The 56,496-nt window shown below is 66.7% G+C and carries 50 protein-coding genes, 1 tRNA gene and 1 pseudogene (2 of these 52 only partly in view); 19 read left to right on the forward strand and 33 right to left on the reverse strand.

Annotated features, from left to right (window positions below; all coding sequences use genetic code 11):
- From ACSYAO_RS16910 to ACSYAO_RS16920, 3 genes are all read left to right on the forward strand, one after another.
- Positions 1-1,074, forward strand: the 3' portion of a protein-coding gene (locus tag ACSYAO_RS16910; RefSeq protein WP_149908698.1) for a copper resistance system multicopper oxidase. Its footprint begins 738 nt before the window's first position; 1,074 of the gene's 1,812 nt are visible here — the last part of the coding sequence; its start codon lies beyond the left edge, outside the window; the stop codon is at positions 1,072-1,074.
- Positions 1,071-2,096 (forward strand): copper resistance protein B, encoded by a 1,026-nt coding sequence (locus ACSYAO_RS16915; protein WP_149908699.1) that lies wholly within the window; start codon positions 1,071-1,073, stop codon positions 2,094-2,096. Before ACSYAO_RS16910 ends, ACSYAO_RS16915 begins: the two co-directional genes overlap by 4 nt.
- An 81-nt stretch (positions 2,097-2,177) precedes the next feature.
- Positions 2,178-2,690 carry a GNAT family N-acetyltransferase gene (locus ACSYAO_RS16920; RefSeq protein ID WP_149908700.1) on the forward strand — a complete coding sequence of 171 codons (513 nt, stop codon included), beginning with the start codon at positions 2,178-2,180 and terminating at the stop codon, positions 2,688-2,690.
- 112 nt (positions 2,691-2,802) lie between these two features.
- Here ACSYAO_RS16920 and ACSYAO_RS16925 read toward each other — a convergent pair whose 3' ends face one another.
- Positions 2,803-3,123 carry a zf-TFIIB domain-containing protein gene (locus ACSYAO_RS16925; protein ID WP_049463260.1) on the reverse strand — a complete coding sequence of 107 codons (321 nt, stop codon included), beginning with the start codon at positions 3,121-3,123 and terminating at the stop codon, positions 2,803-2,805.
- Positions 3,124-3,272: 149 nt separating this feature from the next.
- Here ACSYAO_RS16925 and ACSYAO_RS16930 point away from each other — a divergent pair, with 149 nt between their 5' ends.
- Together ACSYAO_RS16930 and ACSYAO_RS16935 are read left to right on the forward strand one after the other, a co-directional pair.
- Positions 3,273-4,040, forward strand: a complete 768-nt coding sequence (locus ACSYAO_RS16930) for a CPBP family glutamic-type intramembrane protease (RefSeq protein ID WP_149908701.1) — start codon at positions 3,273-3,275, stop codon at positions 4,038-4,040.
- Between the two features lie 94 nt (positions 4,041-4,134).
- Positions 4,135-4,560 carry a response regulator gene (locus tag ACSYAO_RS16935; protein ID WP_049400506.1) on the forward strand — a complete coding sequence of 142 codons (426 nt, stop codon included), beginning with the start codon at positions 4,135-4,137 and terminating at the stop codon, positions 4,558-4,560.
- Between the two features lie 108 nt (positions 4,561-4,668).
- On the opposite strand, the pseudogene ACSYAO_RS16940 reads toward ACSYAO_RS16935, so the two are convergent.
- Positions 4,669-5,608: pseudogene (locus ACSYAO_RS16940) on the reverse strand (alpha/beta hydrolase).
- A gap of 84 nt (positions 5,609-5,692) precedes the next feature.
- Positions 5,693-6,544 carry an alpha/beta hydrolase gene (locus tag ACSYAO_RS16945; protein ID WP_049463257.1) on the reverse strand — a complete coding sequence of 284 codons (852 nt, stop codon included), beginning with the start codon at positions 6,542-6,544 and terminating at the stop codon, positions 5,693-5,695.
- A 585-nt stretch (positions 6,545-7,129) separates the two neighbouring features.
- Here ACSYAO_RS16945 and ACSYAO_RS16950 point away from each other — a divergent pair.
- Positions 7,130-7,447, forward strand: a complete 318-nt coding sequence (locus tag ACSYAO_RS16950) for a hypothetical protein (RefSeq protein WP_049463266.1) — start codon at positions 7,130-7,132, stop codon at positions 7,445-7,447.
- Between the two features lie 75 nt (positions 7,448-7,522).
- Here the strand turns inward: ACSYAO_RS16950 and ACSYAO_RS16955 are convergent.
- Positions 7,523-7,598, reverse strand: a tRNA-Lys gene (locus ACSYAO_RS16955).
- Between the two features lie 179 nt (positions 7,599-7,777).
- On the opposite strand from ACSYAO_RS16955, the gene ACSYAO_RS16960 reads away from it, so the two are divergent.
- On the forward strand, positions 7,778-8,734 hold the full coding sequence (locus ACSYAO_RS16960) for a DUF2268 domain-containing putative Zn-dependent protease (RefSeq protein ID WP_149908702.1): 957 nt from the start codon (positions 7,778-7,780) through the stop codon (positions 8,732-8,734).
- A gap of 122 nt (positions 8,735-8,856) precedes the next feature.
- Here the strand turns inward: ACSYAO_RS16960 and queC are convergent, their stop codons facing one another.
- From queC to aspS, 18 genes are all read right to left on the reverse strand, one after another.
- Complete coding sequence (gene queC / locus ACSYAO_RS16965) at positions 8,857-9,522, reverse strand: 7-cyano-7-deazaguanine synthase QueC (protein ID WP_049422913.1); 666 nt, start codon at positions 9,520-9,522, stop codon at positions 8,857-8,859.
- Positions 9,523-9,600: 78 nt separating this feature from the next.
- Complete coding sequence (gene queE, locus ACSYAO_RS16970; RefSeq protein WP_049463254.1) at positions 9,601-10,302, reverse strand: 7-carboxy-7-deazaguanine synthase QueE; 702 nt, start codon at positions 10,300-10,302, stop codon at positions 9,601-9,603.
- A gap of 237 nt (positions 10,303-10,539) precedes the next feature.
- Positions 10,540-11,358, reverse strand: a complete 819-nt coding sequence (ybgF, locus tag ACSYAO_RS16975) for a tol-pal system protein YbgF (RefSeq protein WP_010481611.1) — start codon at positions 11,356-11,358, stop codon at positions 10,540-10,542.
- A gap of 3 nt (positions 11,359-11,361) precedes the next feature.
- The gene (gene pal, locus ACSYAO_RS16980; RefSeq protein ID WP_032128527.1) at positions 11,362-11,880 is read right to left on the reverse strand and encodes a peptidoglycan-associated lipoprotein Pal; all 519 of its coding nucleotides are present in this window, start codon (positions 11,878-11,880) and stop codon (positions 11,362-11,364) included.
- 64 nt (positions 11,881-11,944) lie between these two features.
- A complete protein-coding gene (gene tolB, locus ACSYAO_RS16985) occupies positions 11,945-13,264 on the reverse strand; it encodes a Tol-Pal system beta propeller repeat protein TolB (protein WP_032128528.1) in 1,320 nt (439 codons plus the stop codon).
- Positions 13,265-13,548: 284 nt separating this feature from the next.
- The gene (gene tolA, locus ACSYAO_RS16990) at positions 13,549-14,604 is read right to left on the reverse strand and encodes a cell envelope integrity protein TolA (RefSeq protein WP_005410750.1); all 1,056 of its coding nucleotides are present in this window, start codon (positions 14,602-14,604) and stop codon (positions 13,549-13,551) included.
- Positions 14,594-15,022 carry a protein TolR gene (tolR, locus tag ACSYAO_RS16995; protein ID WP_049400778.1) on the reverse strand — a complete coding sequence of 143 codons (429 nt, stop codon included), beginning with the start codon at positions 15,020-15,022 and terminating at the stop codon, positions 14,594-14,596. Before tolR ends, tolA begins: the two co-directional genes overlap by 11 nt.
- Positions 15,023-15,046: 24 nt before the next feature.
- Positions 15,047-15,826, reverse strand: coding sequence for a protein TolQ (gene tolQ, locus ACSYAO_RS17000; RefSeq protein WP_006438802.1), 780 nt, complete (start codon positions 15,824-15,826; stop codon positions 15,047-15,049).
- Between the two features lie 10 nt (positions 15,827-15,836).
- Positions 15,837-16,268: a tol-pal system-associated acyl-CoA thioesterase gene (gene ybgC, locus ACSYAO_RS17005; protein ID WP_010481597.1), complete on the reverse strand. Its 432-nt coding sequence runs from the start codon at positions 16,266-16,268 to the stop codon at positions 15,837-15,839.
- Positions 16,258-17,298 carry a Holliday junction branch migration DNA helicase RuvB gene (gene ruvB, locus ACSYAO_RS17010; RefSeq protein WP_049463253.1) on the reverse strand — a complete coding sequence of 347 codons (1,041 nt, stop codon included), beginning with the start codon at positions 17,296-17,298 and terminating at the stop codon, positions 16,258-16,260. The genes ybgC and ruvB overlap by 11 nt, the downstream gene beginning before the upstream one ends.
- 631 nt (positions 17,299-17,929) lie before the next feature.
- The gene (locus tag ACSYAO_RS17015) at positions 17,930-19,849 is read right to left on the reverse strand and encodes a potassium transporter Kup (RefSeq protein WP_032128529.1); all 1,920 of its coding nucleotides are present in this window, start codon (positions 19,847-19,849) and stop codon (positions 17,930-17,932) included.
- Positions 19,850-19,898: 49 nt separating this feature from the next.
- Positions 19,899-20,492: a Holliday junction branch migration protein RuvA gene (gene ruvA / locus ACSYAO_RS17020; protein WP_005410756.1), complete on the reverse strand. Its 594-nt coding sequence runs from the start codon at positions 20,490-20,492 to the stop codon at positions 19,899-19,901.
- Between the two features lie 13 nt (positions 20,493-20,505).
- Positions 20,506-21,027, reverse strand: coding sequence for a crossover junction endodeoxyribonuclease RuvC (gene ruvC, locus ACSYAO_RS17025; protein WP_032128530.1), 522 nt, complete (start codon positions 21,025-21,027; stop codon positions 20,506-20,508).
- Between the two features lie 105 nt (positions 21,028-21,132).
- Positions 21,133-21,864 (reverse strand): YebC/PmpR family DNA-binding transcriptional regulator, encoded by a 732-nt coding sequence (locus ACSYAO_RS17030; protein ID WP_032128531.1) that lies wholly within the window; start codon positions 21,862-21,864, stop codon positions 21,133-21,135.
- A 178-nt stretch (positions 21,865-22,042) separates the two neighbouring features.
- Positions 22,043-22,675, reverse strand: a complete 633-nt coding sequence (locus tag ACSYAO_RS17035) for an esterase/lipase family protein (RefSeq protein ID WP_032128532.1) — start codon at positions 22,673-22,675, stop codon at positions 22,043-22,045.
- 75 nt (positions 22,676-22,750) lie between these two features.
- Positions 22,751-23,272: a GNAT family N-acetyltransferase gene (locus ACSYAO_RS17040; protein WP_134951171.1), complete on the reverse strand. Its 522-nt coding sequence runs from the start codon at positions 23,270-23,272 to the stop codon at positions 22,751-22,753.
- Between the two features lie 31 nt (positions 23,273-23,303).
- A complete protein-coding gene (locus ACSYAO_RS17045; protein ID WP_149908703.1) occupies positions 23,304-23,639 on the reverse strand; it encodes a DNA primase in 336 nt (111 codons plus the stop codon).
- 16 nt (positions 23,640-23,655) lie between these two features.
- Entirely contained in the window at positions 23,656-25,407 is a 1,752-nt protein-coding gene (gene aspS / locus ACSYAO_RS17050; RefSeq protein WP_149908704.1) for an aspartate--tRNA ligase, read from the reverse strand.
- A 158-nt stretch (positions 25,408-25,565) separates the two neighbouring features.
- Between aspS and ACSYAO_RS17055 the strand changes: the two genes are divergently transcribed.
- Positions 25,566-26,309, forward strand: a complete 744-nt coding sequence (locus tag ACSYAO_RS17055; protein WP_049461393.1) for a DUF3011 domain-containing protein — start codon at positions 25,566-25,568, stop codon at positions 26,307-26,309.
- A gap of 133 nt (positions 26,310-26,442) precedes the next feature.
- Here the strand turns inward: ACSYAO_RS17055 and ACSYAO_RS17060 are convergent, their stop codons facing one another.
- From ACSYAO_RS17060 to blaL2, 3 genes are all read right to left on the reverse strand, one after another.
- The gene (locus ACSYAO_RS17060) at positions 26,443-27,084 is read right to left on the reverse strand and encodes a hypothetical protein (RefSeq protein WP_049422905.1); all 642 of its coding nucleotides are present in this window, start codon (positions 27,082-27,084) and stop codon (positions 26,443-26,445) included.
- 55 nt (positions 27,085-27,139) lie between these two features.
- Entirely contained in the window at positions 27,140-28,354 is a 1,215-nt protein-coding gene (locus ACSYAO_RS17065; RefSeq protein ID WP_032128538.1) for a cation:proton antiporter, read from the reverse strand.
- A gap of 85 nt (positions 28,355-28,439) precedes the next feature.
- Positions 28,440-29,351, reverse strand: a complete 912-nt coding sequence (blaL2, locus tag ACSYAO_RS17070; protein ID WP_049461397.1) for a L2 family extended-spectrum class A beta-lactamase — start codon at positions 29,349-29,351, stop codon at positions 28,440-28,442.
- Positions 29,352-29,527: 176 nt separating this feature from the next.
- Here blaL2 and ampR point away from each other — a divergent pair, with 176 nt between their 5' ends.
- On the forward strand, positions 29,528-30,391 hold the full coding sequence (ampR, locus tag ACSYAO_RS17075; protein WP_012511908.1) for a LysR family transcriptional regulator AmpR: 864 nt from the start codon (positions 29,528-29,530) through the stop codon (positions 30,389-30,391).
- A gap of 73 nt (positions 30,392-30,464) precedes the next feature.
- Here ampR and ACSYAO_RS17080 read toward each other — a convergent pair whose 3' ends face one another.
- Positions 30,465-32,330, reverse strand: a complete 1,866-nt coding sequence (locus tag ACSYAO_RS17080) for an ABC-F family ATP-binding cassette domain-containing protein (protein WP_149908705.1) — start codon at positions 32,328-32,330, stop codon at positions 30,465-30,467.
- 336 nt (positions 32,331-32,666) lie between these two features.
- On the opposite strand from ACSYAO_RS17080, the gene ACSYAO_RS17085 reads away from it, so the two are divergent.
- Together ACSYAO_RS17085 and ybaL are read left to right on the forward strand one after the other, a co-directional pair.
- Complete coding sequence (locus tag ACSYAO_RS17085) at positions 32,667-35,054, forward strand: TonB-dependent receptor plug domain-containing protein (RefSeq protein ID WP_032128541.1); 2,388 nt, start codon at positions 32,667-32,669, stop codon at positions 35,052-35,054.
- Between the two features lie 169 nt (positions 35,055-35,223).
- Positions 35,224-36,921 carry a YbaL family putative K(+) efflux transporter gene (gene ybaL / locus ACSYAO_RS17090; RefSeq protein ID WP_149908706.1) on the forward strand — a complete coding sequence of 566 codons (1,698 nt, stop codon included), beginning with the start codon at positions 35,224-35,226 and terminating at the stop codon, positions 36,919-36,921.
- Between the two features lie 327 nt (positions 36,922-37,248).
- On the opposite strand, the gene ACSYAO_RS17095 is transcribed toward ybaL, so the two are convergent.
- Complete coding sequence (locus ACSYAO_RS17095; protein WP_049461519.1) at positions 37,249-38,535, reverse strand: O-acetylhomoserine aminocarboxypropyltransferase/cysteine synthase family protein; 1,287 nt, start codon at positions 38,533-38,535, stop codon at positions 37,249-37,251.
- Positions 38,536-38,717: 182 nt separating this feature from the next.
- Between ACSYAO_RS17095 and ACSYAO_RS17100 the strand changes: the two genes are divergently transcribed.
- From ACSYAO_RS17100 to ACSYAO_RS17110, 3 genes are all read left to right on the forward strand, one after another.
- Positions 38,718-39,455, forward strand: a complete 738-nt coding sequence (locus ACSYAO_RS17100) for a response regulator transcription factor (RefSeq protein WP_049461520.1) — start codon at positions 38,718-38,720, stop codon at positions 39,453-39,455.
- Positions 39,452-40,747, forward strand: a complete 1,296-nt coding sequence (locus ACSYAO_RS17105) for an ATP-binding protein (RefSeq protein WP_149908707.1) — start codon at positions 39,452-39,454, stop codon at positions 40,745-40,747. The genes ACSYAO_RS17100 and ACSYAO_RS17105 overlap by 4 nt, the downstream gene beginning before the upstream one ends.
- A gap of 140 nt (positions 40,748-40,887) precedes the next feature.
- The gene (locus tag ACSYAO_RS17110) at positions 40,888-41,688 is read left to right on the forward strand and encodes a MipA/OmpV family protein (RefSeq protein ID WP_149908708.1); all 801 of its coding nucleotides are present in this window, start codon (positions 40,888-40,890) and stop codon (positions 41,686-41,688) included.
- Positions 41,689-41,760: 72 nt separating this feature from the next.
- On the opposite strand, the gene clpB is transcribed toward ACSYAO_RS17110, so the two are convergent.
- Positions 41,761-44,346, reverse strand: coding sequence for an ATP-dependent chaperone ClpB (gene clpB, locus ACSYAO_RS17115; protein ID WP_149908709.1), 2,586 nt, complete (start codon positions 44,344-44,346; stop codon positions 41,761-41,763).
- Between the two features lie 181 nt (positions 44,347-44,527).
- Positions 44,528-45,349, reverse strand: a complete 822-nt coding sequence (locus ACSYAO_RS17120) for a DUF3014 domain-containing protein (RefSeq protein WP_149908710.1) — start codon at positions 45,347-45,349, stop codon at positions 44,528-44,530.
- Between the two features lie 154 nt (positions 45,350-45,503).
- Here ACSYAO_RS17120 and ACSYAO_RS17125 point away from each other — a divergent pair, with 154 nt between their 5' ends.
- Both ACSYAO_RS17125 and ACSYAO_RS17130 read left to right on the forward strand, forming a co-directional pair.
- Complete coding sequence (locus ACSYAO_RS17125; RefSeq protein ID WP_049400792.1) at positions 45,504-45,995, forward strand: hypothetical protein; 492 nt, start codon at positions 45,504-45,506, stop codon at positions 45,993-45,995.
- 95 nt (positions 45,996-46,090) lie between these two features.
- On the forward strand, positions 46,091-46,801 hold the full coding sequence (locus tag ACSYAO_RS17130; protein WP_149908711.1) for a glutathione S-transferase: 711 nt from the start codon (positions 46,091-46,093) through the stop codon (positions 46,799-46,801).
- 79 nt (positions 46,802-46,880) lie between these two features.
- Here the strand turns inward: ACSYAO_RS17130 and ACSYAO_RS17135 are convergent, their stop codons facing one another.
- The 4 genes from ACSYAO_RS17135 to ACSYAO_RS17150 form a co-directional block, all read right to left on the reverse strand.
- Complete coding sequence (locus ACSYAO_RS17135; RefSeq protein ID WP_149908712.1) at positions 46,881-48,485, reverse strand: hypothetical protein; 1,605 nt, start codon at positions 48,483-48,485, stop codon at positions 46,881-46,883.
- A gap of 548 nt (positions 48,486-49,033) precedes the next feature.
- Positions 49,034-50,752, reverse strand: a complete 1,719-nt coding sequence (locus ACSYAO_RS17140; protein WP_149908713.1) for a thiamine pyrophosphate-dependent enzyme — start codon at positions 50,750-50,752, stop codon at positions 49,034-49,036.
- A gap of 132 nt (positions 50,753-50,884) precedes the next feature.
- Positions 50,885-51,742 carry an SH3 domain-containing protein gene (locus ACSYAO_RS17145; protein ID WP_149908714.1) on the reverse strand — a complete coding sequence of 286 codons (858 nt, stop codon included), beginning with the start codon at positions 51,740-51,742 and terminating at the stop codon, positions 50,885-50,887.
- A 36-nt stretch (positions 51,743-51,778) separates the two neighbouring features.
- Entirely contained in the window at positions 51,779-52,261 is a 483-nt protein-coding gene (locus ACSYAO_RS17150; RefSeq protein WP_049398197.1) for a DUF3574 domain-containing protein, read from the reverse strand.
- Positions 52,262-52,475: 214 nt separating this feature from the next.
- On the opposite strand from ACSYAO_RS17150, the gene ACSYAO_RS17155 reads away from it, so the two are divergent.
- The 3 genes from ACSYAO_RS17155 to ACSYAO_RS17165 form a co-directional block, all read left to right on the forward strand.
- Positions 52,476-54,911 (forward strand): TonB-dependent receptor plug domain-containing protein, encoded by a 2,436-nt coding sequence (locus ACSYAO_RS17155; RefSeq protein WP_149908715.1) that lies wholly within the window; start codon positions 52,476-52,478, stop codon positions 54,909-54,911.
- Between the two features lie 146 nt (positions 54,912-55,057).
- Positions 55,058-55,816, forward strand: coding sequence for a trehalose-phosphatase (gene otsB / locus ACSYAO_RS17160; protein WP_088026910.1), 759 nt, complete (start codon positions 55,058-55,060; stop codon positions 55,814-55,816).
- Between the two features lie 39 nt (positions 55,817-55,855).
- Positions 55,856-56,496 carry the beginning of a glycoside hydrolase family 15 protein gene (locus tag ACSYAO_RS17165; RefSeq protein ID WP_049398205.1) on the forward strand. 1,141 nt of this gene lie beyond the right edge of the window, so the window shows 641 of its 1,782 coding nt (coding positions 1-641); its start codon is at positions 55,856-55,858; its stop codon lies off the right edge, out of view.

Consider the following 56,496-nt stretch of genomic DNA (forward strand, 5'->3'; position numbering starts at 1 on the left):
GGCCGGATGCGGATGACGCCCACCGATATCTCCGATATCAACGCGCATACCTACACCTACCTGATGAACGGCACCGCCCCGGCCGGCAACTGGACCGGCCTGTTCCGCAGTGGCGAAAAGGTGCTGCTGCGCTTCATCAACGGCGGGTCGATGACCTACTTCGACGTGCGCATCCCCGGTTTGAAGATGACCGTGGTGGCCGCTGACGGCCAGTACATCCACCCGGTCAGCATCGACGAATTCCGCATCGCTCCCGCCGAAACCTACGACGTGCTGGTCGAACCCACCGGCCAGGATGCGTTCACCATTTTCTGCCAGGACATGGGTCGCACCGGCTACGCCGCCGGCACGCTGGCGGTTCGCCATGGCCTGCAGGCACCGATTCCCGCGCGCGACCCACGTCCGTTGCTGACGATGAGCGACATGGGTCACGACATGGGCAGTGGTGGCCACGGCGGTCACGACATGGCCGCGATGAAGAGCATGGAAGGCGGCTGCGGCGCCAGCATGGGCCACGGCGCGCACGGCGGCGGCGATGCCGCCAGCAAGGCACCGAAGCACCCTGCCAGCGAACGCAACAACCCGCTGGTGGACATGCAGAGCTCGGCCTCCGAACCGAAGCTGGACGACCCCGGCATCGGCCTGCGCGATAACGGCCGCCAGGTGCTGACCTACGGCGCGATGCGCAGCCTGTTCGAAGACCCGGATGGCCGCGAGCCGAGCCGCGAGATCGAACTGCACCTGACCGGACACATGGAGAAGTTCTCCTGGTCGTTCGATGGCATCCCGTTTGCCAGCGCCGAACCACTGCGGCTGAACTACGGCGAGCGCATGCGCATCGTGCTGGTCAACGACACCATGATGCAGCACCCGATCCATCTGCACGGCGTGTGGAGCGATCTGGAAAACGCACAGGGCGAGTTCCAGCTGCGCAAGCACACCATCGACATGCCGCCGGGCACCCGCCGCAGCTATCGCGTGCGCGCCGATGCACTCGGCCGCTGGGCCTACCACTGCCATCTGCTGTACCACATGGAAGCGGGCATGATGCGCGAAGTGAGGATCGAAGAATGAGCCGCTCACTGCTTTCCCCCAGCCTGCTGGCCCTGGGCCTGGCCGCTGCATTTCCGGTGTTCGCGCAGTCGCACGCTGGTCACGACATGGCCGCGATGGATCCGCCCGCGAAGACCGTGAAGGCACCGGTCGAACCGGTCGATCATTCGAAGATGGATCATTCGAAGATGGATTCGGGCGCGATGGACCACTCAGCCATGGATCACTCGAAGATGGACCATGGCGCGAGGCAGCCGGCGACGATGGACCATTCCACGATGGATCATTCCACGATGGACCACGCCGCGATGGGCCACGGATCGCCTGCACCGACCGAACCGCGCGAACCCATCCCGGTGCCGACCGACGCCGACCGCGCCGCGGCCTTCCCGCCCATCGCCCACGGTGCGATGGAGCATGCGCCGGAGATCAACAGCCTGCTGCTGATCGACCGTCTGGAACATTGGGATGGCAAGAGCAGCAATGGTCAGGCCTGGGAGGCGACCGGTTGGATCGGCGGCAACATCAACCGCCTGTGGCTGCGCACCGATGGCGAACGCAGCCGTGGCCGCACGGAATCGTCGTCACTGGAAGCACTGTATGGCCGCAGCGTGTCGCCATGGTGGGACGTGCTGGTCGGCGTGCGCCAGGACTTCCGCCCGGCCGACTCGCGCACGTGGGCGGCGGTCGGCATCCAGGGCCTGGCGCCGTACAAGTTCGAGAGCTCGGCCACGCTGTACATGGGCTCCGGCGGCCAGGTGCTGGCCAAGGCCGAAGTCGAGTACGACGTGCTGCTGACCAACCGCCTGATCCTGCAGCCGCTGCTGGAAGCCACCGTCGCGGCCAAGGACGAGAAGGAGTACGGCATCGGTCGTGGCCTGAACAAGGTCGAAGCCGGGCTGCGACTGCGCTATGAGTTCAGCCGCCGCTTCGCGCCCTACATCGGCATCAGCCACGAACGCACGTTTGGTGACACCGCCGACTATGCCGGTGACCACGCGCGCGACACGCGCTGGGTGGCTGGCGTGCGCATGTGGTTCTGAGCAGCAGATCGTGAGCAATGGCCAGCCCCGGCAGCCGCCGGGGCCGGCTACACTGCGCCACGTTCCAATGCAGGCACCGCCATGTCGTTGCAGATCCGCCGCGCCACCCTTGCCGACGTCGACGCGCTGTCGGCCATCGCGATTGCCACCTACAACGAAACCTGGGGCGATTCCTATCCGCCGCAGGAGCTGCACGATTTCCTGCAGGCGCACTACAGCAGCGAGCCGCAGCGCATCGAACTGTCCGATCCACGCAGTGCCATCTGGCTGTTGATGGACGGTGACGCCGTGGTCGGCTATCTGGCCGCCGGTGCCAACACCCTGCCGCACACGGATGCACGCGACGGCGACATCGAACTGAAGCGGTTCTACATCCTGGCCGCACACCAGAACGACGGCCACGGTGCACGCCTGATGGACGCGTTCATGGCCTGGCTGGACCAGCCGCAGCGCCGCACCCTGTGGGTGGGCGTGTGGGAAGAGAATTTCGGTGCACAGCGCTTCTATGCGCGTTACGGCTGCAGCAAGGTTGGCGAGTACGACTTCATCGTCGGCGACACCCACGACCGCGAGTTCATCCTGCGGCGGCCGTGATCACGCGCTCCATATAGAGTCGAGCCATGCTCGACTGCACCTGATCCGTAGAGTCGAGCTTGCTCGACTATTGGTAACAAGAGCCAGTCGAGCAAGCTCGACTCTACAGCGCCTAGAAGTCGAACAGCTCCGACAGGAAGCTGTCCTTCTTCTTTTTCTTGTATCCGTGGCCCCGATTGTCCTCGTAGCGCTGGCCCAAGTGGCGGGTATCACGGTGCATCACCGGCGGCGGAGAGGATGCCGGATGCTGCTGTACAGGCGCGGGCGGCGGCACGGCCGCACCGGCACCGGCACCGGCACCGGCACGCTCGATGATCTTGTCCAGTTCACCACGATCCAACCACACGCCCCGGCAGCCGGGGCAATAGTCGATCTCGATGCCATGGCGTTCGGCCATCTGCAGGGTCTGGGTCTTGCACACGGGGCACAGCATCGGCATTGCTCCTGTCGGTCCTGCATCGACTGTACCTGTGCGGTGATGACTGTGCGGCAACGCATGACCGATGGCACAGGGACTTCCGACGCGTGCCGATGCGGCGGCAGTCGCACACACTGGGCCCCTGTTCCGCAGGGAGTGCGTACATGACCGCGTTGTCCCGCCTGCCCACCGCCGCGCGCCTGCTGCTGGTCCTGCTGGGCGTTGGCCTGGGCCTGAACCTGCGCGATATCGCTGCGGCCGCAGGGACTCCGATTCCCGCCCTGCCCATACCCTACGGCGGCAGCCTGCTGGACAACGCGCTGGCGGTGCTGGTGGCACTACTGCTGGCCACGCTGCTGCGGCCCCGTGGCATGGGCCTGCTGGGCAGCCTCGGGCTGCGCGGGAATGGTTGGGGCGGCCCGATGTGGGTGTTACTGGCCAGCCTGCCGTGCTGGCTGGGCCTGGCGATGCTCGGCACCCCGAACACCGCGCTGACCGCGCTGGACGCCACCATGCTGGCCGTGCTGTTCCCACTGGCCGAGGAAGTGCTGTTCCGCGGCCTGGGCTTCGTGCTGCTGGTGAAGATCGTGCGTGGTCCGTGGCCGCTGCTCGCGCTGCCGCAGGCGCTGCTGTTCGGCATGGTGCACTGGCTGGGCTTCGGTGGGTTCGACGGTGGCGGCATCGCGCTGTTCGTCGGCGCGGTAATCGCCCTCGGCGGCTTCATCTTCGCCTGGCTCGACCACCTCGACGGTGACACCCTGTGGTGCGGCCTGGTCCTGCACGTTTCGATGAACCTGGCCTGGAATGTGTTCAGCCTTGATGACGCCGTCGCGCTCGGCTGGCAGGCCACCAGCCTGCGCATCGGCACGGCCCTGCTGGCGGTGCTGGTGCTGGCCTGGCACGTGCGCCGCCAGCGGCGCGGGCGACTGTAACGCCCACTTAGCTTGCCGTGCACGCCGGGCTCACTACCGGCTTGCGCATACTTGCGCGCCTTTCGCTCCCCCTGTTGTCCGGAGTTGCCGCGTCATGTTGCTGTCCAAGCGCTTTGTGGAACCACGCGTCCTGCTGATCGAGGACGCCGAGGAAACCCAGGAACTCAGTCGCCTCGCCCTGGAAAGCCAGGCCTGCCAGGTCACCGCTGTCAGCAGCGCCGAGGCCGCGCTGGGCCTGCTCAACGCCGGTGAACCGTTCGACCTGCTGTTCACCGACGTCTGCCTGGGCGGCATCAGCGGCATCGAAACCGCCAACCGCGTGCGTGAGCACCTGCCGCAGCTGCCGATCCTGGTCACCTCCGGCATGGACCAGCACCGCGTGCTGCCGCAGCTGCGCGCCGGCATCCACTTCCTGCCCAAGCCGTACAGCATGAGCGAACTGCTCGATGCCATCCGCCTTTGTTTCCGCCATGCAGCAGATGCCACCTTGATACCGCCGCCGCAGGCCAGCGCGGCCTGAGGCAATCATCCACGCCTGGCGTGGATCTACTGATTCCGTTTCTCTTCGGCATGGATCCGCGTCAACACCACCGGTAGATCCACGCCATGCGTGGATGCAGCCCCCCTATCAACCGCCGGTGTACGGCCCTTCACCCGGCATCACCTCCAGCAGTGCGCGAGTGATCACCCGCGGGTAGACCGTGAGATGGTCCTCGCCGTCAATCACCACGTTGTCCACCTTCAACTTGCGCCCCGTGCGCTTCAGCTGGGCAGTGAAGTCCGCGGCCTGCCTCAGCATGTCGTTGCCGGTGGAATAACGTGGCCCTGGCTTGTCCGTCTCGTAGCTACCCACCGACAGCAGCACGCGCGTAGGCTGAGCCGGAACCACAGCGGCATCCTGCATGCGCGGCAGCAGAAGCTGGTCGAACCACAGCGAAGGACTGGACAGGATGTAGGTGCTGAACATGTCCGGTTGTGTGGTCAGCACATAGGCGCCGAACAGCGCGCCATAGGAATGACCCGCGAACATGCGCCGGGCGGGATCGGTGCGATAACGCGCATCGACCATCGGCAGCACCTGTGTCGCCAGGAAATCACGGTAGTGCGCGGCACCGCCGTAGGTGACGTCATCACTGTAATAGCCATCGACCGTGCGCGCCGGATTGCTGGGCGTGTAGTCGCGCGAGCGGCTCTGCTTTGAAGTCAGGCCTTCCTGCGGCGGCAGACCGACCAGGATGAAATCCTCGATGTTGACGCCCTGCTGCCCCACCAGATTGCGCACGCTGCGCACCAGCGGGAAGCTGTACAGCGCATCGGTCACGTACAGCACCGGATAGTGCTTTTCCGGATGCGCCGCATAGTCGGCCGGCAGCGCCACCCAGATCGGATAGTCGCGGCCCACGGGGTCATGTATGCGCAACGCTTCCGTATCCGGCAGCACCACGCCTGGCGCAGCGGCTGCCGCGCCCTCCTTCACTTCACTCTGCGTTGCCCGGTGGTGCCACCGACATCGCACAGCCACTCACGGCCAGGCAGGCCGCCACACTCCATCCACGCACACGCTGCATCCACGCTCTCCCGTTGCGGGCGACGCCCTCAGGTGGCGCCGCTACCGCATCCTCACACGTCGTGCGGTGCAGTGCCACGCCGGATCAGGGCGACGCCGGCGGCGGTGCCGGGAACAGCGTGCGCAGCGCCTGCAAGGCGGCTGGGTGATAGATCGTGGCGTGGGTTTCCTCCGGCAGCGGCAGGTACTTCACCAGCGGCGACGGCGACGCCTGCTGCAGCAGCGTGGCCAACTGCGCGGCGGACGCAGCCAGCTCCGGCTGCCCACTGCTGGCCAGGAACACGCGCGGCTGCGCACGCGTCACCGCCGGCAACTGCTTGGCCGCAGCGGCCAACATCGTGCCCCGGTTCCACCACAGGCTGGGGTCCAGCGCGATGTAGCTGTTGAACAGTGTCGGCTCCTGCAGCAACGTCTCGACCACGAACAAGCCGGCCAGCGATTCACCGATCAGCGCGCGCTCGTCGGTGGTCGGGTAGCGTTGGCGCACCTGCGGCATCAGTTCATCGCGCAGGAAGCTGCGGTAGGCCGCTGAACCGCCGATGCGGGGCGCGATCTTCTGGTCTTGCGGGTCGCTGCTGGGGCCCGTCATGTCGCGGCGGCGCTCGGTGTTCTCGATGCCTACCAGCAGGAACGGACGCATGCTGCCGTTGCCGCTCAGCACCTGCACCAGCCCTGCCACATGCAGGAAGTCCTCGCCGATGCCGCCATCGGCCATGTACAGCACCGGCAATGGTGCCTTCGGGTCCAGGCCCCACGGCTGCGGGCGGTAGACATTGATGCGGCGGGTTTCGCCCAGCGCCTTCGATTCAATGGTGAAGGTCTCGCCGATGACCAGCGGGGTTGCGGCGGCGGCCTGTGCGGACGGCGCCGGCTCGGCGGCCATCAACGGCGCGGCGGAGACAGCGGACAACAACAGCGACAGCACGATCAAGCGCATGGAGCGGCCCATCCTGGGAAAGTGCCGAGCATAACGCCAAGGCCAAGGCGTCGGCCGATTCGGCATGCCTGCACGTATGCTATGGCGCTGCGCGATGCTTGAACTATATCGGGAAATGACTGCAATCGCGTTTGCTAGCATTCGTCGTTTCCTACAAGGAGTTGGGACATGGGGGGCTTCAGCATTTGGCACTGGATCATTCTTCTGGCGGTCGTCCTGATCCCGGTCGGCATCGCAGCCGTCATCGCAGCGATTGTCCTCAGGCGAAAGTAGATCCACGCCATGCGTGGATGCGCATTCTGGGGATGCCTCAAGCGCATCCGCGATGGCACGCGAGAAGCGTGCCGCCGTTGGCATGCTGACCGTGGCGGAAATGCTGCACGCCGCTGAGCGCTGCCGGTCGATGGCCACGCCCGACTGCCATCTGGATGAAGGGGGGGCGATGGGTTGTTCTTTGCCTGCCGCAGGCTGGCGGAATGGGTGTGCCGGGATATCCGGCCGGCGTACCCGCCGTTGTACCCAGAACCGGTCCATACTTGGGACGGGCTGGTCGCCAGTCCCTTCGAAACCTACAAGGAGGTTTGCATGTTGAGTGCCGTGCTCATCGCCGCGCTGGCCGCCAGCCCGGCCGCGCCCGTACCGTATGCCGATTGCCTGCTCGGCAACATCCAGCCCGGGCTGTCTGATCGTGCCGTGCAACTGGTGCAGGAGGCCTGTGCTGCAAAGCATCCGGAGAGCTTCGCCGCAGCAATGGAACTGGAACGCAGAACCAGTCTGCAGCGGCTCACCTATTTCGAGGCGGCAAGAGCGGAGGCGGCACGTTCTGCGAATGCGGCAGCAACGGCCGCACAGGAGGCTGCCGACGCGGCGGCGGCTAAAGCGAAGAATGCGCGGACGAAGTAGTTGACCTGGACGAGCGCCACAAAAAAGGCACCGCATTGCGGTGCCTTTCTGAATGACCTGGGTCATTGGATGCAATGGTGGGCCGTGAAGGATTCGAACCTTCGACCAAAAGATTAAAAGTCTTCTGCTCTACCGACTGAGCTAACGGCCCATTGCACTGCCCCAGCCTTTCGGCGGGGTGGGCATTCTACCCTACTTTGCCGGGCCGGGTGAAACCCTGGTGCGTCGAGGTTGCCGGCCAGCGGCCGGCACTACCCCGATCTGGGCCGCCGGCTTAAACCTTCCGGGCCTCCGTCGCATCCCATCTGTGATCCTTCCCCGGAGCCACGGATGCGCCTGCCCTTCTGCCTCATTGCCGCCCTGCTTGTGCCCTGCGCAGCACTGGCCGCCCCGCCCCAGGTCGTCACTGATGATATCGGCCGCTTCTGGGCTACCTATGACGCCGTGCGCACCGAGCCCGACGTTGAACGCCAGGTCGCATTGGTGCAGGAGCGCTACATCGATCCAGGCAGCCCCGGCCTGCATGCGCTGATGCAGGTGCGCAACTACACCGCCCGCGAATACGCCACGGCCATGCGTACGTGGCCGCGCTTCTGGACGTCGGTACGGCCATTGACCGCCAACGCGCAGCAGGCCAGCGCCACACTGGAACGGGACCTGACTGCCTTCCGTACGCTCTACCCCGCCCTGCGCCCTGCCACCATCACCTATGCGGTCGGTGTTCTGCGTACCGGCGGCACGACGCTGGGTGACAAGGTGCTGATCGGAGCGGAGATGGCGCTGGGCGATGAGCGCGTGGACGTGAGCGAGCTGCCGGAGCCGATGCGCAGCCGCCTGCGGATCTTCTACGACAGCCGTCCGGGGGCGAACAACGCGCAGAACAACCTGCACGAGTACGTGCATACGCAGCAGCGCGAGACCACCGGCAGCCTGGCCCAGTACGCGGTGCGCGAGGGTGTGGCCGAGTATGTGGCGGAGCGACTGAGTGGGCGCCGGCCGGCATTATCCTTCTACGACTACGGCGCAACACACGAAGCGGAAATCCGCACACGCTTCATTGCTGAGATGAACGGGGAAAATCTCGACAACTGGCTCTACAACAGCGCCCGCAATCCGTTCGGGGTGAGTGATGTGGGCTATTACGCCGGGTATCGCATCGCGCAGGGGTACATGCGACAACAGGCTGATGAGAAGGCGGGGATCGCGCGGATGATCGAACTGGACTATGCCGATCCGGAGGCGGTGCGGGCGTTTATTGACGCGTCGGGGTGGTTGCGGCAGCGGTAGCGCCGGGCCATGCCCTGCGGACAGTGCCAACCAAGGTTGGCACCCACGGGAATGCCGGCCAGCGGCCGGCACTACCAGATTCCAGACCCCGGCGGCGCCGGGCCATGCCCGGCACCCGTATTTCAGGCGTACAGCGTCGGGTCGGCTACGCCGGCTTCGGTGAAGCCCTGCGCGCGCAGGCGGCAGGCATCGCAGTGGCCGCAGGCGGCGCCGTTGGCGTCGGCGTTGTAGCAGGACACGGTCAGGCCGAAGTCCACGCCCAGGCGCACGCCTTCGCTGACGATCTGGCCCTTGCTGAGGAACTGCAGCGGTGCGTGCACCTTGATGCCCGCGCCTTCCACGCCCGACTTGGTGGCCAGGTTGGCCAGCGCCTGGAACGCGGCCACGAACTCGGGACGGCAGTCCGGGTAGCCGGAGTAGTCCACGGCGTTGACGCCGCAGAAGATGTCGTTGGCGCCGAGCACTTCGGCCCAGCCCAACGCCAGCGACAGCATGATGGTGTTGCGCGCCGGCACGTAGGTCACTGGAATGCCGGCACCGCCGGCCTCGGGCACGTCGATGTCGTCGGTCAACGCCGAGCCGCCGATGCTGCGCAGGTCCACGTCCACGGTCTTGTGCGCGATAACGCCCTGGGCCTTGGCCACGCGGGCGGCGGCATCCAGTTCGGAGGTGTGGCGCTGGCCGTAGCGCACGCTCAGGGCATGCACGGCGAAGCCCTGTTCCTGGGCCATGGCGATGACGGCGGCTGAATCCATGCCGCCGGAGAGAAGCACGACTGCCTTCTTCATGGGTAAAACATCCGGTTGGGAGGGGAAAGCCAGCACGCTGTCCCGCGCCGGAGCTACATCAGGGAACGCTGCCTAGGCTCATCGGCCCGGCTCGTCGTTCCACAGGATTTTATGCAACTGCATCTGGAAGCGCACCGGCAGCCGGTCCTCGACGATCCAGTCGGCCAGCTGGCGCGCGGTGATCTCACCCTTGCTCGGCGAGAAGAACACGGTGCAACGCTTCACCAGATCGTGCTCGGCCAACAGGGACTTGGCCCAGTCGTAATCCTCGCGGCTGCAGATGACGAACTTGATCTGGTCGCGGGCGGTCAGCAACGGCAGGTTGTCCCAGCGGTTGCGCGCCACTTCGGCCGACCCCGGGGTCTTGATGTCGACCACGCGCGATACCCGGGGGTCCACGGCGCTGACGTCCAGCGCACCGGAGGTTTCCAGCGAGACATCCATGCCGGCGTCGCACAGCTTCTGCAGCAGTACCAGGCAGCGCTTCTGTGCCAGCGGCTCGCCACCGGTCACGCAGACGTGGCGCACGCCCTGGGCCAGCACCTCGGCCACGATGTCGTCGATGTCCCACCAGGTGCCGCCATGGAAGGCATAGGCGGTGTCGCAGTACTGGCAACGCAGCGGGCAGCCGGTCAGGCGCACGAACACGGTCGGCCAGCCGGCGGTATCGGCTTCGCCCTGCAGCGAGGTGAAGATCTCGGTGATCTTCAGGCGTGGCAGGGGCGACTGCACGATCTCACTGGGCGTGGCGGCGGCGCTGGACGAGGTAACGGCGGTCATGGCGAGGACTTCTTGGTGGGACACGTGGCGGGTGGGCTACCGTGGCCGGTAACGAAAGCAGCCGAGCATGGCTCGGCTCTACAACTGCAGCCGGTCGGGTGTGGCCCAGCCGGTAATGCAAGCCGCCGGGCGTGGCCCGGCGCTACCGGATCCGGGCGGGTTTGCCGGTCCGGAAACGAAAGCAGCCGAGCGTGGGCTCGGCTCTACAGGACACGTATTGTACGCCCGGTCAGCGGATCAGCGGATCTGCTTGCCGAGGCGGATCGACTGCAGGCGGTCCTGCGCGGTGCGCGCGGCGTCCGAGCCAGGGTACTGCGCCACGACGGTCTCCAGCGTCTGCTGGGCCTGGTCGACCTTGCCCTCGCCATACTGCGAGAGGCCGACCTTGAGCAGGCCGCCAGCGGCCTTGTCGTGGGTCGGATAGCGCGAGAGCAGTTCACGGAACTGGGTCTCGGCCATCGGGAAATTGCGGGTGGCGTAGTAGCTCTCGCCCAGCCAGTACAGCGCGTTCGGCGCGTAGACGCCGTTCGGGTACAGCTGCAGGAAGCTCAGGAACAGCTGCGCCGAATCATCGTACTTGCCGGCCTTCAGCGAATCGAAGGCGACGTTGTAGGAGGTGCGCTCGTCGCCGGTGGCGGCAAGGCTGCCGGCATCACCATGGACGGAAGGCGGCCGCTCGGAAGTGGCCGCCGCTGCGGGTTTTGCCGGGGCCGGGGCGGCCTTCGGCGCGCTCGCCGGAACGGGCGGCAGGGCCGGGGCGGCATTGCCCCCTTCCAACCTGTTCAGGCGGCTGTCCAGATCCAGGTACTGGTCCTGGGCGGACTGCTTGAGCTGGGCGTTGTCGTGCTGCAACTGCTCGATCGAGGCCTGCAGGCTGGTGACCTGCTGCCGCAGCTGATTGATCTGGTTCAACAGGTCCTGGTTGGCACTGTTGTTGTACATCTGCTGCTCGATCGCGCCAACGCGGTCGGCCAGACTCTGTCGCTGTGCATGCGCCGGTGCGGCAGCCACGAGGGCTGCCGCAACGACCAGCATCAGTTTGATGCCAATACGCATGGATTACTGCGCGGTGTAGACGATTTCGACGCGACGGTTCTGCGACCAGCAGGACTCGTTCGACTCGGTGCAGACCGGACGCTCTTCACCGTAGGACACGACGGTCAGCTGCGAAGCCGAGCCACCGTTGGCCTGCAGGGCCGAGTTGACGCCGTTGCCACGACGCTCGCCCAGGGCCTGGTTGTACGCGCGCGAACCGCGCTCGTCGGTGTGGCCCTGCAGGGTGATGCGCGAGGACGGACGGTCACGCAGGTACTTGGCGTGGCACGCCATGATGGCCTGGAATTCCGGCTTCACGTCTTCCTTGTCCAGGTCGAAGTAGACAACGCGCTGGCGCAGGCAAGCGTCGGTGTCCAGGTCGCCCGGGCCGTACAGGCCGGAGGTCGACGGAGCGGTCGGGGTGGTGGTCGAGGTGCCGGTGTCAACCGGGGCTGCCGGCTCTTCCTTCACCTTCTTCGAGCAACCGGCCAGGACGGCCACAGACAGCAGGGAAACAAGCAGAACGCGGGTGGACTTGTTCATGGCGATACCTTTGTGGCTCCTAGGCCGATGAGGGGTTCAAGACAGCGAAAATATTAACACTCTTTTAGCGCTGGGTACGGTATGGGGACCATGCCGGTTCGCGCACATCTCCGTCAGCCAGAACCAACCGCTGGCGCACGCGCGCATCGGCAGAAACGGCGTACAGCACACCACGGCCACCCTCGCGGGCGGCGTACAACACCATGCTTGCGTTGGGCGCAAAGCTCGGAGATTCATCCAGCGAACCCGGGGACAGCGTGCTCCAGCGGGGCGAACCCAGCGAGCTGTCCATCATCGCGATCTTGTAGCTGTTGCCCGAGCCCTGGGCGACGGCGATCTTCTTGCCATCGTAGGACACCGAGGGCTTGGCATTGTAGTTGCCCTGGAAGGTCACGCGCTCGGCGCTGCCGCCGCCCGCACCGACCTTGTAGACCTGCGGACGGCCGCCGCGGTCGGAGGTGAAGTACACCGCGCTGCCGTCCGGTGCCCAGGTCGGCTCGGTATCGATGGCGAAGTGGTTGGTCAGCTGGGTCAGCTGCTTGCTGCCCAGGTCCATCACGTAGATTTCCGGGTTACCCGAGCGCGACAGGGTCAGGGCCAGCTTGCGGCCGTCCGGCGAGAACGCCGGGGCGCTGTTGATGCCACGGAAGCTGGTGACCAGCTCGCGCGCGCCGGTGCCGATGTTCTGGATGTAGATCGCCGAATTGCCACGCTCGAAGCTGACGTAGGCCAGCTTGCTGCCATCCGGGCTCCACGACGGCGACAGCAGCGGCTCGGCCGAACGCACGATGGTCTGCGGGTTGTAGCCATCGGAGTCGGCCACCATCAGCGCGTAGCGCATGGCGTCGCCCTTGCCGCTGGCGGTCACGTAGGCGATGCGGGTCCAGAAGGCGCCACGGACACCGGTGATCTTCTCGTAGATGGCATCGGCCATCTGGTGGGCGACGTCACGCATGGCGTTGCCACGGGCGGTCATCGCCAGGCCCAGCAGGCGCTCGCCCTTCGGTACGTCGAACAGTTCGTACTCGACACGGTAGGCGCCGGCACCGGCGTCGAGCACGCGGCCGACCACGATGTAGTTCTGCTTCAGCGCGCGCCAGGTGGCGAACTGGATGTCGCCGCCCCGCACGGGCTTTTCGACGATCTGTGCTTCCGGCAGCGTGCGGAACTGGCCCGAACGCTCGAGGTCGGCGCGGACCACGCCGGCGACGTCGGTCTGCGGTGCAGCCGCCGAACCCTGGTAGGGCATCGGCACGATGGTGATCGGCAGCGCGGAGGCATTGCCGCCGATGATGTCGATATCCAGCCCCTTCTGCTGCGCGACGGCAGCAAAGGGCAGCAACAGGGCCGCAAACACGGCAAGCCAGCGAGGCATCTTTTTCATGGAGCGCTCAATAGGGGGAAACCGGAACGAGGGATAACAAAGCGGGAGTGAACCGCTTCGCAATCATGAACCAAGGGTACGTGAATTCCGGGTCAGTTCCAGCCCGTCCTCTCACGCACCGTTAACGTCGTGGCTAACATCGCACCGCCTGCCCCGGCCACACCGCCCCGCAGGGTGGTATTCCACAGCAGCCCCCAGCCTGCCCGGCTGAAACCGGGCCCGCCAGAGGCAAGCGCGACATCCGTGGGCGCAGGTGACCCGAGAGCCACCTTGCCCTGCCCGCCTCAGCGATCCTGGGCAGTAAAGGTGAAGTTGAGCGTGCGTGCGAACACAGACTCGAAGCCGCGGTACGGCAGCGGCTGCGCGTTGAGCACGGCGGCCTCGATCGAACGCTTGCCGGCCTCGTCGTACGGGCAGTTCGGGCTGACCTTGGCCTGCATCACCGTGCCCCCCGGAATCTGGGTGATGGTGATCTGGCAACGCTGGCCGAGCGGCACCGTATCCGGGCGCACCCACTGCGACAGCACCTTGGCCTGGATCGCGGCCGCGTACTTGGCCGAAAGATCATCGCTGTTGCCACCGCCACCGGCGGCCGGCTGGGAGGCACCGCTGGAACCGGCAGCGGCACTGCCGGCAGCATTACGCGCGGCTGCCACCTGGCGCAGCTTCTGCTCGGCCAGCTTGGCTTCCTTCTCGGCCTGCTCGCGGCGGGCGCGGATCTCGGCGATCTTCTTCTGCTTCTCGGCCTCGGCCTTGTCAGCCGCCACGCGCTCCTGCTCGGCCTGCTTCTTCTTTTCGTCCGCTTCCTGCTGCTTGGCCAGGCGCAGCTTCTGCTCCGCTTCTTCCTGGCGCTTGCGTTCGGTCAGGTCGATCTGTTCCTGGCGGCGCTTGGCTTCCTGTTCCTGCTTGGCCTTCTCCTGCGAGATGGCCAGCGCGCTCACCGCTTCCTGGTCCTTGGTGTCTGGCTGCGCGACACGCTCCTGCGCCTGTTGCTGCTGCGGCGTGGGGGCGTCCTGCGGGCGCGGCTCGGGAATCGGCTGCGGCGGCGGGATGGTGTCTTCCGGCACCGGGATCGGCTCGGCCACCGGCGGCGGCAGGTCTTCCAGCTTTTCCGACTGGCGCAGGGCCTGGCGCGCAGCGGAGGCCTCGGACGCGGACAGCGCCAGGCTGGCCTCGACCGAGGGATCGCCGGCGGCGGCATCGGTGTTGCGCTCGGGCGACCAGAACCAGGCCACGATGAACACCAGCGCGACCAGCAGGTGCACCAGCAACGCCAGCGCCAGGGGCAGGCCCCAGCCGGGTTCGCGCTGATGCGGGGGTGGCAGGGCGTCAGCGTGCATCGGTGGCCAGGCCTACCTTGTCTACCTTGGCGCGCTTGATCACATCCATCGCAGCAATGACCTTTTCATAGGCCACGGCGCGGTCGGCGGCGACGATCACGCGCACGCCCTTGTCCTGGGCGGCGATGCCGGCCAGACGGCCTTCCAGTTCCTCGGCCGACACGGCGGTCGGGTCCTTGGCGTCGGGCAGCTTCAGGCTGAGCTGGCCGTCCTGGCGCACCGAGACGATCACCGGATCCTGCTTGCTCTCCAGCGCCTTGGCGTTGGACTGCGGCAGGTCGACGTCGAAGCTCAGGGTGAGCAGCGGTGCGGTGACCATGAAGATGATCAGCAGCACCAGCATGACGTCGATGTAGGGAACGACGTTGATTTCCGATTTCAGCTTGCGGCGCTTGCGGCGACCGATGGCAGCGGACATGGCTTGGACTCCCGGGTCAGGCGCTTACTCGTCGCCAGCGCTCTGGCGCTGCAGGATGGAGCTGAACTCTTCGGCGAAGGTCTCGAACCGCACTGACATGCGCTCCACGCGCGTGGTGAAGCGGTTGTAGGCCCACACCGCCGGGATCGCCACGAACAGGCCGATGGCGGTGGCGAACAGTGCCTCGGAGATGCCCGGCGCGACGGCGGCGATGCCGGCCTGCGCACCGCTGCTGATCATGTCGTGCATGGTCACCATGATGCCGAACACGGTACCGACCAGGCCCACGTAAGGCGCGGTCGAGCCGATGTTGGCCAGCAGTTCCAGGTTGCGCTCAAGCTGGTCCACTTCGCGGGTGTAAGTGGTGCGCATGGCACGCTGTGCGCCTTCCAGCTGGGCACGACCGTCCAGGCGGCGCTTGTCGCGCAGGCGGGTGTACTCGCGGAAGCCGGCTTCGAAGATGGCTTCCAGGCCGCCGACATTGCGGCTGCGGTCGGTGGCCGAGCTGTACAGCTTGCCCAGGTCCGCACCGGACCAGAAGCGGTTCTCGAACTCGTCGGCTTCGCGGGTGGCCTGCTTGAACACGCGGGCCTTGCGGAAAATGATCACCCAGCTGACGAACGAGCCGACCAGCAGCAGCAGCACGATGATCTTCACCGGCAGGCTGGCCTTGGCCATCAGTTCGAGGTAGTTGATGCCGCCGCCAGTGGTGGCCTGGGCAAGGGTCTGTGTCGCGGCATTGCTGACGTCGGCCGGCAGTGCCTCGGTGACCGTGGCCTGCAGGGCCAGGAGCGTTGCGATCATCCGTTGTTCCTCAGTGTTCGGATTCGGGGTGGAGGTGGGGTTGCAGCACGGCAAGGACGGCCTCGTCCATGCCACGCGGGCGGAAACTGGCCGCTTCCAGTGCGGCGATGCGGACCTGCGCCGACAGCAGCAGCTCGCCGTCGCGCAGGATCTGCTGGTCGAAGACCATGCTGGCCTTCTTCAGCTGGACCAGGCGGGCACTCACCTGCAGGGTGTCATCCAGCCGTGCCGGCCTGATGAAATCCATCTGCATCGAGCGCACCGCGAAGACCATCCCGTGCTCGGCGCGCATGCGCTCCTGGCCGTAGCCCAGCGCACGCATCCATTCGGTCCGGGCCCGTTCCATGAAGGCCACGTAGCGGGCGTGGTAGACCACGCCACCTGCGTCGGTATCTTCCCAGTAAATGCGTGTCGGCCAACTGAATCGGGGCTCAACCGACATCGGGAACCTCCGCGAACAGGTCCTGCGGCGGGTTCTTCGGCTTCAGGCCCATGTGCCGGTAGGCCTTGTGGGTGGCCATGCGGCCACGCGCGGTGCGCACCAGGAAGCCCTGCTGGATCAGGTACGGCTCGACCACGTCTTCCAGCGTGCCGCGCTCTTCAGACAGCGCCGCCGCCAGCGATTCGATGCCGACCGGACCGCCGTCGAAGTAGTCGACCATGGTCTTGAGCAGGCGCCGGTCAAGCTCGTCGAAGCCCTCCGGGTCGACCTTGAGCATCTTCATCGCGGCCTGGGCCACGGCCTCGTCGATGTGGCCGCCGGCCTTCACCTGCGCATAGTCGCGCACGCGGCGCAGCAGGCGGTTGGCGATACGCGGGGTACCACGCGCGCGGCGTGCGATCTCGCCGGCGCCATCGGCGGTGCAGTCGATGGCCAGGATGGCCGCCGAGCGGCGCACGATCCGGGTCAGCTCCTCGATACTGTAGAACTCCAGGCGCTGGACGATGCCGAAGCGGTCGCGCAACGGCGCGGTCAGAAGGCCAGCACGGGTGGTGGCACCGATCAGGGTGAACGGCGGCAGGTCGATCTTGATCGAGCGGGCGGCGGGGCCCTCGCCGATCATGATGTCGATCTGGAAATCTTCCATCGCCGGGTACAGCACTTCCTCCACCACCGGCGACAGGCGATGGATCTCGTCGATGAACAGCACATCGTGCGGCTGCAGGTTGGTCAGCAGCGCGGCGAGGTCGCCGGCCTTCTCGATCACCGGGCCGGAGGTGACCCGCAGGGCCACGCCCAGCTCGTTGGCGATGACATGGCTGAGGGTGGTCTTGCCCAGGCCGGGCGGCCCGAAGATCAGCACGTGGTCGAGCGCGTCGCCGCGCCCCTTGGCCGCCTGGATGTAGATCTCCATCTGCTCGCGCACCGGCACCTGGCCGAGGTAGTCGGCAAGGCGCTTGGGGCGGATGCTGGCGTCGGCGGCGTCATCCTCGCGGGTGGCGCCGGCGCCGATGATGCGGTCGTCGGTCATGTGCTGATTATGCGGCAAAAGCGCGGGTTTCGGCCGGGCTGCGCCCGGCACCCGCAGAGGCAACGGCAACGGCAGCATCCAGAGCAACAGCCGAAGCGGGCTTCCTGGGGAATGGCGGGGTGGGTCCGGTTGCGGGGGACGCTGCAAGTACGTCCATGTAAGCTCGGTCGCCGCATCCATGCGGCTCACGCCCCCGCAAGCGGACCCACCCCGCCTTCGACAGTTTCCTGCGATCTGTCGGAACGGCGTTCTGCTTTGGTGGGTGCCGACCTTGGTCGGCACGGGGTCGGATCTGGTAGGTGTCGACCTTGGTCGACACGGTATATCCACGCCATGCGCGGATGGACCTGAGAAGTCGAGTGGTCTCCGCAAGTGGAGCCCCCTTGTTGTTCAAGGGGGCGCGCCGACAGGCGGGGGGATAAGGTGGCATGCGCGGAACGCCGGCGCCCAAGGTGCCTGCGTTTCAAGGGGGCGCGCCGACAGGCGCGGGGATAAGGTGGAATGCGCGGAACGCCGGCGCCCAAGGCGCCTGCGTTTCAAGGGGGCGCGCCGACAGGCGCGGGGATAAGGTGGAATGCGCGCGGGACCCACGGTTTGCGCAGCAAATCGTGGGACGTAGCGCAGGTGGAGATTAAATCTCCACCTGCGCGCCCAGTTCCACCAATCTGTTGCCCGGAATGCGGAAGAAGCCCGTGGCCGGGGCGGCGTTCCTGTGCATCAGCGCGAACAGCTTGTCACGCCAGATCGGCATGCCACGGTTGGCGGTGGCGACGATGGTTTCGCGGCTGGCGAAGAAGGTGGTGTCCATCGGGTCGAAGTAGATGCCGCCGTGGTCGCACGAGCGCATCAGCGCCAGCGGCACGTCCGGGGTCTCCATGAAACCGAAGCGCACGTAGACGCGGTAGAACTCGTCGCCCACCGATTCGATCTTCAGCCGCTGCCCTTCCATCGCATAGGGAATGGGCAGGGTTTCCACGTGCAGGAACACGTTGCGCTCGTGCAGCACCTTGTTGTGCTTGAGGTTGTGCATCAGCGCATGCGGAGCCACGGTCGGGTCGGCGGTGAGGAATACCGCGGTGCCCGGCACGCGTACCGGCGGCGCCAGCATCAGGCCCGGCAGGAAGGTATCCAGGCGGATGCCGTCCTTGCGGATCTCATCGCGCAACAGCTCGCGGCCACGGCGCCAGGTGCGCATCATGGTGAACAGGAAGATGCCCAGCACCACCGGGAACCAGGCGCCCTGCAGCAGCTTGGCGCCGTTGGCGATGACGAAGCCGAGGTCGATGACGAAGAACACCACGCACAGCGGCAGGATCCACTTGCGCGCCTTCGGCCACAGCGAGCGCGCCACCAGGGCCAGCAGCAGGGTGTCGATCAGCATGGTGGCCGACACCGAGATGCCGTAGGCCACGGCCAGGTTGGAGGAGCTGCGGAAGGCCAGCACCAGGCCGATCACCATCACCGCGATGCCCCAGTTGATTCCCGGGATGTAGATCTGGCCGATGGTGTCGTGCGAGGTGTGCTTGATGCGCATGCGCGGGATGTAGCCCAGCTGCATGGCCTGGCGCGAGACCGAGAACGCGCCGGTGATGACCGACTGCGAGGCAATCACCGCGGCCATGGTGGCCAGGATGATCATCGGATACAGCGCCCACGACGGCACCGCTTCGAAGAACGGGTTCTTCACTGCCTCGGGGTGGTTGAGCACCAGCGCACCCTGCCCCAGGTAGTTCAGCACCAGGCACGGCAGCACGAAGAAGTACCAGGCGTGGCGGATCGGCTTGGCACCGAAGTGGCCCATGTCGGCGTACAGCGCCTCACCGCCGGTCACTGCCAGCACCACCGCGCCGAGAATGAAGATGCTGTGCCAGCCATGCTCCATGAAGAAGCGGATCGCCCACCACGGGTTGAACGCCTTCAGCACTTCCGGTGCATCGACGATGTTGTAGATGCCGATCGCCGCCAGCGAAATGAACCAGATCGAGGTGATCGGCCCGAACAGCTTGCCGATCTTCGCGGTGCCGAAGCGCTGTACCGCGAACACCGCCAGCAGTACCACCACGGTGATCGGAACGATGAAGGCGTGCAGTCCTGGCGCGGCAACTTCCAGGCCTTCCACCGCACCCAGCACCGATATCGCGGGGGTGATCACGCCATCACCGAAGAACAGCGAGGCACCGAAGATGCCGAGGATGCCGACCACATAGGCCGAGCGCGACCCGTTGCGCAGCGTGCGCTGGGTCAGCGCCATCAGCGCCATGATGCCGCCCTCGCCGTCGTTGTCGGCGCGCATGATGATGGTCACGTACTTCAGCGTGACCACGATGTTCAGCGCCCAGAACGCCAGCGACAGCACGCCCAGAACGGTGTCGTGGTCACTGTTGAGCCCGTAGTGCGGCGAGAACGCCTCCTTCAGGGTGTACAGCGGGCTGGTACCGATATCGCCGAAGACCACGCCGATCGCACCGATGATCAGCGCCAGGCCTCCGGCTGGAGGGGCGTGACCATGACCGCCTGGGGCGGCCGCGTGCGGGGTTTGACTGCTGGACATGGGACTCCTGGCGAGGCTCAGGCGGTGGGTTGGGGGAAAGGAAGGCGGGTCAGCGCAGTGCCGACTGCAGCGCCTTGCGGATCACGGTGGCCACTTCGTCACCTTCATTGAAGGCATCGCGGGCCATGCGCGCCGCTTCGGCCGGCTTGTAGCCCAGCTGCTGCAGGGCCACGGTGGCATCGGACAGCGGATCGGCCGGGGCCGGGCCGCTGCCGGTCGGCAGCGCGCCGCCGGCACCGAACTGCGCCGCGCGGTCACGCAGCTCCAGCACCATGCGCTCGGCGGTCTTCTTGCCGATGCCCGGAATGCGGGTCAGCGCGGTGATGTCACCGGCCTGGACCATGCGCGCGAATTCCTCGACGGTGACGCCGGACAGCACGGCCAGCGCGATCTTCGCGCCGATGCCACTGACCTTCTGCACGTCGCGGAACAGGCGCCGCTCACCTTCGCGCAGGAAGCCGTACAGCGAGACGCTGTCTTCCTTCTGCGAGTAATGGGTGTACAGGGTGACCTCGCGGCCGAGCTCGGGCAGGTCGTAGAAGGTGCTCATCGGCGCCTCCAGTTCGTAGCCCACTCCGTTCACGTCCACCACCAGCCACGGCGGCGCCTTGTAGGCGACGATGCCGCGCAGTCGACCGATCATTGCGTGCAGCTCCTCATTTGCGGCCCCACGCCTGGCGGGCACTGAGCCCCAGGCGGTTGGCCGTTGCCCTTACGTGGGCATGGGTGATCGCCACTGCCAACGCGTCGGCCGCGTCGGCCTGCAGCTTGGTTTTCAGGTTGAGCATGAGCCCGACCATGTGTTGAACCTGTTGCTTTTCGGCGCCACCGCGCCCGACCACCGCCAGCTTGATCTCGCTGGCGGCGTATTCGTGCACCGGCAGGTCACGCAGCACCACGGCGGAAATGGCCGCGCCACGGGCCTGGCCCAGCTTCAGCGCCGAATCGGGGTTGCGGGCCATGAACACGCGTTCGATGGCCACTTCCTGCGGCTGGTACTCGCGGCACAGGTCAGCCAGGCCCAGCACCAGCAGCTTCATGCGCTGCGGGAAATCGTCGGCGCCGAGCAGCACCAGCGGCTGGTGGTGCACGTGGCTGACGCGGCCGGTGGCGTCGACATCGATGATGCCGACCCCGGTCCGCTGCGAACCGGGGTCGATGCCGAGGATGCGGGTCATGCTGCACTCCTGGCGGGGCGGAACGGGAGGCGCTGGCAGGCGTATGGGCTCATGACTGTCCGCGGTGACCGTTCAACGGCCCGCGCCCAGGCCGTCAAGGACGGCTCAGGCGTAGGCGTCGGCGCCGAGTTCGGCGTTGGAGTACACGTCCTGCACGTCGTCCAGGTCTTCAAGCATGTCCAGCAGCTTCTTGACCTGCAGGGCAACCTCGCCCTCGACCTTGATGTCGTTGTCCGCGCGGAAGGTGATTTCGGCGTGGTCGGCGACATGGCCAGCGGCGGCCATCGCATCCTTGACCGCGTTGAACGCGTCAGGGCTGGTGACCACGTCGATCGAGCCGTCGTCCGGGTAGACCACGATGTCATCGGCGCCGGCCTCGATGGCCGCTTCGGTGATGGCTTCCTCGTCGGCTCCCGGGGCGAAGCTGAGCACGCCCAGGCGCTTGAACATGAAGGCGACCGAGCCTTCGGTGCCCATGTTGCCGCCGCACTTGCTGAACGCATGGCGGACATCGGCCACCGTGCGCACGCGGTTGTCGGTCAGGCAGTCGACGATCACGGCCACGCCACCCGGGGCGTAGCCCTCGTAGCGGATTTCCTCGTAATCGACGCCTTCCAGTTCGCCGGTAGCCTTCTTGATGGCGCGCTCGATCACGTCCTTGGACATGTTCACGGCCAGGCCCTTGTCCACGGCCACACGCAGGCGCGGATTGTTGTTGGGGTCGCCTCCACCGCCGCGCGCGGCAACGCCGATCTCGCGGATGATCTTGGTGAAAATCTTGCCACGCTTCGCGTCGGACGCGTTCTTGCGGGCTTCGATGGAGGGGCCTCTACCCATGGGTGCTACCGTCTGGCTGCTTCAGGATCAAGGCGCGGATTCTACCTGATCGGGGGCGGCAACCGTGTCTAGGGCGGAGGGATATCGGGAAGGCGCCATCCACGCATGGCGTGGATCTACTGCCGCCGGGCATGGCCCGGCGCTACCGAGTGTGCACCGCCCTGCCCGGCGAACCGCCTTACGCAGCGGCGGCGTCGCGGCTGTGATCGAACTGGCCGTGGCGCAGGAAATGCGCGGTCTGCCGCGCGGCATCGGGCGATACCACCAGGCCACTGTGGCTGGTACGTACCACGCAATGGTCGGCCAGGCCCGGCAGGCGTGTCTCGGCCAGGGCCACGGTACCGTCGGAGGCGTCGTCGATGGCGCCCAGCAGGCTGCCCAGGCCGTGCGGCACCGAACCGGCGATCAGGCCAACCTCGGCCCTGCCCTGCCAGTCCGGCAGGCCATCGAGCAGCAGATCGCTGCTGCGCCCCAACGCCAGGCCCCAGCCGTGCTCGGACAGCGAACGCGCAGTGCCACTGCCGCGCAGCGGCGAGCCCAGGCAGACCACGCGCTGCACATCCAGCTGCGGCTGGCGGCGCAAGGCCTCCAGCGCCAGCAATCCCCCCAGGCTGTGGCCGACCAGCGACAACGGGCCGGCATCGGCCAGCCGCTCCAGCAGCTGCGGCACGGCCACGTCGGGGCCACCGAACACCGAGGAGTAACCGAACGCGTGCACCTGGAAACCACGCGCGCGCAGGCGCCAGGCCAGCGGCCCGACCCAGGCACGGGCATTCCAGATGCCATGCAGCAGCAATACGGGGGGAGTCATGCAAACAGCCTGGCGGTCAGCGGGGCGGAAACGTACGGTGATTGAACACGCGCGCGCAGCAAGCGGCGGTGAACGTCAGGTCGCGCGCGGTGCGCGGCGCAGGATGAACTCGAGGTCCTGGGTATCACCGACCGGGAACAGGTACTCGCCGGCCTTCTCGAATCCATAGCGGGCGTAGAAACGCTGTGCGCCGAAGTTCTCCGACCACACGCCCAGCCACAGCGTGCGCGGGCCTTCGTGTTCCAGCCAGGCCAGCGCGGTTTCCAGCAGGCGGCTGCCCCAGCCGCAGCTCTGCTGCGTCTTGATCAGGTACAGGCGCTTGAGTTCGCCGTCACCGGGCTTCACGTCCGGGTGCGGCAGGCCACAGGGGCCGGCGGCGGCATGGCCGACCGCCTCCCCGTCCAGCTCCAGCAGCCACACCGCGTAATCGGGGTGGGCCAGGATCACGCGCTGGCGCTCGACCGAGTAGGCCTCCGCGAGGAAGGCCTGCAGGTCCTGCGGCGGATACAGATGGCCGAAGGTTTCGGTGAACGTGCGGGCAGCCAGCGCCGACAGGGTCGGCGCGTCGTCCACGGTGGCGCGGCGGATCGAATACATGCAGGAAGTTGACGTCAGGGCGAAGCGCGGGTCAAGCCTTTTCAGGCGATTCCGCTTCTTCTTCCTCGTCCTCTTCCTCGTCCTCTTCCTCGTACTCCTCTTCGTCCTCGTCCTCTTCTTCGCCTTCCTCGTCCTCGTCGTACTCTTCCTCTTCCTCTTCGTCGTCCTCGTAATCCTCGACGCCGAAGTCTTCACCGTCCCAACGGCCTTCGCCGTCGGCGACGAAGGTCAGGGCCATCGCCGCCGGGTTGGTTCCGACGCGAACCAGCCAACCACCGAACACGCGCGCACGCTCGGTGACCAGGGTGGCCTCGGAGCCTTCATTGCCCAGCTTTTCCCACTCCAGCGAAAACGCAAACTCGGTCATTGCCTGGATCTCCTGATCAGTTGGTCTTGGGGCGAACCTGGATGTGCACTTCGGCCAGCTGCGCGTCGACGATCGGCGACGGCGCGTCGGTCATCAGATCCTGTGCACCGGTGGTCTTCGGGAACGGGATGACGTCGCGGATCGACTCGGTGCCGGCCATCAGCGCGGCGATGCGGTCGATACCGAAGGCGATGCCACCGTGCGGCGGCGCGCCGTAGTTCAGCGCGTCGAGCAGGAAGCCGAACTTGGCGCGGGCTTCCTCGGCGCCGATGCCGAGCAGTTCGAACACCGCGCTCTGCATGTCCGGACGATGGATACGGATCGAACCACCGCCGATTTCATTGCCGTTGAGCACCATGTCGTAGCCGCGCGAAACGGCGGTACGGGCATTGGCGCGCAGGTCGGCGATGTCGTCCACGGCCGGTGCGGTGAAGGGGTGATGCAGGGCGACGTAGCGCTGTTCTTCCTCGTCCCACTCGAACATCGGGAAGTCGGTGACCCACAGCGGTGCCCAGCCGTCGGCGACCAGGCCGAAGTCCTTGCCGGCCTTCAGGCGCAGCGCGCCCATGAAGTCGGAGACCTTGTTGTAGCCACCGGCGCCGAAGAACACGATGTCACCGTTACCGGCGCCGACATGGGCGACCAGCGCGGCGAAGGATTCCTCGCTGAAGAACTTCTGGATCGGCGAGCTGATCTCGCCGTTGTCGGCAATCTTGATGTAGGCCAGGCCCTTGGCGCCGTACTTGGCGGCATGCGCTGCGTATTCGTCGATCTGCTTGCGGCTGAGCGCTGCACCGCCCGGGATGCGCAGCGCGGCGACGCGGCCTTCGGCGTCATTGGCCGGGCCGGTGAACACGGCGAACTCGCTGTCCTTGACCAGCTCGGCCACGTCGACCAGCTCCAGCGCGATGCGCAGGTCCGGCTTGTCCGAGCCGTAGCGACGCATTGCCTCGGCCCAGGTCATGCGCGGGAAGCTGGCATCCAGCTGGACGTCGACCACTTCCTTGAAGATGGCGCGGATCATGTCCTCGACGAAATCCTGCACGTCGCGCTCGCGGACGAAGGCGAATTCCATGTCCAGCTGGGTGAATTCCAGCTGGCGGTCGGCACGCAGGGCCTCGTCGCGGAAGCAGCGCGCGATCTGGTAGTAGCGGTCGAAGCCGGCCACCATCAGGATCTGCTTGAACAGCTGCGGGCTCTGCGGCAGGGCGTAGAACTCGCCCGGGTGCATGCGCGCCGGCACCAGGAAGTCGCGCGCGCCTTCCGGGGTGGCCTTGGTCAGGATCGGGGTCTCGATGTCCTGGAAGCCCTTTTCGTCCAGATGGCGGCGCAGGGCTTGCACCAGCTTGATGCGGGTGCGCTGCATGCGCTGCATTTCCGGGCGGCGCAGGTCCAGGTAGCGGTACTTCAGGCGGGTTTCCTCGCCCGGATTCTCATGGGCGTGGAACGGCAGCGGCGCGGCCTTGTTCAGCACGGTGATGGCGGTGGCGATCACTTCCATCTTGCCGGTGCGCATCTTGTCGTTCACCGCGTGGCGGGCACGCACCACGCCTTCCACCTGCAGCACATCCTCGTAGCCCAGCGACGCGGCCACGGCGAACACGTCGGCGTTGTCGACTTCCACGGTCACCTGCACGATGCCTTCATGATCTCGAAGATCGATGAAGCAGACGCCGCCCTGGTTACGGGCCACGTCGGTCCAGCCGGCGAGGGTGACAGTCTGGCCAATCAGGGTCTCATCGACCAGGCCGCAGAAGTGGGTACGCATGGGGGGAAGCTCCGCTGGAGAACGCCGGCACCGGATGGGGGCCGGAAAGCCTCGTATTCTGCGGCCGAGGCCCCGGCCGGGGCAAATCCGGCCAGTCACACCGGCTTGATCGCCCCCCTCCCTATAGTCGGGCACCTGCCACCGTATGGGATGCCGCCATGAAACCGCTGTCCCTGGCCAGCCTGGCCGTAACCCTCAGCCTGGGTGCCGCGGGCACCCTTGCCCTGCCCGCCCCTTCCGCGCATGCGCAGAGCGGCGTGGTCCGCTGCGAAAGCCAGAACAAACGCGAACGGGTCTGCAACACCGGCTGGCGCAATGCGCAGCTGGTGCGCCAGCTGTCCGGCTCGGACTGCGATGAAGGACGCACCTGGGGCAGCCGTAACGGCAGCATCTGGGTCACCAACGGTTGCCGCGCGGAATTCGTCGAGGCCCGCGGTGGCTGGGGCGGCGGCAATGGCGGTGGCTGGGGCGGCAACAACGGCCGGCCCGGCGAGACCATCCGCTGCGAGAGCCAGAACAACCGTGAGCGCAGCTGCCCGGTCGGCTGGCGCAATGCCCGCCTGGTCCGCCAGCTGTCCGGCAGCCCCTGCAACGAAGGGCGTACCTGGGGCGTGCGCAACGGCGCGGTCTGGGTCAGTGGCGGCTGCCGTGCCGAATTCGCCGAAGCCCGCGGCTGGGGCGGTGGTGGCGGTGGCTGGGGCGGCGGCAACAGCAATTACTCGGTTACCTGCAGCAGCAACAACAACCGCTCGCAGACCTGCGACTGGGATGAGCGCCAGGGCCGCCCGGTGCTGCAGCAGCAGCTGTCCGGCAGTGCCTGCCAGGAAGGCCGCAGCTGGGGCTACTCACGTGGCCAGGTGTGGGTGAGCAACGGCTGCCGCGCGCGTTTCGGTACGCGGTAAGTACACGGTCGGATCCCTGGCCGACGGCCAGGGCTCTGACCCCGGTCCGGTATCCCGCATCCACACATGGCGTGGATCTACTGAGGGCCTTTCTGGGGTCGAGGCCCTCCGCAGGAGGGATCCGACCCTGTGATCACGGGGCGGACGCTTTATCGTCGCCCCACGGTGCAGGCGGCAGGGCAACCGGCTTGCTCAGGTCGAACTGCACGCGGAAGCGGCGGCCCTCCGGGCGGGTCAGCTCGTAGACAAAGGTCTGGTCGGGATCAATCTCCATCGCCCAGGTGTTGTGCGTCGAGGCCAGCATGTCGGCGCGGCGGAACATCGCCACCGAATCGGCGTCGGCGGGGAACTGCTGGCGCTCGGCGGTGCCCGGCGGCGTGCTGTCGCCACCGTAGAGGGTGATCGCGTCGGGGCTGCCGTCTTCGTGGCGATGGTCGTGCTTCAGGCGCAGGCCGGTTTCCGTACGGGTCAGCACCCAGGTCCGCGAGTGGTCATCGCCGACATGGAACGGGATGCGCAGCTCGTGCGCCGGATCGGCACAGCCGCGCACATGCATGACCAGGCGCTGCCCGGCGAACGGATCCTTGCCGGTCGGTGCCGGCGTGTCCTCCACTACCTTGCCGGCGTAAGCCTGGCCGCAATGCGCGGCGATGGCGGCCATGAAGGCATCGGCCGGTGCGGTCGCCAGATCATGGGCGACCGTATCGGAGCGCTGCGAACACGCAGCAAGGCTGAGCAGGAGGGCGGAAGCGGTGACAACGGCAGGCAGTTTCATGCCCCAACCCTAACGGCCATGGCCGAAGTGCGCAAACCGCACGCGCAGCATCTGCTCAGCGATCGACTGCAGATGCCGCTGGCAGGGTTTCGGTGGCCGCCACCGGCGCGGCTTCGCCTTCACCCGCAGGTTCCTGTTCAACCGGATCGACATCGAACGGCGTGCGGAACACCAGCGACGGCAACAGCGTGGTCAGTGCGGCATACAGCAGCAGCGCGCCGAACAGCACCGCCGGAATCTGGAAGCGCTCGCGCATGATCGCCGCCAGCACCAGGGTGAAGATGAGGGTCGGGGCCAGCGCCAGCGAGACCCTCAGGCTGCTGCGGAAGCTCTCGCCGAACATCACCCGGCGCTGCAGCCAGACCACGCCGATGCGCAGCGGCAGCACCACCAGGGTGATCACGATGCCCAGCCCCAGCGCCTCAAAGCTCAGTGCTTCGCTGGGCACCTTGGTGCCGGCGTTGAAGAAGTAGAACGGCACGAAGAACGAGGCGAACAGGCGCAGCGCATGCAGGTTCTCGTGCGAGGCCAGCAGCGGCATGCGCTGGTGCAGCAGGCGCGCGACCAGGCCGGCGATGAAGGCACCGACCAGGTAATACACACCCAGCAGATAGGTGATGTACGCCGCGACCATGCCGACCATCACCAGCAGCGAGAACTCCGAACCCGGCGCGTGCGGCGCCACCCAGCGGCCCAGCGCGATGAACAGCAGCGGCAGGCCGACCATCATCGCCAGCAGGGCCAGGCTGGACAGCGCCATGTGCCCCGGGTCGCCGGCCTGCAGCACGATGAACAACGCGGCCAGCGCCAGCAGTTCACCGGCAATGGCCTTGCTGGTCACCCAGAACCGCTCGTCCTCGCTCAGGCCAAGCCGCGACAGCGAATCCATGATGAAACCGGTGGAGGGGGTCAGCAGCGCCAGCGCCAGCAGGCCGGCGGCCTGCCACGGCAGCCCCGCGTAGCGCCAGGCCAGCCAGCCCACACCGAACAGCGTGCCGGTACGGATCACCAGATGCGCCAGCAGCGGCCACATGCCACGGCGCAGCGCCTGCAGATCCACTTCCAGGCCGGCGAACAGGAACAGCGAGGAAATGCCCAGCGTGGCCAACAGACCGATCACCGCGTCGTGCGCCTGGTCGCCCAGCCAGAGCATGCCGATGATGCCGAACAGCAGGCAGGTCAGCGGCGCGGGCAGGCTGAAACGCTGCAGCGCGCGTGGGATCACCAGCAGCGCGAAGATCAGCAGCAGGTAGATCAGTTCATGGCTCATGGGGGACTTCCGTGTGGTTCGAACGCGCGCAGGATGCGCGCGCCGAACCGATCCGGCAAGCCACTTCTGAATGACCCCGGTTACCTCAACCGATCAGGCGATCGGCGATGCGGCCTACCTGCGCCAGCACCGTGGCACGCTGTTCGTTGCTGATCGCACCCGCCTGCAGGTAGGCGGTCAGCACCCAGGGCGTGCCGCCGGCCAGCGGCCACAACACGGCGATGTCGTTGCGCGCGTCCTCGCCGTTGCTGCCGGTCTTGTCACCGACGCGCCAGCGCTTGCCCAGGCCCGCGCGCAGGCAGGCGTCGCCGGTTTCGTTGTCGATCAGCCAATCGGCCAGCTGCTGCCGCGACGCCGGCTGCAGCACCTCGCCCAGCACCACGCGCTGCAGGATCGCAGCCATCGCCGCCGGCGTGGTGGTGTCGCGCGGATCGCCCTTGGCAAAGCTGTTCAGCTCCGGCTCCAGGCGATCACTGCGGCTCACCGCATCACCGCTCGCGCGCAGGAACGCAGTCACCGCGGGCGGGCCACCGACCACGCCGAACAGCAGGTTGGCGGCAGTGTTGTCGCTGGTGATGATCGTGGCACGGCACAGATCGCGCACGGTCATGTCCTTGCCGGCGTGGCGGCGGGTGACCGGCGCGTGCGAGAGCAGATCGGCATCGCGCACCGGCACGCGCGTGTCCAGCAACGCGGGCCTGCGCTCGGCCTGGCTGAGCACGGTGGCGGCCAGCACGCTTTTGAACGTGCTGCACATCGGGAAACGCTCGTCCTGGCGATGACCGATGCGTCGGCCGCTGGCGGTATCAAGCAGGGTCACGCCGAGGCGGCCGGCACAGGCCTTTTCCAGTGCGGCGAAGTCGGTGGCGGCGGTGAGGGCGGCATCGGTCGGTGCACTGGCGGCGGTCTTGACCGCCGCACGGGCCAGCAACGGCAGGGCAAGCGAGGAAGCAACGGCAGCACCACTGAACTGCAGGAATCGGCGACGGGCGAGCATGCGGGTTCTCCTGGGGGACCGCCCGATTATTGAAGCCTCGCACGCAGGCGACCAGCGCGAAAAATCAGCGGAAGGCATTAGCTGAATTAATGCCTGTCGCAATCAACCCTTTAATTCTTCTGAACTGGCTACTGGGAAGGTAGGATCAGCCATCACCCTGGCTCACGACTACTCCAATGCTGCACCCCACCCTGCCGCTGAACGCCCTGCGTGCCTTCGAGGCGGCCGCACGCCACCAGAACTTCACCCGTGCCGCGCTGGAGCTGTGCGTCAGCCAGGCCGCGCTGAGCCACCAGATCCGCGGGCTGGAGGACCGGCTCGGCATCCGTCTGTTCCATCGCCTGCCGCGCGGCGTGGCGCTCACCGAGGAGGGCGCGGCGCTGTATCCGGTGCTCAACGAATCGTTTGAGCGCATCTCGGCCAGCATCGCGCGCTACACCGGTGGCCCGGCCCGTGAAGTACTGACGCTGGGCGTGGTCGGCACCTTCGCCACCGGTTGGCTGTTGCCACGGCTGGCTGCGTTCGAGGCCGCGCACCCGGACATCGAGCTGCGACTGCAGACCCACAACAATCGCATTGATCTGGCCGGCGAGGGCCTGGACCTGGCGATCCGCTTCGGTGATGGCGACTGGCAGGGCCAGGCCTGCACAGCGATCCTCGACGCGCCGTTTGCACCGCTGTGCGCACCAGCATTGGCGCGGCGGCTCAAACAGCCACGCGACCTGGGCACCCTGCCCCTGCTGCGCTCCTACCGCAGCGACGAATGGCCGCGCTGGCTGCAGGCGGCAGGAGTGAGTGGCGTGGAAGCCCGCGGGCCGGTGTTCGATTCGTCGTTGACGGTGGCGATGGCCGCGGTCGGCGGTGCCGGCGTGGCGCTGCTGCCGCTGCGCATGTTCGAGCAGGAGCTGGCCGAGGGTCGCCTGCTGCAGCCATTCAGCACCACGCTGGAGCTGGGGCGCTACTGGCTCACGCGACTGCGCTCGCGTGCCGAGCGTGAGCCGGCGAAGCGGTTCCGCGAATGGCTGCAGGCGCAGGGATGAAAAAGGGGACGGAGGGGATTAAGTCGTTTGTGCCACAAACGACTTAATCCCCTCCGTCCCCTTTTTTGCGTGATCAGGACTCCAGCAGTTCCATCCACGCGGCTTCGGCTTTTTCCAGCTGGGCGGCAGCGGTTTCGCGGTCACGGCCGATCACCGCCATGCGGGTGACATCGGCGTAGTTGGCCGGGTCGGCCAGCTGGCGGTCCAGCTCGGCCAGGGCGCTTTCCAGTTCGGCCACCTTGGCTTCGGCGGCGGCCAGCTTGTGCGGGTTCACCGGCTTCTTCTGCACCACCTGAGCCACCGGCGCGGTCTTGACCACCACCGGCTCTTCCACCTGTTCCATGCGCGCCTTGGTGCCCTGCGCCTGCGGACGGGTGCGCAGCCAGGCCGCGTAGGCGTCGAGGTCGCCGTCGAACGGCTCGACCACGCCATCGGCCACGCGCCAGTAGGTATCGCAGACCAGGCCGATCAGATGGCGGTCATGCGAGACCATCACGATCGCGCCTTCGAAGGTGGCCAGTGCCTCAGCCAGCGCTTCGCGCATTTCCAGGTCAAGGTGGTTGGTCGGTTCGTCCAGCAGCAGCACATTCGGCTGCTGCCAGGCGATCAGCGCCAGCGCCAGGCGCGCGCGCTCGCCGCCGGAGAAACCATCCACCGGCTCGAACGCGCGGTCGCCCGGGAAGTTCCACTTGCCGAGGAAATCGCGGAACGACTGGTTCGGTGCGTCCGGGGCGATCTCGCGGAAATGCTCCATCGGCGACTGGCCTTCGTGCAGCGACTCCACCGTGTGCTGGGCGAAGTAGCCGATCTTCAGGTCCGGGTGCGCCATGCGCTCGCCGACGATCGGCGCCAGCTCGCCCACCAGGGTCTTCACCAGGGTGGTCTTACCGGCACCGTTGGGGCCGAGCAGGCCGATGCGCTGGCCCGCTTCCAGGCCGAAGCCGACGTTGTGCAGGATCACCGCGTCCTTGCCGTAGCCGGCCTCGACGTGGTTCAGGCGGATCAGCGAGAACGGCAGCTTGGCCGGCGGCGCGAACTCGATGCGGAACTCGCGCTCGGCACGCACCGCTTCGGTGCCGGCCAGCTTGGCCAGGCGCTTCATGCGGCTCTGCGCCTGCGCGGCCTTGCTGGCCTGCGCCTTGAAGCGGTCGATGAAGCTCTGCAGGTGGGCACGCTCGGCCTGTTCCTTCTCGTGCGCGATCTGCTGCTGGCGCAGCTGTTCGGCGCGCTGGCGCTCGAAGTCGGTGTAGCCGCCCGGGTAGAGCTTGGCGCCGCCACCGTGCAGGTGCAGGGTGTGGGTGGCCACGTTGTCGAGGAACTCGCGGTCATGCGAGATCAGCAGCAGGGTGCCCGGATACTTCAGCAGCCACTGCTCCAGCCAGTACACCGCGTCCAGATCCAGGTGGTTGGTCGGTTCGTCCAGCAGCAGCAGGTCGCTTGGCATCATCAGCGCGCGGGCCAGGTTCAGGCGCACGCGCCAGCCGCCGGAGAACGAGGACACCGCGCGGTGGTGGGTCTCTGCCGGGAAACCGAGGCCGTGCAGCAGCTTGCCGGCGCGCGCTTCGGCGTCGTAGGCATTGAGCTCGGCCATCTTCGTGTGCGCCTCGGCCACCGCTTCCCAGTCTTCGCGGGCGGTCGCCTCGGCCTCGGCGGCCAGCACGGCGGCCACTTCGGTATCACCGCCCAGCACGAAGCTCAGCGCCGGGTCCGGCAGCGACGGGGTTTCCTGGGCGACGCTGGCGATGCGCACCTTGCCGGGCAGATCGACATCGCCCTTGTCCGCCTCCAGCTCGCCCTTCACCGCCGCGAACAGGCTGGACTTGCCAGCACCGTTGCGGCCGACCACACCCACCCGGTAACCGGCGTGCAGGGTCAGGTCGACATTGGACAACAGCAGCCGCTCGCCGCGGCGCAAGGCGAAATTACGAAGGGAAATCATCGGGGGAGGCGTCCATATAACCAGATGGAATGTGCTGGTGAGCACTGTTCCTGCGACGCAATTCTAGCGTTAACGAATACTTGACGCGTCCCGGGATGCGCGGCGGCCGGCGTTCCTCTCTCCCACGTCCTTGCCGCGCGCGTCCCGGGCTCCCTCCCCCGCCAGTGCCGATCCGGGCTAAATGGTTGCTGCTGCAACGTTTTTTCCGATGACCGGCATTTGACACGCACTGAATATCCCGTTAATTCCTGCTTTGCGCACCGCAACAACCGCCGTCCGCCTCACCCCCGTGATGTCGATTCCGGTGCCGCCCCCGCCAACCGGAGCTCCGTCCCGATGACCCGCAAGACCAGCCTGATCGCCGCCGCCGTCGCTGTCGCACTCGGTGGCTCTCCGTTCGTTGCCGCTGCCCAGCAGGCCGGCACCGCCGCCAACACCCTGGACACGGTGATCGTCACCGGCACCCGCGTGGCCGACCGCACGGTGGCCGAATCGCAGTCGCCGATCGACATCATCACCCCCGAAGCCCTGCAGTCCACCGGCACCAGCGAGCTGGCCACCGCCCTGTCGCGCGCCCTGCCCTCGCTGAACTTCCCGCGCCCGGCGCTGACCGATGGCACCAGCGGTGTGCGCCCGGCGCAGCTGCGCGGCCTGTCACCGGACCAGGTGCTGGTGCTGGTCGACGGCAAGCGCCGCCACACCTCGGCGATGATCAACGTCAACGGCAGCATCGGCCGTGGTTCGTCGGCGGTGGACATCAATGCGATCCCGATCGCCGCCATCGAGCGCGTGGAAGTGCTGCGCGACGGTGCGTCGGCGCAGTACGGCTCGGACGCCATCGCCGGCGTCATCAACATCGTGCTCAAGGGCAGCGGCAGTGGCGGCAGCCTGGCGGTGGACTACGGCCAGTACTCTGCCGGTGACGGCAACAAGTACCAGCTCTCCGGCGATACCGGCGTCGAGTTCGGCAACGGCCGTGGCCGCGTGCACGTGGCCGGCCAGATCAGCCAGCAGGATGAAAGCAACCGCGCCGGCCCGTACCGCGGCACCACCCCGAACACCGGCAACTTCCCGAGCATCGGCCAGAAGACTTTCATCGTCGGCGACCCGCGCGTGGATGCGACTGCGGCTTCGGTCAACGCCAGCTTCGATTTCAGCGACCGCGTGACCGGCTACGCCAGCGCGCTGCTCAGCAACCGCGACATCACCTCGTTCGCGTTCTACCGCTCGCGCAACCACAGCGGGCAGAGCGCGCTGCTGGCGCAGACCTACCCGGACGGATTCGTGCCGGAGATCAACCAGTACTCCAAGGACCGCTCGCTGGTGGCCGGGGTCAAGGGCAACACCGACAACGGCTGGACCTGGGACCTGAGCCTGAACCACGGCGAGAACACCCTCGACTTCCACACCCGCAACAGCATCAACTACAGCCTCGGCGCAACCAGCCCGCGCTCGTTCTACGACGGCACGCTGAAGTACCAGCAGGACATCTTCAATGCCGACCTGACCAAGTCGCTGGACTGGGGCCTGGCCTACCCGGTCACGCTGTCCTTCGGCGGTGAGTACCGCAAGGAAAAGTGGGACCAGAAGCCGGGCGAGCTGAACTCGTACACCGGCAGCGGCGCGCAGGGCTTCGGTGGCTTCACCCCGACCAATGAAGTGCATGCCGACCGCCACAACTACGCGGTCTATGCCGGCCTGGAAGCGGACCTGACCGAGAAGTTCTCGGCCGGCATCACCGGCCGCTACGAGGATTACTCGGACTTCGGCGACCGCTTCTCCGGCAAGCTGTCGGCGCGCTACGCGTTCACCGACAAGGTCGCGCTGCGGGCCACCGCGTCCAGCGGCTTCCGTGCGCCGTCGCTGGCGCAGCAGGGCTACCAGGCGGTCACCAGCCAGTTCCTCAACGGTGTGTTCGTCGAGCGCGGCACCTTCCCGACCACCAGCCCGGCTGCGCAGGCGCTGGGCGCCTCGCCGCTGAAGGCCGAGACCTCCACCTCCTACAGCCTGGGCCTGGTGCTGCAGCCGGTCGACCGCCTGTACATCACCGTCGACGCCTACCAGATCGACATCGATGACCGCATCGCATTGTCGTCCAGCATCACCACCAACACCGCCACCAGCGCGCTGCTGGGCACGCTGGGCCTGCCGCAGGTGACCGCGTTCTCGTACTTCACCAACGGCCTGGATACGCGCACCCGCGGTGTCGATTTCGTGTCCAGCTACACGGTGCCCTTCAGCGCCAGCAGCCTGGAACTGACCGCCGCGTACAGCTACAACGACACCGAAGTGCGCCGCGTCGGCGGCACCCCGGCGGTGTTCGGCACGCTGGGCCTGACCCAGTCGCTGATCGGCCGCGATGAGATCGGCCGCATCGAGGACAGCTATCCGCGCGACAAGGCGATCCTGAGCGGCACCTGGCGTTCGGACCACTGGGAACTGGGTCTGGCCGCGACCCGCTACGGCAAATTCACCGTGCGCAACTCGGCCACCGCACTGCGCGACCAGACCTATGGCGACGCCTGGGTGGTGGATGCCTCGGCCAGCTACAAGCCGAGCAGCAACTGGACCCTGACCGTGGGCGCCGACAACCTGCTGGACAAGTACCCGGACCGCACCGAAGACCTGCAGAACTCCACCTTCGGCATGCTGCCGTACAGCAACTACTCGCCGTTCGGCTTCAACGGCGCGTACGTATACGGCCGGGTCAAGTACACCTGGTAAGCGCTGGCGGGCGCCTCTCTGGTAGTGCCGGCCGCTGGCCGGCAACTCCCTGGTGGGGTCAGATCCTTTTTCCTGCGGGAGAGGGATCTGACCCCATTCGCATTTAAGGTTTGCCGTATCTGGCGTCATCGGTGAAAATCGGGATACCCCCGTTTTTCTGCGAGTGCCGATGCACCATGACACCGACCTGATCAACATCGTTGCCGTTGGCCTCGGGCTCGCCTTCATCTTCGGCGCGCTGGCCAACAAGCTCCGCTTGTCTCCCTTGGTCGGTTACCTGGTTGCTGGCATCTGCGTAGGCCCGTTCACCCCCGGCTTCGTCGCCGACCAGGCGCTGGCCAACCAGCTGGCCGAGCTGGGCGTGATGCTGCTGATGTTCGGCGTCGGCCTGCACTTCTCGCTGAAGGACCTGATGGCGGTCAAGGCCATCGCCATCCCCGGTGCCATCGGCCAGATCGCGGTCGCTACCCTGCTCGGCTGGGGCGTGGCCTCGCTGATGGGCTGGCCAGCCCTGCATGGCGTCATCTTCGGTTTCTCGCTGGCCACCGCCAGTACCGTGGTACTGCTGCGGGCGATGGAGGAGCGCCGCCTGCTGGAGACCATGCGCGGCAAGATCGCGGTCGGCTGGCTGATCGTGGAAGACCTGGCCTGTGTGCTGGCGCTGGTGATGATGCCGGTGATGGCCGGTGTGTTCGGCCCCGATGCGGCCAAGGAATCGCACTCGCTGGGCAGCGTGCTGGCCGACATCGGCTGGACCTTCGTGCAGCTGGGCCTGTTCGTGGCGGTGATGCTGGTGGTCGGACGCCGGGTCATCCCGTGGATCCTCGAACGCATCGCCGGCACCGGATCGCGCGAACTGTTCACCCTGTCGGTGCTGGCGATCGCGCTGGGCGTGGCGTTCGGCTCGGCGATGCTGTTCGGCGTCTCGTTCGCGCTGGGCGCGTTCTTCGCCGGCATGCTGCTCAACGAATCGGAGCTGAGCCACAAGGCCGCACATGATTCGCTGCCGCTGCGCGATGCGTTCGCGGTGCTGTTCTTCGTCTCGGTCGGCATGCTGTTCGACCCCAACATCCTCGTCCAGCACCCTTGGCAGGTGCTGGCCACGGTGCTGATCATCATGTTCGGCAAGTCGGCCGCCGCGTTCTTCATCGTGCGCGCGTTCGGCCACCCGACCAGCACTGCGCTGACCATCTCGGCCAGCCTGGCGCAGATCGGCGAATTCGCCTTCATCATCGCCGGCCTCGGCGTCGCGCTGCAGATCCTGCCGAAGGAAGGCCAGTCGCTGGTGCTGGCCGGTGCGCTGGTGTCGATCATGCTCAACCCGCTGGTGTTCGGGCTGCTTGACCGTTGGCAGGCCAAGCAGGAGCAGTCGCCCCAGGCCGCCGAGCCGGAAGAGGCCACCGGCCCCTCGCGTGACCTGCATGACCATGCCATCGTCATTGGTTACGGCCGGGTCGGCAGCGAGCTGGCGCAGGTGCTGCGCGATCGTGGCGTGCCGGTGCTGGTGATCGATGACAACAAGGAGCACGTCGAACAGGCGCACGCCAAGGGCCTGGCGGCGATCCGTGGTAGTGCTGCTGCCGACCGCGTGCTGGCCGAAGCGCATCCGGAACGCGCGAAGATTGCGGTGCTGGCGATTCCTCAGCCGCTGGAAGCCGGTAAGGCGCTGGCCAAGCTGCGTGCGATCAATCCGGATCTGACCCTGCTGGCGCGAGCACACAGCGATGCAGAGGTGAAGCATCTGTTGGAGCACGGTGCGGATGGCACGGTGATGGCCGAGCGTGAGCTGGCGTACTCGCTGGCCGAGATGGTGATGGCCACGCCGCCGTATCGCGGGCTGGGACAGCACAGTATTCCGGTGGTGTGAGGAGTGTGGGTGCGGCAGGGCTTGCAGCCCTGCACCTGCTGAAGCAACGGCAACGACAAAAGCAAAAGCTGGCATTCCGTGGGATGGCGGGGGGCCGCGCTGCTGTTGGTAGGTGTCGACCTTGGTCGACACGGCGGCGCATGCGGTCAGATCCGTTTTCCGCAGGAGAACAGACCTGACCCCGGAAACAAAAAAATCCCCGGTCGACCCGCATCGACCGGGGATCTGGATCGCCACGTTGCCATGCCTCGGAGAGGCAGTTCCACCGTAGCGCATCGCGGTGCCGGTGGTGATCGCCTGTGGCGATGACGACCAAGCGTGCGGCTATCAGGCGCCTGCCAGGGCCTGCTCCAGGTCGGCACGCAGGTCGCCGATGTGCTCGATGCCGATCGACAGCCGCACGGTGTCCTCGCTGACGCCGGCCTTGGCCAGTTCGGCGGCATCCAGCTGGCGATGGGTGGTCGAGGCCGGATGGGTGGCCAGCGATTTTGCATCGCCCAGGTTGACCAGGCGGGTGAACAGCTTCAGCGCATCGAGGAAACGTGCGCCGGCTTCACGGCCGCCCGGCAGGCCGAAGGTCAGTACGCCCGAGCCGTGCCCACCCAGGTAACGTTGCGCGGCGGCATGCTCGGGGTCGTCGGCCAGCCCGGCGTAGCGCACCCAGGCCACCTTTGCGTGTGACTTCAGAAACTGCGCGACAGCCAGCGCGTTGGCGTTGATGCGCTCCATGCGCAGCGCCAGGGTTTCAATGCCCTGCAGGATCAGGAACGCATTGAACGGCGACAGCGCCGCGCCGGTATTGCGCAGCGGCACCACCCGCGCGCGGCCGATGTAGGCCGCCGACCCCAGCGCTTCGGTATAGACCACGCCGTGATAGCTGGGGTCGGGCTGGTTGAGCCGTGCGAAGCGCTGGGGTTGTGCAGCCCAGTCGAAGCGGCCGGAATCGACGATCGCGCCGCCGAGGCTGTTGCCGTGGCCGCCGAGGTACTTGGTCAGCGAATGCACCACGATGTCGGCGCCGTGCTCGAACGGGCGCAGCAGGAACGGCGTGGCCACGGTGTTGTCGACAATCAGCGGCACGCCAGCGGCATGCGCGACCTCGGCAATCGCCGCGATGTCGGTGACGTTGCCACGCGGGTTGCCGATCGATTCGACGAACACCGCCTTGGTGCGTTCGTCGATCAGCGCGGCGAAGGCGGACGGATCGGCCGGGTCGGCGAAGCGCGCCTGGATGCCGTACTGCGGCAGCGTGTGGGCCAGCAGGTTGAGGCTGCCGCCATACAGCGCACTGGAGGCAACGATGTTGTCACCGGCCTCGGCAATGGTCTGGATGGCATAGGTGATCGCCGCCTGCCCCGAGGCCAGTGCCAGCGCGCCGATGCCCCCCTCCAGCGCGGCCAGGCGCTGTTCCAGCACGTCGGTGGTGGGGTTCATGATGCGGGTGTAGATGTTGCCGGGCACCTTCAGGTCGAACAGATCGGCGCCGTGCTGGGTGTCATCGAAGGCATACGCCACCGTCTGGTAGATCGGCACCGCCACCGCGCGGGTGGTCGGGTCGGGACGGTAGCCGCCGTGCACGGCCAGGGTTTCCAGTTGCCACTGCGGGTCGCTCATTGCGCCAGGCTCCATCCGGGGAAACCGCCACCATAGGCCAGCCAGAACCACGCGCTGAAAGCTGCTGGCGATGACGCCAGTACCACCGGTTATCAGGTTGGCCGCGATTCAGGCAGCCGTCATGGGCCGTTGCTAGGCTTCGCCGCCGGGCGCTCCTGCCCGGGCACGGAGGCCCAACGCGCATGCAGCCATCCCCTTGGACACCCACCGCCAGCGGCACTCCGACCCCGGTGCTGCTGGTGGAGGACGACCGCCGCCTGGCCGAGCTGGTCAGTGACTACCTTCACGAACACGGCTTCGCCGTGCAGCATGTGGCCCGTGGCGACCTCGCCGGTGCGGCCTGCCGCCAGCACGCGCCGGAACTGGTGGTGCTGGACCTGATGCTGCCCGGCCTCGGCGGCATAGACGTGTGCCGGCAGATCCGCAGCTTCTCCGATGTGCCGATCCTGATGCTGACCGCCTGCGAGGACGACATCGAACAGGTGCTCGGCCTGGAATCGGGCGCCGACGACTATGTGCACAAGCCGATCGAGCCGCGCCTGCTGCTGGCCCGCCTGCGCGCCCTGCTGCGCCGCCGCCATGGCAGCAGCAACACCGGCACCCCCTGCCGCCTGATGCACGGCGAGCTGCTGATCGACCGCATGCAGCGCGAGGTGCATCTGCACGGCCAGCCGGTGGACATGGGCACCACCGAATTCGAGATCCTGTGGCTGCTGGCCAGCCAGCCGGGGCAGATTCTCTCGCGTGACCAGATCCTGCAGGCGGTGCGCGGCATCGGCTTCGACGGGCTGGACCGCAGTGTCGATGTCAGCATCGGCAAGCTTCGCCGCAAGCTGGGCGATGACGCGCGCGAACCGCGGCGGATCAAGACGGTGTGGGGCCGCGGCTACCAGTTCAATCCCTCGTCCTGGTCGGCATGAAGCGGCTGTTTCTGCGCCTGTGGCTGGTGGTCGGCGCGAGCTTCCTGATCACCCTGCTGCTGATCAACGTGATCTTCGATCGCATCTACCTGCCGTTCCAGCAGCGTGTGTTCGCAGAGCAGGTGCGCGGCCAGTTGTATGCATTGCGGCAGGGGTTGGACGGAAAGGACTCCGCCGCCCAGCAGGATCAGCTGGCGCAATGGCAACCCCACTATGGCATCGCATTGGCTCTGCTGCCGTCAGCACCGGCCCTCGCGGCCGGCGAACAGGAACAGCTGCAGCGCAACGGGCTCATTTCCCGGCAGAAGTTCGAGATCGTACTGGCGCCGCTTGATCCACTGCATCCCGATGGCCCCTGGCTGCGCCTGCATCTACCAGGCGAGCCGTCGATGACCCTCTATCTCACCCTGATCGCCTATTCGGTAATGCTGGCCCTGTTCGGGCTGTGCCTGTACGCCTGGGTGCGCCTGCTCTGGCGCGATCTGGACGCGCTGCGCGTGCACGCCGATCGCATCGGTGCCGGCGATCTGCAGGCGCGCGCGCAGGTTTCGCCACGCTCGCAGATACGCGTCATCGTCGACCATTCCAACCGCATGGCCGCACGCGTGGCCGAACTGGTCCAGCGCCAGCGCGACCTCACCCATGCCATATCGCACGAACTGCGCACGCCCATCGCGCGCGTGGCCTTCGGCCTGGACCTGATGCAGGACAGCGACGATCACGAACGCCGTACACGGCTGGCACAGGGGCTGCACGGCGACCTGGCCGAACTCAACCGGCTGGTCAGCGAACTGCTGGCCTATGAGCGTCTGGAGCATCCCGGCGAAGGCGAGCCGATGCAGCGCATTGAAGCCAACGACTGGCTGCAGGCCTGCCTGGCCGATGCACGCCGTGATGCCGAACGAGCCGGCGTGGTCCTGCGCGTGCAGCCCAGTGCGTTGCCGCGGGTGGATGCCGAACCGCGGCTGCTGCAGCTGGCGCTGAGCAATCTGGTAGGCAATGCGCTGCGCCACGCGCATTCGCAGGTCGAAGTCTCACTGGTCGGTGTGGGTGGCCGCGCGTGCCTGCGCGTGGATGATGACGGCCCGGGCATCGCCGAGGCCGACCATGAAAAAGTGATGCGCCCGTTCACCCGCCTGGATGACAGCCGCAGCCGCGATACCGGTGGCTTCGGCCTGGGCCTGGCCATCGTCAACCGCATTGCAGCCCGCCACGGCGGCGAGCTGCGCATCAGCCGCGCCACGCTGGGTGGCGCGCGCCTGGAAATGCACTGGCCGCTGGCTGCCAGCTGAACGCCCACGGGCGCCATTACAGTTGATTACAACTCCCGCACAACTGCGGAGGGATCGGTCGCCGGCATATCGCCACGCTGGCGCCCCTGCAGCACTCGCCGGATGCGCGCGCTGCTTTCCTCCCATTGTCGAGAGATTCCATGTCCCAGCTTCGCCGTTCCCCCACCCTGCTCTGCCTGGCCCTGCTGCCGCTGTTCGCCGCGCCGATCGCCCACGCCAAGGATGACCACTGGACCTTCGAGCTCGCCGCTGGTGGTGGCGTGACGCCGCGCTACAGCGGCAGCGAGGAATACCGCGCGACGCCGTCGCTGTCGTTCGATGTCACCTCGCCGGGGGGCTGGTTTCTGGGCACCAGTGGCATCGGTTGGGGCACGTCCATTGGCGAGCACACCCGTGTGCGTGCCTACGTCGGCGCCAGCGGCATCCGCCGCGACAAGGACTCCCTGCTCGGCGGTTCGGACTTCCTGCGCGGCATGGGTGATATCGATACCCGTCCCCTGGTCGGTGTCTCGGCTGGTTATACGCTGGGCGAAGCCGTGCTGAGCGGCGCCTGGCAGTTCACCCGCAAGGACGAGGACAAGGCCGAGAACGGCCTGGCTACCCAGCAGATCCATCTGAATCTGAGCATGCCGCTGTTCGACCTGGCCGGTGGCGTGGTCAGCGGCAGTGTTTCCACCGACTACGGCAATCGCGGTTACATGCAGACCTGGTACGGCGTCAGCCCGGAACAGGCGGCGCGCACCGGCTTTGCCCAGCACACGCCGAAGGCTGGGCTGGTCAGCGCCGGTCTTGGCCTGAAATGGAGCCACCGCGTGGGCCGCAATGGCAACTGGTACATCTCGGCCGAAGGCACGCGCCTGCTCGGCGATGCGGCCGACAGCCCGATCGTGCAGAAGGCGAACCAGTTCGGCCTGATGAGCGGCTACACGCACCGCTTCTGAGTGAGCGCCGGGCATGGCCCGGCGTACTCCACAGGAAACGGGGCGCCGCGATCAGGCAGCGCCCCGTGTGAATCACGCCTTGGCGAACACCAGGTGGCCGCCGTCGTTGCCGACTTCAATGGTGTCGCCGTTGACGAAGGCACCGGACAGGATCTTCTGCGCCAGCGGGTTCTCCAGCTGCGCCTGGATCGCCCGCTTCAACGGACGTGCGCCGTACACCGGATCGAAACCAACGTTGCCAAGCAGGTCGAACGCCGCATCGGACACCAGCAGCTTCAAACCACGTTCGGCCAGGCGCTTTTCCAGCCCACGCATCTGGATGCGCGCGATCTGCTTGATCTGCTGCTTGTCCAGCGGGTGGAACACCACGATGTCGTCCAGGCGGTTGATGAACTCCGGGCGGAAGTGCGCCTGCACCACGCCCATCACCGCCGCCTTCATCTGCGTGTAGGCCTCAGGGCTGTCATCAGCGCTCATGTCCTGGATCTGGTGCGAGCCCAGGTTCGAGGTCATCACGATGACGGTGTTGCGGAAGTCCACGGTGCGGCCCTGGCCATCGGTCAGGCGGCCATCGTCCAGCACCTGCAGCAGGATGTTGAACACATCCGGATGCGCCTTCTCCACTTCGTCCAGCAGGATCAACGAATACGGACGGCGACGCACGGCCTCGGTCAGGTAGCCACCCTCTTCGTAACCGACGTAGCCCGGGGGCGCACCGATCAGGCGGGCGACGCTGTGCTTCTCCATGAACTCGCTCATGTCGATGCGGATCATCGCGTCGGCACTGTCGAACAGGAACTCGGCCAGCGACTTGCACAGTTCGGTCTTGCCGACGCCGGTCGGGCCGAGGAACAGGAACGAACCGGCCGGGCGATTCGGATCGGACAGGCCCGCACGCGAACGGCGCACGGCATCGGAGACGACCTTGATCGCTTCCTCCTGGCCGACCACGCGGTTGTGCAGCACCTCTTCCATCCGCAGCAGCTTGTCGCGCTCACCTTCGAGCATCTTGTTGACCGGAATGCCGGTCCAGCGCGACACGACCTCGGCGATCTCCTCGTCGGTGACCCGGTCCTGCACCAGCTTGAAGTCCCTGTGTTCGGCTTCCTGCGCAGCGGCCAGCTGCTTTTCCAGCTGCGGCAGCAGGCCGTACTGGATCTCGCTCATCTTGGCGAAATCCTGGCGGCGCTGCGCGGCTTCCAGCTCCAGCTTGGCCTGCTCGACCTGCTCCTTGATCTTGGTCGCACCCTGCAGCGCGGCCTTCTCCGACTTCCAGATTTCATTGAGGTCGGAGAACTCGCGCTCCAGCGCCTCGATGTCGTTCTCCAGATCGGCCAGGCGCTGCCGCGAGGCCTCGTCCTTTTCCTTCTTCAGCATCTCGCGCTGGATCTTCAGCTGGATCACCCGGCGTTCCAGGCGGTCCAGTTCCTCCGGCTTGGAGTCGATCTCCATGCGCAGGCGCGAGGCGGCTTCGTCCATCAGGTCGATGGCCTTGTCCGGCAGCTGGCGGTCGGTGATGTAGCGGTTGGACAGCGTCGCAGCGGCAACGATGGCCGGGTCGGTGATCTCCACGCCGTGGTGCAGCGCGTACTTCTCCTTCAGACCGCGCAGGATCGCAATGGTGTCCTCCACCGACGGCTCGCCCACGAACACCTTCTGGAAGCGGCGCTCCAGCGCAGCATCCTTCTCGATGTACTTGCGGTACTCGTCCAGCGTGGTGGCACCGATGCAGTGCAGCTCGCCACGTGCCAGTGCCGGCTTCAGCATGTTGCCGGCATCCATCGCGCCGTCGGCCTTGCCGGCGCCGACCATGGTGTGCAATTCGTCGATGAACAGGATGATCTGGCCTTCGTTCTTGGCCAGGTCGTTCAGCACGCCCTTCAGGCGCTCTTCGAATTCACCGCGGAACTTGGCACCGGCGATCAGCGCGCCCATGTCCAGCGACAGCACGCGCTTGCCGCGCAGGCCTTCGGGCACTTCGTCGTTGATGATGCGCTGGGCCAGCCCCTCGACAATGGCAGTCTTGCCCACGCCGGGTTCGCCGATCAGCACCGGGTTGTTCTTGGTCCGGCGCTGCAGCACCTGGATGGTGCGACGGATCTCCTCGTCACGTCCGATCACCGGATCGAGCTTGCCGCTCTCGGCGCGCGCGGTCAGGTCGATGGTGTACTTCTCCAGCGCCTGCCGCTGTTCCTCGGCATTCTCCGACTGCACGTTCTCGCCGCCACGCAGCTTGTCGATCGCGGCCTGCAGGCGGGTCTTGTCAGCACCGGCGGCACGCAGTGCCATGCCCAGCGTGCCGCCGTCGTCCAGCGCTGCCAGCACGAACCACTCGCTGGCAATGAAGGCATCACCGTGCTGCTGGGCCAGCTTGTCGGTCTGGTTCAGCAGGCGCCCCAGGTCGTTGCCCATCGAGACATTGCCGGCCTGGCCGGACACCTTCGGCAGCGCGTCCAGTGCTTCGGTCAGGCGCTCGCGCAGGACCGGCACGTTCACGCCGGCCTGGGCCAGCAGCGGGCGCGTGCTGCCACCCTGCTGGTCCAGCAGCGCACTGAACAAATGAACCGGTTCGATGATGCTGTTGTCGCGGCCCACGGCCAGCGACTGTGCGTCTGCCAGCGCCTGCTGGAAACGCGAGGTGAGCTTGTCCATCCGCATTGCGAATCCTCATCGGTCATCAGGGCCGGCCCGCGCCGGCGATGCTGGAAAGATGCGGTTGCCCCACCCCGTTTCAAGGGTGGCTGCGACTGCACCCCGAGGCCAGTCAGCCTGCGGCCAGCATGCCGGAACGGGTGTGGTCGGCGCGTTGATCCCGATCAGTTCTGCGCGATGGACCGGCTCAGCGGGTGATCGCGCTGCGGATCGCCCGCAGCTGCTGCTTGATGGCCCTTGCCTGCGCCACATCCATGCGCAGCAGGGCCTTCTGCCCGATCGAGCATGACTGCAGGGTGGGATCGACGAAGCGATAGCGGCCCCGTTCGTCGCGCTGCACCAGCGGCGCCTGGGCCAGTTCCGGGGTCTCCAGCAGGTGATCGATCACCGCCACCAGGCGGTCGTTGAAATAGCCCTCCGGCCGGCCCAGGTCGACGTAGGCCTGCTGGATCAGCGGATAGAAGCGCTTGTAGGCCGTGGCCGTTGCCGCCGGATCCAGCGCGGTAAATGCCTGCACGTAGGGCGCATAGCGCGCCGCGTTGCTGGCGGCGATCCGCTCGCCGCCCTCACCGGGCTCGACCTGCAGATTGCCCGGCAACGGCCGCGCGGCCAGTGCGGTCGGCGGCACGCTGGGCTTGTCCAGGTTGTCGACCTGGGTGACCAGGCGCTGGATCAGATGGTCGCGCAACAGCAGGGTCAGCGGCCCTTCGCCCTGGAACAGCTGGCTCAATGCCCCCCAGGCCGCCGCATCGCTGTCAGCCAGCTTGGGCAACGCAGGGTCGGCCGCAGCCTCGGCATCCAGCGGATGCTTGATCGGGGGTGGTGTTGGGGCGGGTTCTGCGGCCGCCTTCGGTTGTGGCGGTGCGCCGGTACTGGCCGGAGTTGATTGCACCGGCACCGAGACTCCGTCCGCCAGGCTCTTCAGCTGGTCGCGGAACAGCCAACCGCCCGCGCCACCGATCACCACCACGCCCAACACCCAGGGCCATACCGCCTTTCCACTCTGCATGATGCAGCACCTCGTTTTCACACGCATGGAGAAGGTGTGACCCAGCTGATTTCCGTGGGTTCCCCACCCGTTCCGGTAAGGTTCGGGAAACGCGTTGACAGCGCAGTGCGACGGGCGGCCCAATAAGTAGTCCAGCCCCTTCGACGAACGACCCATGGAGCTTCGCCCGGAACCGGTGCCTTTCCGCATCAGCACGCTCGACCTGACACTGGTGTATCGAGAGCAGAACGCGAGCGCACAGGTGAACGTGGAGGCACAGACGCTGGAGGACTATGCAGCGCAGCCGGGCATGCGTTACCGCTCACTGCAGGTGGATTTCGAACTTGTCCATGAAGCGCGTTGCCGGGGCGGAAATTTTCACGAGATGCGCCACGGCGAGATCGTCGAGGAAACCGGACCAGCCGATGAAACCGCGCACTGGCGGCAAACCGGTCTCTGCCCTTTCCCCGGCTTCTACCGGGTCATCCACGATCCTGGCCTGGCGGCACTGCTCGCGCACTACGATCCCCGCAATGTCCACGACCTGCAGCTTTTCATCCTTGCCGCACATGACAGCTACGTTGAAGTCCTGGCCAAGGGATATCGCTACACGCTGGCTGGCAGCGTCAATGAACACGACATCATCACCGTCGCGCCATCGGCCTGAACACTCCGACATCCAACGCCAGGTAGGCATTGCACTCACGCCCGCTTTGCGCGAGCAGCGCGACGCTATGCATCCTGTCCCGTGGAGACACAGCCATGCAGTACGCGCTGTATTACTTGACCGGCATCCAGGGCCGTGGCGAGTTCGTGCGCCTGGCGCTGGAGGATGCCGGTGCCGACTACATCGACATGGCGCGGGTGCACGGCGATGCAGTGATGCAGCCGTTTCTCGATGGCAGCAGTGAAGGTGCGCAGCCCTTCGCGCCGCCGTTCCTGAAGGCCGGTCGCCAGCTTATCGCGCAGGTCGCGGCCATCCTGGATTTCCTGGGCCCGACGCTGGACCTGGTGCCACAGGCAGCCTCGCGGCGGATGCAGGCGCTGCAGTTGCAGCTGACCATCGCCGACCTGGTGGCCGAGGTGCACGACACCCACCATCCGATCGCCGCATCGAAGTACTACGAAGAACAGAAGACCGAAGCCAAAGCGCGTGCCGCGTCCCTGCGCAGCGAACGACTGCCGAAGTTCCTGGGCTACTTCGAACACGTGCTGGCCGCCAACGGTGGCCGCCATGCGCTGCGCGAGCATTCCTATGTGGATCTGTCGCTGTTCCAGCTGCTGAGCGGACTGGACTACATGTTCCCGCGCCGCATGCAGGCGCTCGGCCCCACCCTGCCCCGGCTGCGCGCGCTGCAGGAGCGGGTGGCGAAACGACCCAACATTGCCGTCTATCTGGCCTCGGCGCGGCGATTGCCGTTCAACACCAACGGCATCTTCCGCCACTACCCGGAGCTGGATGGGGAGCGGTAGTGCCGGCCGCTGGCCGGCAACTGCACACTGCGTCCGAGCTCCATGAGCATGCCGGCCAGCGGCCGGCACTACCGTTGGGTCAGCTGTTCTCACCCAGCGGTTTCACCGCCTGCTTCTGCAGCGACAACAGGCCCAGCAGCAGCGCCAGTGCCACGTAAGCGCCGGCGAACTGCCAGCTGATGATGCGTGCCAACCCGTCCAGGTCCCACGGCAGGTAGATGCCACCGCGCGGATCCACCGAATGGATCAGGCCGAACAGGGTCAGACCCGCGGCCACCAGCAGGAAGCCGCAGGCACGGCGCAGGCGGCCATCGACCATCGCGGCTACCGCCGAGATCCACAGCATCGACGTGATGATGAAGCCGTTGCCGAGGGTGAAGATCACCGCCAGCTCAGGCAATCCGTGGCCATCCAGTTTGGTCAGCAGTTGCGGCAGCTGGTCCGGCGCGATCCAGCCCGGCGCCTTGATCGCCAGCAGGTAGGCCACCGACGGCAGGAAACCGAACACCATCGCACCGGTGTGGTGGCGCGGCGTGGCCTGGAAGGCCTGGGTGGTGATGTCGATGGCCACGTACACGATGATCGGTGCCAGCACCGCCAGCGGCAGCCACTGCACCAGCCCGGAGATGATGCCGAGCATGCCGCCGATGCCAACGAACAGGCCGGTCAGCAGCGTGTAGCCGCTGCGCGCGCCCATGTGCTTGTAGGCCGGCTGGCCGATGTACGGCGTGGTCTGCGCCACCCCGCCGCAGACACCGGCCACCAGCGTGGCCACCGCCTCCACCAGCAGGATGTCGCGGGTGCGGTAGTCATCGCCGGCCGCGCGCGCGCTTTCGGACACGTTGATGCCACCGACCACCATCAGCAGGCCGAATGGCAGCAGCAGCGGCAGGTAGGTCATCGCGGTGGGCAGGCCGTCGAGGAAGCCCAGCGTCGGCAGCGGCAGCACCACCTGCGGCGGTACCCACGCCGGCACATGGAAGCCCGGCGCGCCCAAGCCGGCCAGGCCGAGGCCGTAATACAGCACGGTGCCGAACACGAAGGCCAGCAGCACGCCGGGGCCACGCACCGGCAGCTTGCCCTTGGCGATCAGCACGTACAGCAGCAGGCCCAGCGTGGTGAAGCCGACCAGCGGCGAGCGAAGCGTTTCCAGCAGCGGCAGCAAGCCCATCAGCACCAGCGCGATGCCGGCGATGGAACCCAGCAGTGCGGCACGCGGCAGCGCGCGGGTAACCGCTTCGCCGAAGAACGACAGCACGAACTTGAGCACGCCCATGATGACCAGCGCGGCCATACCCAGCTGCCAGGTGGCGATGCCCGCAGCATGCGGGTCCATGCCCTGCTGCTTGAAGGCGATGAAGGCCGGGCCGAGCACCAGCAGCGCCATGCCGATGCTGGTCGGTGCATCCAGGCCCAGCGGCATGGCGGTGACATCGTCGCGGCCGGTACGCGCGGCCAACCGGCGCGCCATCAGGGTGTACAGCAGGTTGCCGACCAGCACGCCGAAGGCGGTGCCAGGGAACATGCGGCCGAACACCACGTCGGCGGGGAACTGGAAGATCCCGACCAGGGCCATGGCGATGAAGCCGAGGATGGAGAGGTTGTCGACGACCAGGCCGAAGAAGCCGTTGAAGTCGCCGGAGACGAACCAGCGACGCGGTGCGGCGGAAGCGGGAGCAGACATGGAAGGGGTGGTGGGGGTGGGGACCGCCGATGGTAGGCCCAGCGGGGCCGGTGCGCCAATTCCGTCGTGGAATGATGGGTTCCAGCCAACGGCGGGGCCCCTCGTGGCTGGGTTGGTCGCGGACAGCGATTTCTGGGTTGGGCCGTTCGGGATGGGCTGCGCAGGACACGCCGTAAACCCGTCCCTGGGGGCTCGATGGCGCCATCCATGGCGCCAACGGTCCTGCGCAGCCCATGCCGAACGGCCCCTGACAGTTTCCTGCGCGTGCCAGCCACGGAAGAGAATCAAAAGATCAAAAGCAAAGGCAGGCGCTCGTTGTAGAGCCGAGCCCATGCTCGGCTGCTGTACGCGAGGCATCTGAGCCGAGCATGGCTCGGCTCTACACGAACAATTCGATCATTTCCACGTTATCCACGCATGGCGTGGATCTACCGTGTCGACCAAGGTCGACACCTACCCACGGATAGCCGCCTTTGCTTTTGAAGTTGCCGGCCAGCGGCCGGCACTACCGCGGGTGCAGGGCGCAGCCCTGCATCAAACCCACCCCGTTACTTCTTCAGGAAGTTGTCCACCAGCAGATGCTTCACGTCGTCGAAGCGGCCGTTCAACACGGCCTTGGCGGCGTAAAGCGCCGTACCGGCCACCTGCTTCGCCTCGATCTGCGGCGGCATCACCAGCTCGGCGCGACTCGTGTGCACGTCCAGCAACGCCGGACCGCGCTGGGACAGGAAATCCTGCACCGCCTCCTCCAGATCCTCGCTGCGGGTGACCGTGCGGCCGTGGAAGCCGATCACCTCGGCCAGGCGGCCGAAGTCCGGGTTCTTCAGGTCGGTGTAGTTGTCCAGAAGGCCTTCCACCTTCTGCTCCAGCTCGACGAAATTCAGCGAGCCGTTGTTGAACACCACCACCTTGATCGGCAGGTTTTCCTGCACGGCGGTCAACAGATCACCCAGCAGCATCGCCAGGCCACCATCGCCGGACAGCGAGATCACCTGCCGGCCCGGGAACGCCTTCTGCAGGCCCAGTGCCTGTGGCATCGCATTGGCCATCGTGCCGTGAAGCAGGCTGGTCAGCGTGCGGCGGCGTCCGTTGACGCGGATATGGCGCAGCACCCACACCATCGGCGAGCCACCGTCGGCAGTGAACAGCGCATCATCGGTGGCATATTTCGACAGCAGCGCGGTCAGGTGCTGCGGATGGATCAACTCGCCCTCACCGGACTGCTCTTCCTTCTCGCGCTTCTTCAGTGCCTTGTCACGGCGCTCGATGCACTCGTCCAGGAAACTGCTGTCCTCGCGCGGCGGCAGCATCGGCAGCAAGGCGTCCAGCGTCGGTGCGATATCGCCGACCACGCCGAGGTTCACCGGATGGCGGCGGCCGAGGTGGCTACCATCGCGGTCGACCTGGATGATCGTGGACTTGTCCGGATAGAACTGGCCCCAGGCGAAGTCGGCGCCGAGCAGCAGCAGCGTGTCGCACTCCATCAGCGTGTGGAAGCCGGATTCGATGCCGAAGATGCCGGTCATGCCCATGTTGTACGGGTTGTCCGGCTCGACGAAGTCCTTGGCGCGCGAGGTGTGCGCCACCGGCGCCTGCAACCTGCGCGCCAGTTCCAACAACTGCGCGTGCGCGCCCTGGCAACCGGCACCAGCGTAGACACCAATGCGCTTGCCCTGCCCCAACAACTCGGCGATACGCTGCAGTTCCGCGTCGGAGGGACGCAGCACCGGCTGGGTGTAGTGCACCGAGAACGGCACGTCGTGCTTCACTTCGGCCTGGCTGATATCGGCGGGCAGGATCACCACCGCTACGCCGCGGCGACTGATCGCGGCCTGGCAGGCCAGCGTGACCACGCGGCGCGCCTGTTCGGCGCTGTGCACCTGCTCGCAGAACACTGTGCAGCTGCCATACACCGCCTTGAAGTCCACTTCCTGCGGGAACTCCATGCCCAGCTCGCTGGTGACGATCTGGCTGGCGATCAACACCATCGGCGCGCGGTTGCGATTGCTCTCGAAGATGCCATTGATGAAATGCAGGCCTCCCGGGCCGCAGGAGCCAGCACACGCAGTCAACTGGCCGCTGACCAGCGAATCCGCGCCTGCGGCGAATGCGGCCACTTCCTCATGTCGTACGTGCACCCAGGCGATCTCGCTGCCATGCATCGCATCGGTCACATGGTTGAGCGTATCGCCCACGATGCCGTAGCAACGGCGGACACCAGCCTGCTGCAGGGCGTCCACCACGATTTCGGCCACGCGCTTGCTCATCGGATACATCCTCGAACGGGGGAACATCCGAGGCTAGACCTGATGAAGTGATGCTTCCGCAAAAAAAGGGGACGGAGGGAATTAAGTCGTTAACGGCACAAACGACTTAATTCCCTCCGTCACCTTTTTTCTTCAATCGTTGACGTTGATCCAACCTTCCACCGCGCCCAGCTTCGGATTGCGGTAGCGCAGCTTCATCCAGCCATCCTGTTCATCCAGCATTTCCACACGGTCGCCCTGCACCAGATAACGCTTGGTGCTGGATGCACCGGGCCGGTCGAACAGGAACAACCGCGCTGGCACCACGGTGGCCTGCTGGCCACGCAGCGGCCCATTCGGCGGTGCGCCCAGGCCATCAGCGATGGCGGTCTCCAGCACACGACCGGCGGGATCATAGGTACGCCAGATCGCCAGCGGACCCTGCTCGTCGGTCTGTTCCCATTGCAACGCGGCGTTCACCGTGTCGCCCAGCATCAGCACGCTCTCGCTGCGGTAGAGATAGAGCTTCGCACCTGCAAACCGGTACTGGTCGGCGTACCACATCGGGCCGCTACGGCAGCTGCTGGTCAGGGTTCGAGTGGCAGCATCCACGCTCAACCCCATCAGGTCACCGCAACTGTCCTTGCCGTGGGTGTCGGCCTGCAGCGCGCGGAACCCGGCACTGGCCGGATCGAAGCGATACACCGCCACCGCCTCGTTGACCATGCCCACCGATGCACGCGCGACCAGTTCCGGGTAGCCATCGAAATCGACATCTTCCAGCGACCATCGCGAATTGCCGTCGGCATCCGCCGCACCCGCCAGCGTCTGGCGCTTGCCTGACGGTGACAACTGCACTGCGATGCTGCCGTCCTGCCGGGGATCGGCATGCGCCTGCACATGCGCGGCCACCTGGAAGCGTAGCGTTTCGCTATCGTCCCCACGCGCCTGCGCCGTCGGTGCCAGCACACCTGCCAATACCAGGCCCAGCAGGCATTCCCTGTAGTTCATCATCGCTCCCTGCGGCACCGCGGCGGCACCTTCAACTCAGAACGATACCTCGACCGCCTGCCGCGACCACAGCACCGATTGATGCTTGGTCTGCTGCTTCCACGCCAGGCGGATCGCTTCGATATCAGCACGGCGCTGCGGGGTGTCCTCGTGCAGCACCACCAGCACCTTGGTGCGCAGGCGGTTGGGCGAGGCATCGCCGCGGAACAGCCACTGACCATACGCATCGAACACGGTCAGGCCATCCGGGAAGCGCGGGGTCACTTCCTTGTCCAGGAAAGTGCGCCACTGCGCATCGCTGATGGTGTCGGCCTGCGGACGGTTGCCGGCGCCCTGCTCCTCGCCCACGCCGAAGTACAGCTCACTGCGCACCCAGCCGTGGCCGGCGGACGGGCGTGCGGCATCGCCCTTCAGTTCGGCGGTGGTAGCCGTGGCGTAGGCGCTGGGCGCCTGCGAAGAGAGGCTGGCGCAGCCACTGGTGGCCAGCAGCACGGCGAAGACGAGGCCAAGGTGTTTCATCGGTACAGCTCCGGGGAAGGGGGACAAGGCGAGCCGGCAGCGTACAGCGCCACCGGCCCGGCGTGCTGATGCCAGCAGGGCATCAGCTCATGCCGGACCGGCAGGGGCTTGCATCCGCACCGGTCGTCACGCGAAGATAATATATCGCTCCATCCGGATGGATGTAAGTGAAACCATCTCCCCCTTCCCCGTCGTCGTTGTTGCTGGAGCCCCCATGTCCATCCGCCTGCCCGCGTCGCCGCTCGGCCTCGCCATCGCCCTCGCGCTTTCCTCCACCGCCGTCCCGGCTCTGGCCCAGGACGCTACCAACCTCGACACCGTGATCGTCACCGGCACCCGTGCCGCCGACCGCACCGTGCTCGAATCCACCTCGCCGGTGGACGTGCTCACCGCCGAGGACATCCGCAAGGCCGGCGTGGTCAATGGCGAACTGGGCAGCGCGCTGCAGGCGCTGTTGCCGTCGTTCAACTTCCCGCGCCAGTCCAACTCCGGCGGCGCCGACCACGTGCGCGCCGCACAGCTGCGTGGCCTGTCGCCGGACCAGGTGCTGGTGCTGGTCAATGGCAAGCGCCGCCACCACACCGCGCTGGTGAACACCGACAGCAAGATCGGCAAGGGCACCACGCCGGTCGACTTCAATTCGATCCCGGTCAGCGCGATCAAGCGCATCGAAGTGCTGCGCGACGGCGCCGGTGCGCTGTACGGCTCGGACGCCGTGGCCGGCGTGATCAACGTGATCCTCGACAACGGCGGCGACGGTGGCGAGATAGAGGCCAGCTACGGCGCCAACCACACCGACCTCAAGCCGATCGGCCGCACCCTCACCGACGGCCAGACCGGCAACATCAGCGCCAAGGTCGGCACCTCGCTGGGCGAGGACGGCGGCTTCCTGCGTATCGGCCTGGAGTACAAGCACCGCAACGGCACCAACCGCGCCGGCTTCGACCAGATTCCGCCGTGGGACCAGACGCCGGACAACCTGGCGCTGCTGGGCAAGCGCAACTACGTGCTGGGCGATGGCAAGAGCAAGGACATCAACCTGTGGCTGAACACCGAGATTCCGGTAGGCCAGACGTCGACGTTCTACGCGTTCGGCACCTTCAACCAGCGTGATACCGAAGGTGCGAACTACTTCCGCTACCCCGATGGCGATGCCAACTGGAAGCAGGTCTATCCGAACGGTTACCGGCCGATCTCCGAAGGCGAGAACCGCGACGTGCAGGCCGTGGCCGGCGTGCGCGGCCAGTGGGGTGAATGGAGCTACGACGGCAGCCTGGATTACGGCCAGAACGACTTCACCTACCGCCTGCGTGATTCGCTCAACGCGTCGCTGGGCCCGACCAGCCCGACCCGCTTCAAGACCGCCGACTACGAATACGCACAGACCGTGGGCAACCTCGACCTGAGTCGTGTGTTCACCCAGAGCGACAGCATCAGCCACACCCTGGGCCTGGGCGTGGAAGCGCGCCATGAGCGCTACCAGACCCGCCCGGGTGACCCGGCCAGCTACGCCGCCGGCCCCTACACCGATCGCCCGACCGGCTCGCAGGCCGGTGGTGGCCTGACCCCGCAGGATGCGGCGCGGCTGTCGCGCGACGTGGCCAGCGCCTACGCCAGCCTGTCCAGCCAGTTCGGCGAGAAGTTCTCCACCGATCTGGCCGCACGCTACGAGCACAACGACGATTTCGGCGGTGAACTGACCGGCAAGCTCGGCCTGCGCTATGAATTCACCCCGGCGTTCGCGTTGCGCGGCGCCATCTCCAACAACTTCCGCGCACCGTCGCTGGCGCAGATCGGCTACGAATCCACCTCGACCGGCTACAACGCCGGCGGCCAGCTGGTGCAGGGCCGCCTGTTGTCGGTCAACAATCCGATCGCCCGTGGCCTCGGTGCGCAGAACCTGAAGCCGGAAAAATCGATCAACACCTCGCTGGGCTTCACCAGCCGCATCGGTGAGCACTTCGACCTGTCGCTGGACTTCTTCCAGATCGACATCGACGACCGCATCGCGCTGTCGGAGAGCATCACCGGCGATGCATTGACCGACTACGTGGCGGCCAACTACGGCGTCAGCGGCCTGCAGAGCGCCAGTTTCTTCGTCAACGCCGCCGACACCCGCACCCGCGGCGCCGAACTGGTGAGCAACTGGCGCCAGTCGCTGGGCGATGGCCAGCTGCTGTTGACCGGCACCTATGCGTACACGAAGACCACGCTGAAGAACGTGCTGGCCACGCCGGCGCAGCTGCGCGCGCTGAACCCGGACTATGTGCTGTTCGGCATCGAAGAGACCAACACCCTCACCGATGCCACCCCGCGTACGCGCGGCAGTCTCTCGGCCGCATGGAGCAACGACCACTGGTCGCTGAGCACCCGCGTGAACCGCTATGGCAGCGCCACCCGCGTGTTCAACTTCGGTGATGGCTACATCCCGCGCCAGACCTACCAGGCCGAATGGCAGCTGGATGCGGAAGTGGAGTACCGCATCACCCCGCAATGGAGCGTGGCCATCGGCGGCCAGAACCTGACCGACAACTACCCGGATCGATCCAACAGCGATATCCACTACTTCGGCAACCTGCCGTACGACGTGCTGTCGCCGATCGGCAGCAATGGCGCGTATTACTACGGCCGCGTCCGCTATACGTTCTGATTCATCAGTCCGGTAGTGCCGGCCGCTGGCCGGCAACCTCAGGGTGCATCCAGGGACCATGACGGTGCCGGCCAGCGGCCGGCACTACCCAATCCGTAGCCTGCCCTCGACCCCACGTACACGCCCACGCTGGCAAGCTGGGCGTCATGGCTGAACCGCTCCCCCTGCGTCCGCCACCGCCATTGCTGGACGACGCCTGCGCGTTGTTCCTCGATGTCGACGGCACCCTGATCGAATTCGCTGCACGCCCGGATGCCGTGCAGTTGCTGCCGGATGTGCGTGAAGCCATCGGCCGCATCAGCGACCGCCTGGAAGGTGCCGTGGCACTGGTCAGTGGTCGCCCACTTGAACAGCTGGATCAACTGTTCGCGCCGTTGAAGCTGCCCGCCGCCGGCCTGCATGGCCACGAACTGCGTGGCGAGGATGGTCGTGTGCTGCGCGACGAACACGACGACGACACCGCCGAGTGGCTGCACGCGCTGCACCAGCAGGCGATGCGCTTTGCCCATGGGCATCCCGGCGTGCTGGTGGAAGACAAGGGCGTCGGCCTGGCCCTGCACTGGCGCGGCGCGCCGCATGCCGGCAGCGACGTCCGCGCCTTCGCCGACCGCCACGTGCGTGGCCGTGCCAGCTACCGCCTGCAGCCTGGCGACCATGTGGTCGAGTTCGTGCCTGTCGGCACCGACAAGGGCCGTGCCGTGCGCCGGATGATGCAGTACCTGCCCTTCCGCGGCCGCCTGCCGGTGTTCCTCGGTGATGACCTCACCGACGAATTCGGCTTCGATGCCGCCAACGGCCAGCATGGCTGGAGCGTACTGGTAGGCGAACGGGAACCCAGCAAAGCCGTGTTCGCGCTGCCCGACATACGCAGCGTGCACGCCTGGCTGCGTGAGAATGCCTATTGACCCGGCCACCCCACGGCCGCAACCGAGATGTACCGCGTGATGACCCAACCCGATCTTGATCTGGGCGTGGTCGGCAACGGCAGCTTCGGCGCCCTGGTCGACAAACGTGCCCGCGTTGTCTGGAGCTGCCTGCCCACCTTCGACGGCGACCCCACCTTCTGTGCCCTGCTCGGCCCCAACCAGCAGACGGGTGGCGACTTCGCCATCGAGCTGGAGGACTTCGCGAGCAGCGAGCAGGAATACCTGACCAACACCGCGATCCTGCGTACCGTGCTGCGCGACGCGCACGGTGGTGAACTGGAAATCCTTGATTTCGCCCCGCGCTGGCGCCAGAACGACCGTTTCTACCGGCCGGTCAGCCTGATCCGGCAGGTACGACCACTGGCCGGCAGCCCACGCATCACCGTGCACGCACGGCCACTGGCCGACTGGGGCGCACGCGTGCCCGAGTCCACCTGGGGCAGCAATCACGTGCGCTGGATCCTGCCCGAACACGTGCTGCGGCTGACCACCGACGTGCCGGTGCGCTTCATCCGCGATGGCCTGCCGTTCGTGCTCAACCATCCCATCCACCTGATCCTGGGCGTGGATGAATCGCTCAACCGCTCGATCAGTGGCTATGTGCAGGAAGCCTTCCAGCGCACCCGCGACTACTGGCGCGAATGGGTGCGCTACCTGTC

This window comes from Stenotrophomonas sp. STK16_22, from assembly GCF_051984505.1.
Taxonomy (GTDB): domain Bacteria; phylum Pseudomonadota; class Gammaproteobacteria; order Xanthomonadales; family Xanthomonadaceae; genus Stenotrophomonas; species Stenotrophomonas maltophilia_A.

Bases quoted from the DNA above. Each gene is read 5' to 3' on its own strand.
- ACSYAO_RS16915 (WP_149908699.1), top strand. From the start codon at position 1,071: ATGAGCCGCTCACTGCTTTCCCCCAGCCTGCTGGCCCTGGGCCTGGCC.
- ACSYAO_RS16920 (WP_149908700.1), top strand. From the start codon at position 2,178: ATGTCGTTGCAGATCCGCCGCGCCACCCTTGCCGACGTCGACGCGCTG.
- ACSYAO_RS16925 (WP_049463260.1), bottom strand. From the start codon at position 3,123: ATGCTGTGCCCCGTGTGCAAGACCCAGACCCTGCAGATGGCCGAACGC.
- ACSYAO_RS16930 (WP_149908701.1), top strand. From the start codon at position 3,273: ATGACCGCGTTGTCCCGCCTGCCCACCGCCGCGCGCCTGCTGCTGGTC.
- ACSYAO_RS16935 (WP_049400506.1), top strand. From the start codon at position 4,135: ATGTTGCTGTCCAAGCGCTTTGTGGAACCACGCGTCCTGCTGATCGAG.
- ACSYAO_RS16945 (WP_049463257.1), bottom strand. From the start codon at position 6,544: ATGCGCTTGATCGTGCTGTCGCTGTTGTTGTCCGCTGTCTCCGCCGCG.
- ACSYAO_RS16950 (WP_049463266.1), top strand. From the start codon at position 7,130: ATGTTGAGTGCCGTGCTCATCGCCGCGCTGGCCGCCAGCCCGGCCGCG.
- ACSYAO_RS16960 (WP_149908702.1), top strand. From the start codon at position 7,778: ATGCGCCTGCCCTTCTGCCTCATTGCCGCCCTGCTTGTGCCCTGCGCA.
- queC (WP_049422913.1), bottom strand. From the start codon at position 9,522: ATGAAGAAGGCAGTCGTGCTTCTCTCCGGCGGCATGGATTCAGCCGCC.
- queE (WP_049463254.1), bottom strand. From the start codon at position 10,302: ATGACCGCCGTTACCTCGTCCAGCGCCGCCGCCACGCCCAGTGAGATC.
- ybgF (WP_010481611.1), bottom strand. From the start codon at position 11,358: ATGCGTATTGGCATCAAACTGATGCTGGTCGTTGCGGCAGCCCTCGTG.
- pal (WP_032128527.1), bottom strand. From the start codon at position 11,880: ATGAACAAGTCCACCCGCGTTCTGCTTGTTTCCCTGCTGTCTGTGGCC.
- tolB (WP_032128528.1), bottom strand. From the start codon at position 13,264: ATGAAAAAGATGCCTCGCTGGCTTGCCGTGTTTGCGGCCCTGTTGCTG.
- tolA (WP_005410750.1), bottom strand. From the start codon at position 14,604: ATGCACGCTGACGCCCTGCCACCCCCGCATCAGCGCGAACCCGGCTGG.
- tolR (WP_049400778.1), bottom strand. From the start codon at position 15,022: ATGTCCGCTGCCATCGGTCGCCGCAAGCGCCGCAAGCTGAAATCGGAA.
- tolQ (WP_006438802.1), bottom strand. From the start codon at position 15,826: ATGATCGCAACGCTCCTGGCCCTGCAGGCCACGGTCACCGAGGCACTG.
- ybgC (WP_010481597.1), bottom strand. From the start codon at position 16,268: ATGTCGGTTGAGCCCCGATTCAGTTGGCCGACACGCATTTACTGGGAA.
- ruvB (WP_049463253.1), bottom strand. From the start codon at position 17,298: ATGACCGACGACCGCATCATCGGCGCCGGCGCCACCCGCGAGGATGAC.
- ACSYAO_RS17015 (WP_032128529.1), bottom strand. From the start codon at position 19,849: ATGTCCAGCAGTCAAACCCCGCACGCGGCCGCCCCAGGCGGTCATGGT.
- ruvA (WP_005410756.1), bottom strand. From the start codon at position 20,492: ATGATCGGTCGACTGCGCGGCATCGTCGCCTACAAGGCGCCGCCGTGG.
- ruvC (WP_032128530.1), bottom strand. From the start codon at position 21,027: ATGACCCGCATCCTCGGCATCGACCCCGGTTCGCAGCGGACCGGGGTC.
- ACSYAO_RS17030 (WP_032128531.1), bottom strand. From the start codon at position 21,864: ATGGGTAGAGGCCCCTCCATCGAAGCCCGCAAGAACGCGTCCGACGCG.
- ACSYAO_RS17035 (WP_032128532.1), bottom strand. From the start codon at position 22,675: ATGACTCCCCCCGTATTGCTGCTGCATGGCATCTGGAATGCCCGTGCC.
- ACSYAO_RS17040 (WP_134951171.1), bottom strand. From the start codon at position 23,272: ATGTATTCGATCCGCCGCGCCACCGTGGACGACGCGCCGACCCTGTCG.
- ACSYAO_RS17045 (WP_149908703.1), bottom strand. From the start codon at position 23,639: ATGACCGAGTTTGCGTTTTCGCTGGAGTGGGAAAAGCTGGGCAATGAA.
- aspS (WP_149908704.1), bottom strand. From the start codon at position 25,407: ATGCGTACCCACTTCTGCGGCCTGGTCGATGAGACCCTGATTGGCCAG.
- ACSYAO_RS17055 (WP_049461393.1), top strand. From the start codon at position 25,566: ATGAAACCGCTGTCCCTGGCCAGCCTGGCCGTAACCCTCAGCCTGGGT.
- ACSYAO_RS17060 (WP_049422905.1), bottom strand. From the start codon at position 27,084: ATGAAACTGCCTGCCGTTGTCACCGCTTCCGCCCTCCTGCTCAGCCTT.
- ACSYAO_RS17065 (WP_032128538.1), bottom strand. From the start codon at position 28,354: ATGAGCCATGAACTGATCTACCTGCTGCTGATCTTCGCGCTGCTGGTG.
- blaL2 (WP_049461397.1), bottom strand. From the start codon at position 29,351: ATGCTCGCCCGTCGCCGATTCCTGCAGTTCAGTGGTGCTGCCGTTGCT.
- ampR (WP_012511908.1), top strand. From the start codon at position 29,528: ATGCTGCACCCCACCCTGCCGCTGAACGCCCTGCGTGCCTTCGAGGCG.
- ACSYAO_RS17080 (WP_149908705.1), bottom strand. From the start codon at position 32,330: ATGATTTCCCTTCGTAATTTCGCCTTGCGCCGCGGCGAGCGGCTGCTG.
- ACSYAO_RS17085 (WP_032128541.1), top strand. From the start codon at position 32,667: ATGACCCGCAAGACCAGCCTGATCGCCGCCGCCGTCGCTGTCGCACTC.
- ybaL (WP_149908706.1), top strand. From the start codon at position 35,224: ATGCACCATGACACCGACCTGATCAACATCGTTGCCGTTGGCCTCGGG.
- ACSYAO_RS17095 (WP_049461519.1), bottom strand. From the start codon at position 38,535: ATGAGCGACCCGCAGTGGCAACTGGAAACCCTGGCCGTGCACGGCGGC.
- ACSYAO_RS17100 (WP_049461520.1), top strand. From the start codon at position 38,718: ATGCAGCCATCCCCTTGGACACCCACCGCCAGCGGCACTCCGACCCCG.
- ACSYAO_RS17105 (WP_149908707.1), top strand. From the start codon at position 39,452: ATGAAGCGGCTGTTTCTGCGCCTGTGGCTGGTGGTCGGCGCGAGCTTC.
- ACSYAO_RS17110 (WP_149908708.1), top strand. From the start codon at position 40,888: ATGTCCCAGCTTCGCCGTTCCCCCACCCTGCTCTGCCTGGCCCTGCTG.
- clpB (WP_149908709.1), bottom strand. From the start codon at position 44,346: ATGCGGATGGACAAGCTCACCTCGCGTTTCCAGCAGGCGCTGGCAGAC.
- ACSYAO_RS17120 (WP_149908710.1), bottom strand. From the start codon at position 45,349: ATGCAGAGTGGAAAGGCGGTATGGCCCTGGGTGTTGGGCGTGGTGGTG.
- ACSYAO_RS17125 (WP_049400792.1), top strand. From the start codon at position 45,504: ATGGAGCTTCGCCCGGAACCGGTGCCTTTCCGCATCAGCACGCTCGAC.
- ACSYAO_RS17130 (WP_149908711.1), top strand. From the start codon at position 46,091: ATGCAGTACGCGCTGTATTACTTGACCGGCATCCAGGGCCGTGGCGAG.
- ACSYAO_RS17135 (WP_149908712.1), bottom strand. From the start codon at position 48,485: ATGTCTGCTCCCGCTTCCGCCGCACCGCGTCGCTGGTTCGTCTCCGGC.
- ACSYAO_RS17140 (WP_149908713.1), bottom strand. From the start codon at position 50,752: ATGAGCAAGCGCGTGGCCGAAATCGTGGTGGACGCCCTGCAGCAGGCT.
- ACSYAO_RS17145 (WP_149908714.1), bottom strand. From the start codon at position 51,742: ATGAACTACAGGGAATGCCTGCTGGGCCTGGTATTGGCAGGTGTGCTG.
- ACSYAO_RS17150 (WP_049398197.1), bottom strand. From the start codon at position 52,261: ATGAAACACCTTGGCCTCGTCTTCGCCGTGCTGCTGGCCACCAGTGGC.
- ACSYAO_RS17155 (WP_149908715.1), top strand. From the start codon at position 52,476: ATGTCCATCCGCCTGCCCGCGTCGCCGCTCGGCCTCGCCATCGCCCTC.
- otsB (WP_088026910.1), top strand. From the start codon at position 55,058: ATGGCTGAACCGCTCCCCCTGCGTCCGCCACCGCCATTGCTGGACGAC.